Here is a 56,689-nt window from a genome sequence, read left to right as displayed (position 1 = left end):
CCCTAACTTTAACGGAGTCATCGGCAGGGCGTTCTATATGGATGATCAATTGCAAAGTCTGAACATCGATATCCCCATTCAATTTTATGGGAACTCGGAAGCGATCGGCTTTACCCAATATGTTGCCGGGCTTGTAATGGAACGTTTCCCGAACTACATTGCCGTACAGGTATCCATTACCTCTGTAAATGGACCTGAAGCGCTCATAGTCCGTGAAGCAAATCAAGACGAACCAACCGTGCATATATACGAATGAAAAAAGATGAAGCTTAGCGGCTTCATCTTTTTTGCGAACCGCTTTAAAATTTCGATCTATTTTTTGTGAATTTCAAAATAACCTTTAACCTGGAACTAAAATATATAATAGGAAGTAAACGCATTATAAAGGGAACATTTGTCGAATTTTAAAGGCCTTATTGTCATTTCCCCGGAAATTTCGGCAACTTCCCCATATTTCCCGGAAAATATCTCTTTTTCCTTATGAAATAATTGATTTTCGACATTCTATCTCTTGTTGCTTTACTGTGCAATAGTTTGATATGATTTAAACGATGATTATATGGAGAAAAGCGACGAAATTCAGTCGATTTGGATATTTTTTCGGAGGTGAAGAGAATGTCACGTATTTCTATGGAACAAGTTAAACACGTTGCCCATTTGGCACGTTTGGCCATTACGGAAGAAGAAGCACAACAGTTTCAGCATCAGCTTGACCAAATGATTTCATTCGCGGAGCAGTTGAATGAGCTTGATACGGATCAAGTAAACCCGACTTCTCACGTTTTGGATATGAAGAATGTTATGCGCGAAGATGTCGCAAAACCAGGATTGCCAGTAGAAGAAGTAGTTAAAAATGCACCGGATAGCAAAGAAGGATATATCCGTGTACCATCTATAATTGAATAAGGAGGGACAATGATGTCGTTGTTCGAACAAAAGGTTTCTGAGCTTCATGAACGCTTACATAAGAAAGAGATAAGTGTCACTGATCTTGTTAACGAATCGTATAATCGAATCGGACAGGTAGAGGACAAGGTGAAGGCATTTTTGACACTTGATGAAGAAAACGCCCGCAGTCAAGCAAAACGATTGGATGATCAATTGGTTAAAGGCGAGAACGAAGGCGCTTTATTTGGTATGCCAATCGGAGTGAAGGATAATATTGTCACTAAAAATTTGCGTACGACTTGTGCGAGCAAAATTTTGGAGAACTTTGATCCAATCTATGATGCAACCGTAGTTCAAAAACTACAAAAGGAAGAAACGGTTACGATCGGAAAATTGAATATGGATGAGTTTGCGATGGGTTCCTCTAATGAGAACTCCGCATTTCAAGCAACACGCAACCCATGGAACACGGAATATGTGCCAGGCGGTTCTTCGGGTGGTTCAGCTGCATCCGTCGCTTCCGGTGAAGTCCTATTCTCTTTAGGTTCCGATACGGGTGGTTCGATCCGCCAACCAGCGGCATATTGTGGAGTTGTCGGCTTAAAGCCTACATATGGACGGGTTTCCCGGTTCGGACTTGTAGCTTTTGCGTCTTCATTGGACCAAATTGGGCCGGTCACAAGAACGGTTGAAGACAACGCCTATTTACTTGAAGCGATTTCAGGTGTAGATCCAATGGACTCGACCTCTGCTAATGTTGACGTACCGAGTTTTGTGAATTCGTTAACAGGCGATGTTAGAGGATTGAAAATAGCTGTGCCTAAAGAATATCTTGGTGAAGGCGTTGGCGAAGAAGCACGTAATTCCGTACTTGAAGCGTTAAAAGTATTAGAGGGGCTTGGAGCTGAGTGGGAAGAGGTATCCTTGCCGCATTCCAAATATGCCTTAGCTGCTTATTATCTGCTTTCTTCATCTGAAGCTTCGGCTAACCTTTCACGTTTTGACGGTGTGCGTTACGGGCATCGTACAGATAATGCAGAAACTCTTATAGAAATGTATAAGCAAACCCGTGCAGAAGGATTCGGTGACGAAGTGAAGCGCCGTATCATGCTTGGAACGTTCTCCTTAAGTTCCGGGTATTATGATGCTTATTATAAAAAGGCTCAAAAAGTACGTACGTTAATCAAAAAAGACTTTGAAGATGTGTTTGAAAAATACGATGTCATCGTTGGGCCGACTACACCTACGCCTGCATTTAAAATTGGTGAGAAAGTAGACGATCCATTAACGATGTATGCAAATGATATCTTGACGATTCCAGTCAATCTTGCTGGTGTACCGGGTATATCCGTGCCATGTGGATTCGCAGCGAATGGGCTTCCGCTTGGACTGCAAATGATTGGAAAGCATTTTGATGAAAGCACGATTTACCGCGCGGCTCACGCATTTGAGCAAGCAACAGATTTTCATAAACAATTTCCTAAGCTGTAAGGGGTGAAAAAAATGGACTTTGAAACGGTGATTGGTCTAGAAGTACACGTAGAATTAAAAACGGATTCTAAAATTTTCTCGGCGAGCCCAAACCATTTTGGTGCCGCTCCAAATAGTAACACGACTGTAATCGACCTAGGCTACCCAGGTGTATTGCCTGTCGTCAATAAAAAGGCTGTTGATTTTGCAATGAAGGCTGCAATTGCCCTGAATTGCGAAGTGGCGGAAATTACGAAATTCGACCGGAAAAATTATTTTTACCCGGACAATCCTAAAGCCTACCAAATTTCACAGTTCGATCAGCCGATCGGTGAGCATGGTTGGATTGAGATCGAAGTGGGCGGCAAGAAAAAGAAAATTGGCATTACCCGCATTCATATGGAAGAGGATGCCGGAAAGCTGACACATAAAGGGAACTATTCACTTTGTGATTATAACCGCCAAGGTACGCCACTTGTTGAAATCGTATCTGAACCGGATATCACTTCCCCAGAAGAAGCTTATGCTTATCTGGAAAAGTTGAAATCGATCATTCAATACACAGGCGTTTCCGATTGTAAAATGGAAGAAGGCTCACTTCGCTGTGATGCTAACATTTCCTTGAAACCTGTCGGGCAAAAGGAATTCGGTACGAAAACCGAATTGAAAAACTTGAACTCATTCAACTTCGTTCGCAAAGGATTGGAGCATGAAGAAATCCGACAAGCGGAAATCTTGAATGAAGGCGGCATAATCGAACAGGAAACTCGCCGGTTCGACGAAGCTACAGGCAGAACGGTACTAATGCGAATTAAGGAAGGCTCCGATGATTACCGTTACTTCCCGGAACCTGACTTATTGACAATCCATATCGATGAAGAATGGAAAGCACGTATCGCTGCCGAGATTCCGGAACTTCCGGATGCCCGGAAAAAACGTTATGTCGAAGAATTTGGCTTACCTGAATATGATGCAGCCGTTTTAACGGTAACGAAAGAAAGTGCTGATTTCTTTGAAGCGACAGTCGCTTCAGGCGCGGATGCGAAACTAGCATCTAACTGGATCATGGGTGAGGTTTCAGCTTTCTTGAATGCAGAAGGTAAAGAGCTGCATGAAGTCAAATTGACTGCTGAATCGTTGGCTGGAATGATCAAGCTGATTGAAGATGGTACGATTTCTTCTAAAATCGCTAAAAAAGTTTTCAAAGAATTAATTGAAAACGGCGGAAATGCTGAAACGATCGTCAAGGAGAAGGGACTAGTCCAAATTTCCGATGAAGGCGCATTGCGTACAGCCGTTGAAGACGCATTGAATAATAACCCGCAATCAATTGAAGATTTTAAGGCCGGTAAACAAAAAGCAATCGGCTTCCTTGTCGGGCAGATCATGAAAGCGACAAAAGGACAAGCCAATCCACAGCTTGTTAATAAAATTTTGGTGGAAGAAATCAATAAACGTTAATATTGACCGTATCACTTTTAAAGTGGTACGGTTTTCTCTTGATTAAGAAAAAGGTTCACTGTGAAAAGCTTGAAAATAATTTTTGTTTTTTTTTGAGTTATCTGTAGGGGTAACTCCTTTTTGTGTCGTCTATTACATGAATGTTTAACAGGAAAGGAGGGAGAGAAGTGACGGATGAGTTAGTTGAGAAGGTTAGGGCTGGGAATGATCATGCATTCCGAATGTTGATTGAAACTTATAAACAGACGGTTTATAGAACCGTCTTTTCCGTCTTGCGGAATCAAAAGGATGCAGAAGATGTTACCCAGGAAGTCTTTATCAAAATCTACACTTCTCTTCCTCAATATAAAAACCAAGGTTTCAAAACTTGGATTACCCGAATTGCGGTCAATCATGCAATCGATTTAAAGAGAAAAAGGGAACGCCAAAAGGAAGAATTGCAGGACGAACATTCATCGGAAGCTAATTTGGGCTTAACTGATGATGTCGAGGCAATATTTTTTCGGAATGAAAGGCGAAAGCAAGTATTACGGAAGCTGAATGACCTTCCAGAGGGATATCGGGATGTTGTATATGGCTATTACATAAAGGAAAAAACTTTCAAGCAAATTGCAGAGGAACAGCAGATTCAAGTGAAATCTGTGGAGGTAAAGCTATATCGGGCGAGAAATTGGATGAGAAAACATTGGAAAGAGGAGGATTTTTCATGAATCATGTTCCTGAAGCAGAATGGGTTGCATATTTGGCAGATAAAATACCAGAGGCTCTAAAAATTGAATATGAAAATCATCTATACTCCTGTGACAAGTGTTTGTCCGCCTATATGGAAGCGATGGAAAAAGAAGAAATCAGTCAGGACATTGAAGGATTTGATATTGATATAGCAGGTCCTGTCATGGACTCGATTGGCCGATTGAAAGGCGGCTCTGTTGAAGAGGAAAAGCAACACCGAAATGAGAAATCACTTCGGACGATAACAAGACATTACCTGATTGCGGCCGGGTTTACGATCTTATTGATGGCAGGCGGAGTATTTCAATCATTGACAGAATACGTGGATTCTGTGGAATCAAGCAGTGAAAAGGAAGCACAGTCCTTAACCGATGGACTTATTGATAAAACATTTAATTGGATGGAAACTATCGAAAAGAAAAATAAGGAGGGGTTTAGAAATGAATAAAAGTCCGGTATTAGCTTTTTTATTATCTTTTCTGCCAGGTTTCGGACATTTTTACCTAGGAAGGAAATATAAAGGGTTATTTTATTTTCTTGCCACGGCTGGATTGGGGCTTGGTGGTCTTTTTCTTTCTTTGATCAGTCAATCGGATGCGTTTCTGGCTTTTCCCATTATTGGAATGGTGTTTTATTTCATCAGTATATTTGATTTGGTGGTCACCTCACTGAGGAATCCTAAAAGTGAAGAGGATGTAGAGGGAATGACAGATCAGCCGGAAGCGGAAAGATTTTATGTAATCATCCTTTCCTTCGTTCCTGGATTAGGGCATTTTCAGCTGGGCCTCATGAACCGTGGGCTTATTTTTCTCATCGGCTTTTTAGGCCTTGGCATCATGGTGATATTCATCAGTTTGATGACACAAATGGAAGGTCTGTTAATTTTCATGGCACTATTGCCTGTTATCTGGATTTACAGCTTTTTTGATTCAGTTCAACAGCTGAATAAAAAGCAAAGAGGTGAGGAGCTTATCGATCGAACCGTTTTGGAAGATTTCGAGGAGAGACGGGAATCCGGGAAGAAGAGTAAATCGGTCGCGACTTTATTCGCTATTTTCCCTGGTGCAGGTCACTTATATTTGGGGCTGCAAAAACGTGGGATACAATTGATGGCCGGCTTTTTATTCGCCATTTATATACTGGATTTACTCCGGTTAGGTTTCTTCTTTTTCCTTATTCCGATTATCTGGTTTTATAGTTTTTTTGATGGATTGCAAAAAGCTTCGAAAATGGAAGAGGGTCAAGTAGAAGATACGCCCATCATTTCGGGAATGGTCAATCATCAAAAATGGGTAGGGTTGGGGTTGGTGGGACTTGGAATCTATTTCTTGGCCAGTAATATAATCGTCCCGGCCATTGCTCCTCATTTAGATGAATGGATTGGAAGCAACTTGGAATACTGGTTTAGAGATTATTTTCAAAAAGTTCTTGTATGCATCCTTCTTATAGGCGGGGGAATCAAACTGATGTCGGGAAGTAAAAAAGGGAGAGCCAAGGAGGAGACAAAATGAGAACATGGAGAGTCGGAACGATTTCAATGGGGATTTCCCTGGTTGGTTTGGGTTTGGTTTTATTGGTTTCCCAAATTGCGGATATGAATTTGACGACGATTCTGCTATCATGGTGGCCGTTGCTGTTCATAATCTTGGGTGCAGAGATTCTCTTCTATATTTATTTTTCGAGAAAAGAAAGTTCTTTTGTAAAGTATGATATTCTTAGCATTCTTTTCGTGGGATTGCTTGGAACACGGGAATAGTTTTAATTCTGCTAACATCAAGCGGATTGATGGATCAAGTAAGGGCTACCGTGAATAGTGAAGAGAAAACGGTCAATTTGCCTGGTTTCAATCAAAAGGCAGGGAAAGGCATACAGAGAGTTGTCCTGGACTCTGGTACATACCCATTGACTATTGAAAGTGGTAATGACGGAGAAGTTTCCGTTTTTGGTACATATGGTGAGCGGGTAATGAAAGATACTGATTCTTTGTTGAAGAAGGCTGAAGATTATTTACTCGTTGAGAGAAAAGGTGATACGCTTTATATTAGCTTCAAGGATTTGCCGATTCAAAATGGACTTTTGGACAGTGGGACAAAGAATCTTAAGGCAACTCTTATAATCCCTGCTGAGTTGGCAGTGGAGATAGACGGAAAAAGTACCGATCTTGTCTTGAAGCCTAGAAAACTCTTGAATGACTGGAGTGTGAAGGATAGCGGAAATCTAAGTGTATTCCTTCAGGATAATAGTGATATCAAGATAGATGCTAGAGGGGTCGAGGAACTTGAAGGTCCTGAGAATAGCTGGAAGATGACTGAAGTGAAAGAAGAAACAAGTGAAGAAGGTATTGTTAAAAAGAATGGGATATTCAATATTGGTAAAGGGAAACATACTTTAACGGTTACCGATACATTTAACGTGAATGTTCAATATCCATGATCGAAATCATTTACTAGAATAAAATTGTAAAAAGCATTATAATTTCCCTGATACGATTTCTAGTAAAATGCATATAAAGGTATGGACCGAAATACGGTCCTCTTTTTTTCGAATATTGCTTTTCATGTAATGAAGGATTAAGATGTAAATTATGGAATCAATATGTATAAGGATGATGGGAAATGAAAAGAGCAAGGTTGATTTACAACCCGACTTCGGGCCGGGAAGCCATTAAGAAGAGCCTGCCAGGTGTGCTAGCAAAACTTGAAGAAGCTGGTTATGAAGCTTCTGCACATGCGACGACCGGTGCCGGGGATGCGACGAAAGCCGCTAAGATAGCGATTGAACGCGGCTATGATATAGTTATTGCAGCAGGGGGCGACGGTACGATTTATGAGGTTGTTAATGGACTGGCCACTGCGGAGAAACGTCCGAAACTAGGAATCATTCCGACGGGAACGACCAATGACTTCGCCCGGGCACTGCATTTACCGAAGTCGATCGAAGGGGCAGCCGAAATTATTGCCGGTGGGCATACGATGCCGGTGGATATTGGGAAAATGAACGATAAATATTTCATCAATATTGCTGGCGGGGGCAGATTGACCGAATTGACCTACGACGTGCCGATCAAGCTGAAAACCATGCTTGGTCAGCTAGCATATTATATTAAAGGAATTGAAATGCTTCCTTCAATAAAGCCGACGGAAGTGTCTATTGAATATGATGGAAAGCTTTTTGAAGGAGAGATCATGCTTTTCTTGGTGGCTAATACGAATTCGGTCGGCGGCTTCGAGAAACTGGCTCCTGACGCCTCTTTGAATGATGGGATGTTCACGTTGCTTATTTTGAAAAAGGCAAACCTCGCTGATATTGTCCGTGTCGCAACATTGGCAATGCGCGGTGAACATATCCATGATAAAAACGTCATTTATGAAAAAGCCAATCGAATTAAAGTACATGCCAAAAATGACATGATGCTTAACTTGGATGGGGAATTTGGCGGGATGGCCCCAGCTGAATTCGTAAATCAGTACCGCCATTTTGATGTATTCATCCCGCAAGGAATACTGCCGGACGATCCGGCAAATAAATAGGTTGAAAAGGCCACTGAATCTGGTGGCCTTTTCAGTTTAATGAAGCAAGGAGAATTGCAAACATGTATATCAGGAAAGCAACACCGGAGGATGCTGAAAAGGCAGCCGTATTGACCCGGTTAGCGATTAAGGAAATTGCAGAGGTATTGACAGGCGAAACGGAAGAAGAAAGGATACTTTCCGTTCTTTCCGATTTGTTCAGGAAAAGTGGGAATCGAATCAGCTATGAAAATACGCTTGTCAGTGAACATGATGGACAAGTATCTGGATTGATCATTGCTTACCATGGCAAGGATGCCGAAAGTTTGGATGAACCGATAGTGAAGCAATTAAGGATGAAAATGAAAGACCCAAGCGTTACGCTCGATAAGGAAGCGGAAATGAGAGACTTTTATTTGGATACTGTGTCCGTTGACCCGAATTTTCAAGGAAAAGGAATTGGTAGTGCCCTGATTCAATATGTAGAGGGATACGCTAAACATAAGGGATATCCAAGAATTTCTTTAGTCGTTGAAAATGAAAATGAAGCGGCGAATCGTCTCTATAGCAGATTAGGATATATGGAAATGAAAACCATTTCGATTAGCGGCCATGAATTTCGCTATATGGTGAAGGAAATAGAAGAACCTCCTGTTTAGCAGGAGGTCCTTTTTAGTCATTTGAAATTTGGTACTGTATGCGATTACATTTGCTGCCCGTTCATGGCTGCCCAATCAGAGTAAACTCCTGTGCCATTACAGCCGGGACAGTCGTGTATATCGGAAAAATGATATTCCGTAGGTACGAAGGAGCTGTATCCACGTCCGTAACAATCCGGACAGAGGCCTTTTTCCTCCATACTTGCTCGGTGTTTTTCTAACCTTGTAGCATTCCAGGCCGATATAGAGTTAAATAAACCCATTTCCTCACCTCATCTGTTTTTCCTTATTTTTCATTTTTTATTGAACTTTTATTCATGGAACTTGAAAAATCCGTAAATTCCTTCCACTATATTTTTATGAAAACCAGGGTAAATTGGTGAGTGGTTTTGTGGCGAGGCCTCTATTGTGGTAAAATACAGGCTAGCATAAAAAAGAAAAGAGAAGATGATATGAAAAAAACAGCACCAGTTGCTAAAAATGATATTATAGAGGTTTTATTTGAAGATTTAACACATGAAGGAGCTGGCGTCGCTAAAGTCGATGGCTACCCGATCTTTGTTCAGAGCGCCCTTCCAGGTGAAAAAGCAAAAATTAAAGTGATGAAAGCTAATAAGGGTTATGGCTTCGGACGCTTGATGGAGATTATCGAAAACAGTCCATACCGGGTTGAGGTCACGACTGAGGATTACCATAAATACGGTGGTTGTCAGCTGCAGCATATGAGCTATGAAGGACAGTTGGAATACAAGGAAAAGCAAGTGCGTGAAGTGATGACACGCATCGGGAAACTTGAGGATGTGAAGGTTCATCCAATCATCGGGATGGAGAATCCGACCCATTATCGTAATAAAGCGCAAGTGCCTGTTGGTGAAAAGGATGGCAAGCTAATAGCAGGGTTCTTCAAACCGCGGACACATGAAATTGTTGAAACAAAAGAAAGCATTATCCAAAATGAAGTGATCAATGAATCCGTTCAAGTTGTTAAAGAGATTTTCAGTAAACTTGGTATCCCTGCATACAATGAAGAGGCGCATAAAGGTGTATTGCGGCACATCATGGCCCGTTATGGCAAGCAAACAGGTGAATTAATGATCGTTCTCGTTACAAGAACGAAAAGTATCCCTTTCATCGAAACAATCGTGAAGGAAATCGGTGAACGTCTTCCACAAGTGAAATCCATCGTTCAAAACGTGAATTCCAAGAAAACGAATGTTATCTTAGGCGATAAAATGACTGTACTATGGGGCGACGAAGTGATTCATGATATGATCGGTGATGTGAAATTTGCGATATCAGCAAAATCCTTCTACCAAATTAATCCAGACCAAACGAAAGTCCTTTATGATAAAGCTCTTGACTATGCAGGGCTGACAGGTGAAGAATCGGTGATTGATGCCTATTGCGGCATTGGAACCATCTCTTTATTTTTAGCTAAAAAAGCGAAAAAAGTAATCGGTGTCGAAGTGGTCGAAGAGGCGATAGAAGATGCACGCCGCAACGCTGAATTGAATGATATCTCAAATGCAGAATTCATGGTTGGCGATGCAGGTAACGTTATTGCTGAATGGTATCAAAAGGGCAACACTGCGGATGTCATCGTTGTGGATCCTCCTCGCAAAGGTTGTGAAGAGTCCCTTCTGAATACGATCATCGAGATGAAGCCAAACAAAGTCGTATACGTATCATGCAACCCGGGCACTCTGGCGCGTGATCTTCATATCTTGGAAGAAGGCGGATATAAAGCAGTTGATATCCAGCCTGTCGATATGTTCCCAATGACGACACATGTTGAAAATGTAGTGTTATTAGAGTTGAAATGATGGAATGGGGCCCGGTCTAGATGACCGGGCCCTACAGTTTTTTTATGGCTTGTACAATTTGGACGTTGATTTCCTCTTCAGGCACTTGCCTTCCGCGGGCGGTCAGGGAGTCTCCCCCAGACGCGCTTTTCTAAGCAGGAGCCTCGCACACCCGCTCCAATCACTTTGTTATTTAAATTTAGATAGAAACCATGCCTGAGGAGTTGAAGGTGTTGCTTTGGGGCAGGTGGTTCGGGAACATCATGTGATGAAAGATATGTGTTCGGAACCCCCTACAGGCTGTGGGTTCCGGTCAATGACCGGGCCCTTTTTCACGTGATTAAATTGAAGTGAAAGGAGGGGGATTTTTTTTTTGAATGGATATTCTTGACGCTCTGACTTGGACATATAGTAAGGATATATAAAATGTGAGGCAGGTGATTTTATTAATTTTCAAAAAGCGGTTGCTGTAATTGTTGGTAGCTTATTGGTGGGTATTGGAATCAATGGTTTTTTAGTTCCTCACCATTTAATAGATGGCGGCGTTATTGGGATTGCACTCATCCTTCATTATTTCTTTGGTTTTCAAACAGGGCTATCCATGTTGATCCTCAGTATTCCTATATTTTTATATGCCTGGTACTATGAACGGTCTTTTTTCTATAGCAGTGTTCACGGATTGCTTCTGACATCCCTTTTTATGGATTGGTTTAATCCATTGAAAAAGGTCTTTTCCATGTCGATACTAACAAGCTCTTTGATTGGCGGTGCCATCATAGGGATGGGCATAGGTCTCATGCTCCGATATGAGACAAGCAGCGGGGGAACGGATATGTTAGCCAAAATTATCTCGAAGTCTACTTCCATGGATATTGCATTGGCGATTATCGTCATAGATACACTAATCATTTCAGCTGCAGCATTCACCTTAGGTATCGAAATTTTTCTTTTTTCATGTGTGACGATCGTCATCATTGGACTGATCACTTCGCTTATGAAAGTGAAAATATGATTAGTTCCTTAAGATATGGGTCACTTCATCTATTGCCCTTTGCAGCTTTTCGCTATTTTTGCTAAACATCTCTTTAGCTTCCTTTGATTCAGTTCCAAGTGCAAACAACTCTAAGTCCGCTTGGCATTTTTTCAAGGTCGCGAGCATAAGAGGTTTTTCTTGAGGAGAAGGAACTTTAAGTTTATCATCAAAAAGGTCCACGGTTAATTCACCGTTGGAATTAGCTTGACCAAGAAACACATTATCAAGGATTACACCCAACTTATCCAGTTCAGTATGAAGCCAATTTCGGTTCAGTCCAATCGTGGAAAGCGGTTCATCAAGTATGTTACCGTCCATAATGATGGTTTGTGGCTCCTTTACTGCAGCCACTGACAGGTTAAGGTCCTTAGATGTTATAGGTTGATTTTGCTTCTTTAACATTACGGAAAAATCCCCGTTGGCTTCCAATAAGGCAAACTCAACTTCAGAAATATCGAAGACATCCTTTTTCCGGAGCAATACCAATAATTCATCGATGGTATATTTCTCTTTTTTTAAATTATCTTCCATGACTTTCCCATCTTTGATGAAAACCGATGCTTTTCCTTCCACAAGATCACGGAAAGTTTTACTTTTTAGGGATATTGATCCTGCAATGAAGGGTGCTATGGCAAAAACAAGAATGGACAGTACACCATGTATAATATTGCCCTCCACTTTCGTAGCTAATTCTGCACCAACATTACCAATGGTTATACCCGTTACATATTCAAAAAAGGAGAGCTGGGACAATTGTTTTTTTCCTAGCACTTTTGTGATCACAAAGAGAACAATTAAAAAGAAAAATGAACGCAAAACAATTTCCATCCAACCCGGCATTACCAAACACCTCCTGCTTGATCAGTGTATTTAAAAACCTTTATATTGTGGCTCTTCCCGTTCTAACTCTCCCACACGCTTCTGTACATCCTTCATAACTTCATTCACCACCAGCATCGTTTCATGCAAGATGCGTTTAGATTCATCATCTTGAGTCCGGAGTGCTAAGCTGGATAAACCTGCTTCAACTCCTTTAAGGCTAGAGACACATTGTTTTACATTAGAAGCTATCGTCATACAGCATCCTCCTTATCCTTTGGATCTAAATATAATGGCTTGAAACACTTCGAGGCTGTTTTTCCCGGCACTGGTTACTTCAATCTTGCCAGTGACAACAACCGATCAATCCATGCTTTTCCGCAGCCGCGAATGTTCATCCGAATGAGCAGGCACTTCAACCCTTATATGACCCGATTTCATTCATATTCAATCGAAACGGCATGGGCAATGCATGGGATCGTCTCACTTTGTTGAAAGGATAGGGGAGATAATAAGGCACCGGTAGCCACGACTAGCAATCGTTTTATTTCTCCCTTTTTCATGCGATTCAATAAATGACCATAAACAACGGTTGCGGAACATCCAGGGCCGCTTGCCCCGGACAAGACCGGTTGACCATCCCTGTATATCATTAAACCACAATCTTTATATTGCTCTTCTTTAATTGGTGTACCATGTTTTTCCAATAGTGCCAGTGAAACTTCATGTCCAATCTTTCCTAAATCCCCGGTTACTATTAAATCATAATAGGATGGGTCGAGGTTCCGTTCTCTTAAATGGGCTTCAATCGTATCTACAGCAGCTGGGGCCATGGCACCGCCCATATTGAAAGGGTCAGTCAATCCCATGTCGATGACACGGCCAATCGTAGCTGAAGTGACCCTTGGGCCTTCCCCGGCACTACTTAATAAGGCCACTCCTGCCCCCGTAACGGTCCATTGGGCTGTTGGAGGTTTTTGCCCTCCGTATTCAGTTGGGTAGCGAAATTGCTTTTCTACTGCGGCGTTATGACTTGATGCTCCTGTCAATAAGTACTCTGCCCCTTTGGTATTGACAAGGTATGCACCAAGAGCCAGTCCCTCCATGGAGGTGGAGCAAGCACCAAATAAGCCGAGATAAGGTGTTCCCAGTGTACGACAGGCAAAACTCGTAGGAGTTATTTGATTGATAAGGTCGCCTCCAAGGAAAAATTGAATCTGTTCCTTCTGAAGACCCGCCTTTTCGATTGCTTTTGTACTCGCTTCTTCCAATAAGACTTTATGTGCCTTTTCATAGGTATCTTGATTTATCCATAAATCGGAATGGAGAAGATCGAAATCATCCGCAAGCAAACCTTCTGCTTCAAATGGACCGCCAACGGTTCCTGTGGAGACGATGACAGGCTTTTGATCAAACACCCATGTGCGATGCCCCGTAAGCATTATAAACCACCCCATTGTAGAGTATTGTCAGTGCTTAGATAAAACCTTGGAAAAACATAGCTCCCTCACGATTTTCTATGGCTGCGGATATAGCGGCATCACCGAAACATAATCCCGCCGGTACTGGCCTTTTAAGAAACCGTGATGTTCCTAATGGATAGGAGTCAGCTTATGGCTTTAATCCTTTTGAAATCCTTTTATTAAAGGCCTCTCTAAAGTGTCAATCAAATTCTAGAACGACTGGGTTAAGAAGACTTTTAAGCGTATGAATTAATAGCTTCAGCGACTTCGTCCTGTTTCTTTAGATTAAGCTTGATTGCCCGCAAGTTCGGTCAATTGGATTGCTTGTATGTAACCCTATGGGTATATTCAAGCCCCGTCCTTTATTAAAGAAAAAGAATGAAAATCTTCATTCTCCTTATGGAATAAAGATATAAAAAAGGCTGGTTGCTTTAACCAACCTTTTTTATATGAATGATTATTGTTTATATTGAGGTTCCTCGTTTTGGATCTCTTCAATACGAGGCGTGATGCTGTCCACAATCGTTTGTGTTTGTTGGGCAGCTTGTTGGTATAGTTGTTTGGCTTGCTCATTATCTGTGGAAAGGGCGAAGGTTTCAAAGCTCGCTTGAGCACTTTTTAACCCTGCTATAGTTGTTTTTACATCGTTTATTACTGTCATGTATGAACCTCCCTAGTTTGTAACTGCCCTATTAGAGTAAGGAAAAAATGATTATCTATACCTTCCAAATTTCTCTAGGGATTGAATTAATCAAACGTTTGATTAATGGAAAGGGAACAGGCAGAAGTGTAGTTAATATCATTCTCCACCTAATTTGTTACGAAAATTGTTTTTATTGTTTAATTATTGACTGAATTCAGAATCCTTAATATAATTACAGGAAACATAACGTGATTACGTGAGGTGATATGACATTTATATTCGGGACGATTTGTATAGTAGAGTTGTTTTTGAAATTTCAACTGAAGAAGTGTTAAAAGGCTTGCTATTTTATAAAAGCAAACAGGAGTCGGAAATTGAATCGATCAAAGGTAAAATACATAAATATGAGCAAAAACGAAGAGCTGAGGAAGCTTGGTATCAATCCCTATCCCCATTTAAACGTTTTTTTACAGGGCGTGCCCCAAGTCATCACCAGGCCGTTGAGCATTTGGTGAATGTTAAAGATAGATATAAAAAAATTGAGATGATAAAACAGAAGGTTGCTTTTTTAAATCAGGTGATCGGTTTACTCGAAGCTGAAACGGAAAAACGGGAAATGAATTTACCATCAGACATCATTAAAGAAATAATGGACTGGCAGAAAGCGGAGGGAACGCCAAGATGACTCTAGAAACGTTAAACGCTGGATTGGATACGGTTTGGGTGGTTCTGACAGCAGCCATGATTCTATTAATGGAGGGCGGGTTTGCTTTATTGGAGGCGGGGTTCGTCCGTACGAAGAATAATGTGAATATCATCATGAAGGTTTTTGCTGATATTACGATCGGAACGCTTTGCTATTTCGTCGTTGGTTTTGGCTTAATGTATGGAACCGATGTATTTGGAACCATTGGGGCAAGTGGCTTTATGCTGAAAGGTGATTTGTCGCACATCGACCTTACGATTTCCATGGATGCATTTTGGTTATTTCAAGGGGCATTCGTCATCGCCGTTATTTCGATAGTTTCGGGAGCGGTTGCGGAAAGGATTAATTTTCGGGCGTATCTTATTTTTGTCGTAATGATGACGGCATTCATCTATCCGATTGCCGGTCACTGGGTATGGGGTGGTGGCTGGTTAAACGGGTTGGGCATGCAGGACTTCGCAGGGTCTGCGGTCATACATGCACTAGGCGGTTTTTCTGCACTTGCAGCTGCCATTGTAATCGGTCCGAGAGCAGGTAAATTCACTTCTCGGGGGACTAGCTCCATTTCGCTGCCGAGTAATCTTCCACTGGCATCTGTCGGGGCATTCCTTTTATGGTTTGGCTGGTTTGGGTTTAATGCAGGAAGTACCTTGCAGGCTACAGATGTACGCATTGGCCATATTGCCATTGTCACGATGCTCTCAGCAGCATCAGGGGGAGCGGTGACCTTGCTCTATACACTATTTAGATATGGACGCTCGGATGCACCTTCCGTCATCAATGGCTCACTTGCAGGTCTTGTCGGTATTACAGCTGGATGTGCATTCGTTAGTGATCTGGCAGCGTTACTGATTGGAGCAGTTTCTGGAATGTTGATGTTAGCTGCGACAAATTGGTTGGAAGCACGAAAAATCGATGATCCGGTTGGTGCCTTTCCCGTTCATGCGGCATCAGGAATGTGGGGTACGATAGCGGTAGGGCTTTTTTCCACTGAAAACGGATTGTTTGCAGGTGGGGGATGGCATTTGCTCGGAGTTCAAACGTTAGGATTATTGGTGTTATGCGTCTGGGGCTTTTCAGTGACATGGCTCGTTTTTAAAGTCATAAATGTTTGGCTGCCCATAAGATCCACTGAAGAAGAAGAAGAACTTGGGTTGGATATCAGTTATCATGGCATCATGGCCACACATACCTCGCCGGAGTTCATTAAGGTAGAGGACTACTATAAGCAAGATGAAGAATTGACAAGGTAATGTCCATAAAACAATGGTAGAATCAAGTAAGAGGTGAATTTTAAATGGGTGCATGCAATCTTGATCATTCGCAACAAGATGTCAGGCTGAAATTTGAGAGTCAAAAGGCATTTTTACCAACCGAATTGAGTCAAACATTAGATCGATATCTTGAAAAAGGGAATTCGCAAGAAACATTGAATGAACTTTTTCATCTATTGAAGAAGTATGACTTGTCCACCCGGGAGGAACAGGAATCTAGAAACGAAAAGTTGAAACGGATAATGTTGTAAATGATAAAACGGGAGTGCAAGTATGACTCCCGTTGTTTTTTTTATTATGGAATCTTCTGTTAAATGATTTAAGGGATTCCGCGGGAATGTGGCTGACCCTATTTTCTTTTTATTCAGCGCATCAGTAATTGTAACTACTTAATTATTAATCATTTTAAGTAACGCGGACAAGGGTTTAGTGGGGCTTTAAGGATTTAATCAATCGTTTGATTAAATCTCATGTACTGACTAACAGAGCCTTCAATAACATGGAGAAAATAAAAAAGCGGGAGCCATAAGGAGCTCCTGCTTTTTCTTTAAAAACCATCATCTGTTGCGGTGAAGGGGATGTTAAGATTTCGTTCAACGGCACGAAGTCTTTGATTTAGCCGATTCAGCCTATTCGTATGACGTTGATCATTTTGACTCAGTCTGGTTATTTCCTGGTTTACACGGTTCACTTCTCGATTAATCCTTGTAATTTCTTGGTTCAGCCGAGTGAGCTCCCTCGATTGACGCTCGTTTTGACGCTCAAGTTCCCGGACTCTTCTTTCAAGTTGTTGAGGCTGCCTTTCAACATCGAATTGGTCGGGCACCTGGCCATATGGATTTTCTTGTACCTGCTGAAGGTTCCAATCTTGCTGCGGCATGTAATCAAATCGTTCAGGCTGTTGGAAATATGGGTTATAATTAGACTGAAAGTACTGGTGATTTCCATTTTGTTGTGGAAAAGGATAAAATCCGTATGAATTCATGATCAACTCTCCTTTTTTTAATCAGGATGGATACGTTATAACTTATGTAAGTTCCGGTAAAGTGACTAGGCGTTAGCCCATGCGGGTGGAGAGAAGAGTTAATTTACAGAAAAAATTTCAATAAATTTGCAGAAACCATCCGGTTCCTATATCGTTTAGGATAGGAGAAATTCTTTTAATCCATCTTGAAACCAATCCGTGGGATAATCCGTATATATAGAAAAGAGTGTAAGTCAGGAGTGTAATGATTATGAATCGATTTCTTGCTGATTTTGTTCCGATATTGATTGCATTTCCAATGGTTTTGCCGGTTTGGATGATTAGCTATTTTGCATTGAATCAACCGTTTGCCCTATCCGTTGTCATATCTTTAGCAGGAGGGGTGCTTGCATACTGTCTAAGTTCCGTATATTTTTCATCAAGATACCTCAAAAAACATGAATTGACGAGAAAAGAATATCAATATATAAAGAAAAATTTAATTGAAGCAAAATCGAAGATATGGCGCGTTCAAAAAGCACTAATCTCTGTCAGGCATATCTCTTCTTTTAAACAGAGGAAGGATATGATTAAAATGATCAGGAAAATATATAGTCTGACAAAAAAAGAACCGAAGCGGTTTTACCAAGCGGAACAATTTTATTACTCCCATCTGGATTCCGCCATGGAGCTTGCGGAGAAGTATGTTTTTTTAGCACAGCAGCCAAAAAAGAATAGGGAACTCGAACTTTCCTTAACAGAGACTCGCAAAACTTTAAAGGAACTCACTAATACGATAGAAAAGGATTTATATAAAGTGATTGCCGATGATATCGATAACCTTAACTTTGAATTGGATGTTGCTAAGCAATCCATTAAAACTAGAAAAGAGTCACAAGTAATAGATGAAAGCAGGAGGTTAAAATGAATAACAATGATCCAAACCTGTTGAATAAAACGAATAATGCCAGTTTGATCGATGATCTTTTAGCCAATCCATTTGATGGTGTGCAGGAGCTGGAGAAAGTATCTTCCCAGGAAGCGAAACCGGTTAAACTGATTGATGTCATTCCTGAAGAGAACAGGGCAAAGGCATATCAGCTTGCCGAACAAATCGACCCAACGAATCATCAAGCGATGATATCATATGGTACACCTGCCCAATCAAAGCTCCTGACCTTTTCTAATTCCATGCTTGAGCATGTCCAGAAAAAAGATGTGGGTGAAGTGGGCAACATTATCAGTGATTTAATGAAAAAGTTAAACGAGCTGAGCCCGGATGAGCTAAAACCGGATAAGCCCTCTTTCTTTGCGCGTATGTTCGGGAAGCTATCGGGATCTGTACAGGAAGTGCTATCCAAATATCAAAAAACTGGTGCCCAAATTGATCGAATCAGTGTGAAACTCGACCGGAGCAAGAATATCCTCCTATCGGATATCGTAATCCTTGAAAAGCTATATGAAACGAATAAGGATTACTTCCAGGCATTGAATGTCTATATTGCAGCCGGGGAAATTAAACTCGAAGAAATCCATGGGAAAACGATTCCGGAGCTAAGGAAGTCCGCTGAATCAAGCAATGATCAAATGAAGTTTCAAGAAGTCAATGATATGCTGCAATTTGCTGAAAGGTTGGATAAAAGGCTTCATGATTTGAAATTGAGTCGCGAAATCACGATTCAAAGCGCTCCGCAAATCAGGCTGATCCAAAACACGAATCAGGCGCTAGTCGAGAAAATACAATCTTCAATCATGACAGCCATCCCCCTTTGGAAAAATCAGGTTGCGATTGCATTGACCTTAATCAGGCAAAGGCATGCTGTAGAAGCACAAAAGCAAGTTTCCAAGACTACAAATGACTTGTTATTGAAGAACTCTGAGATGTTGAAAACGAATACCATTGAAACGGCAAAAGAAAATGAGCGCGGACTTGTCGATATCGAAACATTAAAGAATACCCAAGCTAACTTGATTTCCACGCTTGAGGAAACCATGAGGATCCAAGAAGAAGGAAGGCATAAACGCCGACAAGCCGAACAGGAATTGGCTTCAATGGAAAATGAACTGAAACAGAAACTATTAGAGATAAAGGGATAAGGGGAGATAACATGGAAACTATCGAGGCTATAAAAACAAGAAGAAGCATTGGAATCGTTAAGCAAGATCCGGTACCTAAGGAAATGATCGAGCAAATCATTGAAGCTGGAACGTATGCACCTAATCACCATCGAACGGAGCCTTGGCGCTTTTTTGTATTGACAGGAGAAGGAAGAAATAAACTTGGAGAGGTGTTCGAAGAAATCACAAGAATTGAAAATGCTGATGATACCCCTGAAAGTTTAATCAGCAAGCTCGAAAGGCAAAAAAAGAATCCTTTAAGGGCTCCAGTCATCATCGCAGTGGGCATAGAGCCTAGTGATAAGAATAATGTCCTCGTGACAGAAGAATATGCGGCGGTGAACAGTGCTATTCAAAACATGCTTCTTGCAGCACATTCCCTAGGTCTGGGAGCAGTATGGAGAACGGGAAAAATAACTTATCATGAAAAGGTCCGTGAATTTTTCAATTTATCCTCAAAAGGAGAAGTATTGGCTTTCATATACTTGGGTTATCCTGATATGGAGCCAAAACCTGCTAAGAAAACACCGATTGATGAATTGACCACTTGGATCGGATGAAGGGTTGAGGGGAAGCTGCATCAGTGTAAACACGCTGATGCGGCTTTTTTTTGCCTTCAATAAGGCTTCCTTAAATCTGATTTTAATGAAAGGGATTTGGATTTGTCAGGCTTCGTTTCAAGTGACGATTGATGAATTAGATTGTACAATACATAGGAAGAATAAATTTTGATGAATTAGGATGTGTCTATAGATGAGAACGATTGAACCATTTGAGATACTTGATGGAAAAGCGATAAAATATTTGGATGTTTTTGGCGTGGAGGATGGAATTGCTTTAAAGAGTAAGTATGAAGATAAAACGTATTGGATATATGATTATTATTGCATGCACCAGACTTGTGATTGCCAGGAAGTATACCTTGAATTCGTTGAGGAGCTTAAAGGCAATAAACAGGCAGGACAGCATTTTGGAGTGAGGGTTTCTTTCGGGGATAATCAATTTGTCCTGGAGGATTATAATATTTCCAAGCAAAAGGCGATGGATATTGCGGAAGATACGTTAAAATACAGCAAAGATGTAATAGAGTTATTTAAACAGCGGTATCAGCAAATGAAGGAAAAAGGCACGCAAATCATCATGGAAAGTGCAAAGGCAGCTAAAATGCCGCATGTTCATACAGAACCGGTCATTGGCAGAAACGAAACATGTCCATGCGGAAGCGGGAAAAAATATAAAAAATGCTGCGGCGCAGCTTAACATCTCATGGAAGCTGACTCGATTCGGGGTCGCTTCTTTTTTTGGGGGGGGAAATTGAGTAGTGAATAAAAAAATATGGCATTTAACGAACGTTTGTTCTATAATAGGAGTACCAGATAATAACACAAAAAGAAATAAAAAGTAGTTATTTAGACGGAATTTTCCAAAAACTTCTTTTTTATTTTCATAAATCTGGTATATATAAGAGAGAAGAGTTTTTTGATCTCATCTCTTTCAACGGTAGACGGCAACCAGACGGGATGAATATCCCCACACTGATGGCAGTTTAACTTATTGAACGAAGGAAGGGGTAATCAAATGACAAGAGAAAAAAGATTAATACCTTACAAAGTTCTCGAAGTAATGGAAACGGTGAAAGAGAAGATTCCTGAGGGTGTCGAGCTTGTGAAAGCCCCGGCAATTTGGGAGAAAAGCAATTATGGTGAGGGCGTGGTAGTTGCCGTCATCGATACAGGCATTGACAAGGGACATCCAGACCTCAAAGAAAGAATCATTGGTGGGAAGGATTTTACCAATACCGGGGATTATCAAGATGATAACGGACATGGGACACATGTTAGCGGTACGATTGTGGCTGCCGTCAATAATGCCGGTGTAGTGGGAGTGGCTCCGAAAGCGAGCATATTAGCGTTAAAGGCCCTAAATGGTCAAGGGCAAGGGGAGATAGATTGGATTAATGGAGCGCTAGAGTATGCAATCAATTGGCGGGGACCTAATGAAGAAAAGGTTTCGGTTATTTCACTTTCACTTGGCGGTCCTCCGGATGAGGCTGAACACAAACTCATTCAAAAAGCCCTTCAGAACGATATCCTTGTTGTTTGCGCAGCTGGAAATAGTGGTGATGGGCGTCATGAAACGGATGAATTGGATTATCCAGGAGCATATCCCGAGGTAGTGGAAGTCGGAGCTGTGGATTTAAGCAGAAATTTAGCGGATTTTTCGAATACAAATGATGAAATTGACTTGGTGGCGCCAGGTGTCGATATTCTTTCTACGTATCCAGGAAATAAATATGCCAGGTTGAGCGGAACGTCAATGGCTACGCCTCATGTAAGCGGTGCAGCAGCCCTCTTGAAAGTGATTGCTGAAAAGGAATTTGACCGCAATTTAACTGAAGCGGAATTATATGCACAGCTGGTGAAAAGTACGGAAGATCTGGGGATAAGCAAAAAAGCACAGGGAAATGGATTGCTTAACTTAACGATAGCGGATCAAAGAGCTGAAAAATCGATTAAGATTACCATAGAATCAGAAAACCTTAAGTTACCGAGTAAATCGGTGGTTATGGAATATTAGAAGAGAAAAAAGGTGCCTCAAGAATTTTTGGGGCACCTTCCATAATGATTATTTTTTACTTTTCCTTAGAGCTGCAAAAAGCGCTACAATGGACAGAATTAGTGAAATGACAGCCAGAGTGATGATCAGCGTTTGATTGCCATCACCTTCTTTCGTTGCTGAATCCTTTGAATTGTCAGTTGCCGTGGAATCATTAGTTTCAGCCTTATCTTTGTGACCATGGTCCGCTGGTGCTGCATCAGCTTTGGGCGCAACCGTAATCTCCGTTACAGAATGCGGTAGGTCTGAGCCTTCATCACCGCTCCATTCAACAATTTCACCATCTTCGTAATATTGAAATGCATCCCAGGCAACTTTCGTTTCTTCTTTAGGATTTTGTGCTATGAAAGAGAATTGCTGGAATTGTCCAGAAGCTATTCCTTCATCGGTTGCTGCCCAAGTTACCGTTTTTACATGCCCATCTTTGTCACCTTCTGTTGTTACTTTCCACCCCGGTACAGGCTGATAGCTTTCAAAAGTTACCCCTTCAGGTACTTTTAAAGTCACCTTTGTAGTGGCAGTTTCTTTCTCTACTGGTACTTTGAGTGTATAAGTTTCCCACGCCTCAGGTGCAGATGAACTAGGCTTGACTGTAACGTGAGCATATGCTGAACCGGAAAAAATGAATAATGCAGCAAATGTGAAAATAAGTAGTTTTGAAATATTTTTCATTAGTATAAACCTCCTGTTATGAATTCCCTATGAAAATGATAAAATCAGCATTAATTGAATCCAGGCTTTCAGTTAATCCGTGAACATGGATATTCCACTTTCCTGGCATGGTTAATAATGACTTTGATGTAAATGTACCTGTGTTTTTCTCCTTCATTTGCAGTTTTATTTCACCGCGTGGCGTATCTAACGGCTGCATAGTGATTGTAAGCTGCTCTATTTCAGCAATGGGCTTGCCTTCATTGGAGAGATTTACTTGAATCACGTTATCCCCGACTTTATTGGGAGTCACCATTAATGTAACCTCATTATTTTCTTTAGTCCGTAACGTCTTTTCAATGGGCCCGGGAGAAGACATGGCAGTTTGGACATTTGTCAATAGAGCTGCAATGAGAAGTATGACGATCCCTAAACCAAACTCCATTCCCACACTATAACCAAGTTTTTTCGTTTGCTTTTTCCCTTTGAGAAAATGAAAGCCTCCTAAAACAATCATGACTAACATGAGACTGATTTTAGCCAGTAACAATTGTCCATATGTTGTGTTGAACAATGAATGGATAGTTGGAACATGCTGTAAACTGCTATATATCCCGCTAACAATCAGTATGATTACAAACAGAAATGCCCATCTGGAAAACCTTTGAATGATTGACCAGTAAAATGTTTTCTTATCTTCTTGGACTGCCTGCCGATCAGCAAGCCCAGGTAAAATAACCAATAAGGCCATAAGGCCGCCGAGCCATAAAGCCATGGACAACAAATGAAGGAAATCCATCAAAACGGCCAGAACCTGATTAGGAACAGCTGCTGTATGTCCAGTTAAAGCCTTACAAATCATTAAGCTGGCTATTATGATGAAAGAAAAGAAAGGCAATGATTTATTCAGGGAGTTCTCGAGCATGAAATAAATCACTAAAAATAGAAGCAGCAATATTAGAACTTCTATGATCCAGACCGTTCCAAAGTTTGTAGCATTCAATACTTCTTTTATATAACTCAATTTAAATGCATCTGCCCAACCCACGCCAGCGTCAATCGTAACTTTTAAAGGCAGATTTAAGATGATGGAAAATGCTAAACCTGCATATGAAAGCCAAAGGTATAGACGTGTTCTTCTGCTTGCTTCAAAAAGTCGAGAATCCTTCATTAACGATAATCTGAAAAATAGGATTCCAGTAAGTGCAGCGAAGCATATGTATTGAAGACTTTGAAGGATAACATTGATGGAAGTCGGAAAACTTGCATTCACTTCGGGATTTTCTTGGTCTGAAAGGCCCGCTGAATCTCCCAATTGAAAGGGAATTGTTCCTTCAATGGGATGTCCATCACTTGAAACCACTCTCCATTTAATGTAATAAATCCCTTCGTCGATAGTGCCCTTCCACTTAGCTTCCAGTATTTTTTCACTTTGTTCCGAGATTGTACTGTCTTGAATTTGAATTTTGTCCCCATCATGGCTGAATACTTCAAGCGAGTGGAAAGATGGTTGAATATTCTCGCTGAATTGAATGCTGATCTTTTCAGGAAGAGTATCCATCGCTTCATTCGGGCTAGGATTAGAGCTTATTACCGTAGCATGACCAAAAGCCATTGCCGGGTATAAAAGCAAACTGAATAGGCTGACTACCAGCCATAAATATTTTTTCATCTTGGTGTGCCATCACCCTTTCATCAGATCATGTAAGCTCATTATAAAAGGAAAATGTGAAAAAACAGTGAAAATAAATTAGTTATCTAAAGGCAGTTTGAAAGGTTCGCTAGAAAAGTATAACAATATGTTTAGATTTACCTTCCTTCCTCCATTATAGCCATAAATATTGGTTTGGAATTCCGCTTTGCAAAACATTAATAGGCATCCTGTTGGTATAAACCCCATTAAGAAATAATTAAGGTTCTTTTGATAACCTGACCCTATCATGTTTGCAGGAATTATAGGAGGGAAAGGCTTTGCTAAAGAAGGGATTAAAAGAAAAAAGTGTGAAGGTGATCTTGGTTGGTTCCCTTGTGGGGATGGGAACATCCACTTATATGCCCGTGGCAGGGGCTGCGGAAGGCACTTCCGTCATTCAAAAAGAGGAACAAACGGTAAATAGTCTTTCAAGGCTAGAAATAGAGGGTATAGCACTGGATCAAAAATTTTCAGAAAATGTACACGACTATAGTTCGGCAGTGGGGAATGATGTGGAAAAGATCAACTTACTTGCAGCAAGTCCTAACGAGAATGCAGCTATATACGTGAATGGTGTCAAAATGACAGAGGGAAAGGTGAAGGACTTACCGCTTCAAACTGGCATGAATATATTTGAAATCACCGTCAGCGATGGACAAAATGAAACGGTTGCCTATACTCTCAAGGTCGAAAAAATTGAAAGTGATGATAACCTTTTAACATCGATTGGATTATCAAAAGGCTCATTAACATTCGATTCTAAAGTGACAGCTTATAATGCTTCTGTTGAAAATGAAGTCCAGTCCATTACAGTAACTCCGACATTGAGTGACAGCACCGCAATTGTAAAGGTGAATGGAAAGGATGCAACCGGTGCAGGTGTAAAGATTACCCTTCCAATCGGTAAGACAACAGTGAAGATTATCGTTACAGCAGAAAATGGAGATGAAAAAACATATACGCTTACGATTACACGGGCGGCAGCCATGGAAAAAGAAGAATCGAATACTGCACCTAAAGAGGGTGAAGTTCAACAGGAGCCATCAACAGGAACGAGTAAAACTCAACCTTCCACCGATAAGGGGAATAAATCATTTGTAACATCAACGGAATCCACCAATAATCTAAACCCAAGCAGTGGTGTCAGCCAAGTACCGAAAGCGCAGCAACTTGAAAGCATTTCAACATAAAAGGCGAAAACGGATTCTATAGAGAAGGTAACGTCAGTGGATTCCTTAGGAGATGAGGGCAATAATGCACCAGTGTTGAACAATCTGACTGTATCATCAGGAGTATGGAACAAATCTTTTGAATCTAATGAGCATACCTATCATATCGAGGTCGATAATGATATTTCTTCAGTCGAAATGAATGCAACGACAAATGCCAGCGGAGCAACGATTGAATATGACGGTGAGATCAGTAAAGAAGTGAAGATCAAGGATAAAGCGAAAACGGCCATTTCCGTTACCGTTTCAAAGGATGGGGAGCGCCGTACATACGTCCTTGTTTTCGAAAAGAATATGGATGTGGAAATGGATGAGGAAGAAACCGTGGATGATGTCAAAACAAAAGAGGTGGAAGTTGAGGCAACGCAAATGAGTACAGCCGGCAAGTCGGGGAGCGATGCATCCAATAATACTGGAGGCCAGATTAATCGCAAACATCCTGTTGAGACCGGGTCATTCTTTGGGAATATAAAGGATTTCTTCACATCCCTGATTAAATAGGGATGGGTCTGAATCCTGTAAAAAAAGGACAAGGTTTAGGCTTGTCCTCGGATTTATATTTTTATGGGTAAAATGATTTGGACCTCGGTTCCTTGGTTTAGTTCGCTGTTAAAGCGGACCTTTCCCCGATGCGCCTCGATGATTCGGCAACTGACTGTCAGTCCTAATCCGGTTCCTTTTTCTTTAGAAGAATAGAAAGGCTCGCCAAGATGCCTTATCCGGTTTTTTTCAATTCCGCTTCCATTATCTTTGATGGTAATGGAAAGGTTATTGTCGATGCGTTCGAAATCAATCCAAATGTGATCGGCTGATGCCTCCATTGAATTCTTGAGCATATTTATGAATACTTGTTTTAATTGGTTTCCCTCACATAATAGAAGCGGTATTTCGTTTTTAACAGTTATTGATATTTGGGTGGGGTACGAGTCCGCCTCTGGTTTCAACAAGGTTTTGACATCATTCATCAGGTCGATGATTTGATGTTTGCTGAATGGAAGTTCCTGTGGTTTAGCCAGAACGAGTAACTCGCTTACAATAAGATTGATCCGGTCCAATTCACTTAACATGATCGTGTAGTATTGTTCATAGGGATGGTCGCTCTTTTTAAGCAGCTGGACGAAACCTTTTAAAGAAGTCAGAGGGTTTCGTACCTCGTGGGCCACACTTGCGGCAAGTTCGCCGACTATCGATAATTTTTCAGTTCTTCTTAAGCGTGCTTCGGTTTCCCGAATTTGAGTGACTTCTTTAGCATAAGTAATGATTCCGACTAAATCCTCTCCAACCATCATCGGGACAAACGAACAAGAAAGTAAGATGGACTTCCCATACTTCGTCAGGAATTCTATATCTTTCCCTTTTTTTATCCCCTTTTGGTTTTCCATGACATATTGGCAAGATGTACGGATCAATTCCGCGTCTTCTGCTGAGAAGTTCAAATTAATGAATGAGGCTCCATGTATTTCTTCCTGTTGAAAGCCTGTTACCGTTTCAAACCTTGGATTTACGGTCGTGATCATTCCGTTTAAATCAAGCATCAGCATCGGATAAGGGTTGTGTTCAAACAATGATTTATAGCGTTGTTCACTATCGAATAATTGATTCTCCGCGACTACTCTTTCAGAAATATCCCTGCCGATGACGACTAAGCCTTTTCGTGAACCATCCTCATTGAACAGGGGAACTTTGATCGTATCAAAGGTCTTGTGATTTCCATCGGGAAGAGGGACGATTTCCTCACACCTTGTGATTTCCCCTTTTACCCACGTTTCTTCATCGGAAACCTCACAGTAGATCAACGACTCTTTATAAAATTCGGAGTATTCTGCGAGCTCACTGTCTCTTTTTCCCTTGTAGTCTACATGCTCCAATTGGAATAATTGCAACCCGAAGGTATTGGATTCAAGCCATCGGCCATCACCATCCTTGAAGTTAACGAAATCCACCATTGAATTGATGAGTGTACGCCGACGTTGTTCCGCTTCTTTTAATTGTTTGAATTCTTCCTTTTTAGCCAAATAAAGATATAAAACCAAGCCTATTGATAAAAGGAAAACAAATCCTTCCGCTCTTTGAAGTTGAATGAAGACCTCTTTGTTTTGGATATTTGTAGTTAAAAAATAGTCGAACACGACTAGTGTAAGAATTCCGGATAGGATATATATTGCAAAGATGGAGCGTTTGGACATGGAGATTCTCCCTGATTTTAAGACTTTTCTAAGGTAAAATTACATACACATTTTAACAAACTATCGGAAAAAAATATATGCAGAATCCTAAATAAAAAAACAGGGACCAATGTGGTCACCTGTTTTTTCTAAAGAAGGTCAGTTTCTTTTTCTTTTTTGCACGCTTATAGATAATGAAAAATAGTAAGAAGAAGAGTGCGAGTGCTGCTAGCGTATATTGGTTCATTTCAACAGATAGCAGTCCATATGGAATGAGCGAAAGGAAGAAAAAGTATATAAGGTTGCCAAGTGAAGTCGCTAATAAAAAATCCTTGAAAGTGACGGTGCTGACTCCAGCTACCAAGTTAATTAAGCTTGTTGGGATCAGAGGGAAAATCCTGCCTGTAAAAACGTACATGAAGCCATGTTCCACAACAGATTCTTGCCACTTTTCGCCAATCTTCTTTAAGAGAAGCTCCTGAAACCAGTTTCTTGCTGCATAAAAAATGAAACCTGAGGCAACAACGCTTGTAAACCAACTCCATAGATATCCATATATGAATCCGAATATCGTGACATTGATAGTCAGGAGCAAAATTAAGGGAATGATTGTAAAAGAATTTTGTACAAACATTAATACGAATGTCACAATAAATGTAAGCAAAAGGTTTTCCTTCAAAATGCCAATGACAGAATCCAAATCACTTTTCCAAACCAAAGTGAATAACTCTGCATTAGAAAAAATAAATATTGCAATTACCAATAGACCGATTATGGTCAGGACTTTTTTCAAAGGGCCACCACCATTCTTACTAGTAGTTTATCATTTTCGAGTTCATTGGTGAAAAAAAAGAGCTGCCGCATCATGCAGACAGCTCTTTTCATTATAGTGGGTTCACGACGCGAAGATTCCATTAAAGCCACTTTTCAAACTGAATTCTTTTGTTCATTCCATAAATGATTGGCGCTCCAATCAAGAGGATAACGAATTCACCGACAGCCGTGGTCATCCAGCTTAACCAGAATGGGAACCCCAGGGCAAGGTTCAGTTCAATTGCAATTAAAAACATTGTGAACGTGAAAAAGATAATCGTGGCGATCATCCGTCCTTTAGTGCCTTTTATGAACCGAGAAACAAAAATGACAAGCAATAAGGCGAGCAGAGATTGCCCCACCCCGAAAATCAAGTCATATGGCACCATCGGCGAAAAGAGCAGATTCGATATGAAGACTCCGCCGACGATACCATAGATATACTTTTTATTGAATACAATCAGATGATTCAATATTTCCGGTACACGAAATTGGAACATCTGAAATGATATTGGTTGGAACACCAATGAGACCGCCACATACAAGGCAGCCAATAACCCGCTTATCACGAGTGTACGAACATTCATTTTACTCTCTCCCTAGTTTTTTATCGTGGGATGGTTACGAACCACGTTTAGGCGTTTGCCCGATGTTTAATAGTATCCCATGTAAGCTTGTTTCGTCAATTTGTAAAGAATGGTTTTAATTTATAAGTTTCCAAGCGGGGGAAGTAGCTCAATTGGATTTTGATTTATTGCAATGAAGGATGATATTATTTCAATATGTACTTCAAAGGAGTGAATATAGTATGTCGATCGAGAGTGTCAAAAGCCATTTTAAACAATGGGATCGGGAAGGCGATGTAATGGAGTTCGAAACATCGAGTGCTACGGTGATTGAAGCAGCAGAAACCATCGGTGTTATCCCAGCGCGGATTGCTAAGACTCTTTCCTTTAAGGGGGAAGGTGAAAATGCCATTTTGGTTGTTGCCGCAGGGGACGCTAAAGTGGATAATAAGAAATTTCGTCAGACGTTCGGTTTCAAGGCACGAATGCTTTCACCTGAAGAAGTGCTTGCACAGACCGGCCATGCCATCGGAGGAGTTTGCCCGTTTGGTCTGGCAAATGATCTAGCTGTTTTTCTTGATGTATCGATGAAACGCTTTGAGTCATTGTTCCCGGCATGCGGCAGTGCGAACTCTGCAATAGAACTTAAACTCGTTGAGTTGTTTGAATATTCAGGCGCTAAGGATTGGGTGGATGTATGCAAAGGTTGGGAAGAGAAGGGAAATGAGGAAACGGCGGTAGGCAATGCAGTTGATGGCCTTTGATGGTTTCAAAAAATCCACATCAATGGAATTGGGTCCACTATGGTGGACTTTATTTTAGTGGCGACCGCATACATTTTCTATGATTTAAGCGGATAATCGGGCAGAAAGTGTTCCTGAGCGGAGGTTGAAAGATGTTAAATGAAAGCAAAAGAAAAAGCAATAACAGCTATCTTAGTCTTAAAACACTTTATGAAGAGAATATAACGGTTAAGAGCATTGCCCAGGAGCTTGAGTTTTGCCATAAAAACGATCTGGCAGTGGATATCCATAAAGCATTGGAAAAGAAGAATTTTGATATATTGGCAGTGCAAGATCAAGGGGAAATCATCGGGTATATCGAAAGGGAAGAACTCGGTGAAGGAAGCATCTCTGAATATTTGAGAAACTTTTCACCAAGAGAAATGGTTTCGGATTCAACCCCTTTGATCCAGCTTCTCCAGATTTTCAAGAATAAAACAAGGGTGTTCGTATTAGAGAATAATTCAATTAAAAAGTTGATTACCCATGCCGACCTTCAAAAGCCTCCGATCAGGATGCTGATATTCGGATACATTACTTTATTGGAAATGAGGATGAGCGATATCATCCAGGATAGATTCGGCGATGGCAGCTGGTATCCAATGATCAGCGAAGACCGTTTAGAAAAGGCAATCGAATTATATAGAAGGAGAATCGATAAGAACGAGGATATCAATATAATAGAGTGCCTGCAAATCAGTGATAAATTCGATATCATACATAAAGATGAAGTTTTGAGGTGCTTCTTCCAAATCCCTTCGAAAAGTAAAGGGAAGAAGGATGCGAATGCCATCAGGAAATTACGGGATAAGATTTCCCATGCTAATGAATTGGGTCTGGACATGTCATGGATGGAAATCATCGAGGTTGTCGAGTCCTGTGGCCGACTGCTCGAAATCTCTGAATCTTATCAGTATGAAAAATAAGGATCCGGCTAATCATGCTGGTTCTTTTTAACGCATCCACATAGAAAAAACTGCCCATATCAGGCAGTCTCCCCCTTAAAACTCCGGCAGTTGATCCAGGTTATTTTCTTTTATCCCATCGGGCTCACTCCGCAATATGTCACGTCCATATTTATGAAAGACGTCAACATTGGCCAGGTTGCCTGCTTTGGCTTCCGAAAGGGCTGTGGGGTAGTCGAGTTCGCGGCCGGAGTTCGTCTTGATGGCGATGATATTGTCCTCTTCATTTTTCCTTACAGCTATGATTTCTTCTTTTCCCGCTGAATCAGCTTGGTTTGCTTGCGGTGTTCCCTGCTGTTTATATGATTCATAGGCTTTTTCAAATTGGTCCATGTTTTAGACACCTCCTATTTATAGGGTGAACCATTTTTTCTGCAATATACAAACTGGATTTCGTCCAACTTGAGCCATTAATTCGTCCAAATGGGCCGATTTTTCGGCACTTTATTAAAGCGAATGCTGTCTTCTTTGCCTTTTTGCAGTGGCATGGCACTTGCATCTTGTGTAAGTAGTAGGTGTAAGTAGTAGCAAGAAATAATATCCACTGGATTAAGGGAGGAAAATGAATCATGAATGTAAAACAAGGGGCAAACACTGTAAATGCAAAACAAAAGGTCAAGACAATGAAAGCGGCGGTCGTCAATGAATTTAACCAAAAACTTGAGATTAAAGAAGTTCCCATCCCAGAGTTGGAATATGGTGAGATATTAGTGAAAATTAAAGCCTGTGGCGTGTGTCATACCGATTTGCATGCGGTACATGGTGATTGGCCGGTAAAACCCAAGCTTCCGCTTATCCCTGGACATGAGGGTGTGGGCATTATAGAAAAGGTGGCAGAAGGCGTAACTTCCTTGAAAGTAGGTGACCGTGTTGGGATCCCATGGCTTTATTCGGCCTGTGGCGATTGTGAATATTGTTTGACCGGAAGGGAAACGCTTTGCTTGGATCAATTGAATGCAGGCTATTCCGTGGACGGGGGGTATGCTGAATATTGTAAAGCACCCGCCAAATATGTGGTGAAGGTTCCTAAAGGGCTTGACTTTGCGGAGATTTCACCAATTTTCTGTGCAGGTGTAACGACCTATAAAGCGCTTAAAGTATCGGAAGCAAAACCTGGTGATTGGGTAGCGGTTTATGGAATTGGCGGATTGGGACATGTTGCCCTGCAATATGCGAAAGCGATGGGCTTTAATGTGATTGCTGTCGATATTCAAGATGATAAGCTTGATCTGGCAACGGAACTTGGGGCGGATTACACGGTTAATGGACTGAAGACCGATCCTGTACAGGCTATAAAGGATAAGGTTGGCGGTGTGCAGGCATCCATTTCTGTAGCGGTTACGAAAAAAGCTTTCGAACAGGCTTACAGTTCAGTCAAGAGGGGCGGAACACTTGTCGTAGTCGGATTGCCGAATGATGAACTTCCAATCCCGATTTTTGATACAGTTCTAAATGGGGTAACTGTAAAAGGGTCAATCGTCGGCACGAGAAAAGATTTACAGGAAGCTGTTCAATTTGCAGCTGAGGGTAAAGTCAGAACGAATATAGAGACGAGGAAACTTGATGAAATAAATGATGTGTTTTCAATGATGGAAAAGGGGGAAATCAACGGACGCATCGTATTGACGCTAGAATAGGAACAGAGGAGGATGTCCTGGAACGGCGCATCCTCCTTTTTATTATGTCTGGTTCTTTTCATTTAATATATAGCGTAATTTCCTTATGGATATCTGCAAGCGTTTGGCAGCTTCATTCCGGTTGCCGTAGGTTTTTTGCAGTGCCTGCATGACGAGCTCCTTTCCAATTGTCGATTGAAGCTGTTTGACTTCCGTAAGTATTTCATCAAGCATCAGTTCATCCTTCTCATTAAAGTCAGCTACTAGCCTTTTTCGCCATTCTTCAAGAAGGTTTTCAGTTGACACAATCCCATTAGTGGACACGTTTTTGTCAGGGGTGATCTGGCTGTTAGATAGAGAGATATCATTGGTGGATATTACCGGCTTATGGTCTGCGAGAGTTAGTGTGCGCATGACCACATTAGATAGTTCGCGTATGTTGCCTGGCCAGTTGTATTGCTGTAATTTTTCAATGGCCTCATTGGAAAAAGAGATACCTCCATGACCATTCCTCTCAATCAAGTGACGGACAAGCAAGGGAATATCCTCTTTTCGGTTCCTTAAAGGCGGGATATCGAGAGTCACGACGTTCAGCCGGTAAAATAGGTCTTCCCGGAATTTATTATTGTCCACTGCCTGCTGCAGGTTTTCATTGGAGGCCGCCACTAACCGGGCGTTCGTCCGTAATGTCCCGATGCTGCCAACCCGCATGAATTCCCGCGTTTCCAAAACTCGAAGCAATTTGACTTGGATGGCGGGACTCGCATCCGCAATTTCATCAAGAAAAAGCGTCCCGTTCCCGGCAATTTCGAAAAAACCCTTTCGCATCTGGGTCGCTCCGGTGAAAGCACCCTTTTCATGACCGAATAATTCGCTTTCAAGCAGGGATTCAGAGATCGCTCCACAATTGATGCCGATAAAAGGTTCATGGTTTCGGGGGCTGGCAATGTGAATGAAGCGTGAAAGCACTTCTTTACCGCTTCCGGTTTCTCCTTCGATTAATACATTGACGTTTTTTTGGGCAACTTTGAAAGCCATTTCAATCAAATTCTTCATTAAAGGACTTTTACCGACAATGAGTCCTGAATCCTCGGCCAGTTTATGGATGAAATGCTGATTCAAATCTTCATTTTCATTCAAAAGGTTGTCAATCTGCCTTTCCAGTACTTCAATATCCACAAAGGGTTTTTCCATATAATCACTCGCGCCAAGTTTCATTGCATCAACAGCGGTCTTGACGGTGCTGTATCCGGTCATGATCAGTGCCTTGCAACGCGGCTGCAGCTGTTTTAGATGCTGCAGGAGGGAAAGTCCATCACAATCCGGAAGCTTCAGGTCTATCATTGCGACATCAAAACGCTGTTGATTCCAATCAATCTCATGAAAATCCTTCCCGCTATTCACAACTTGTACGAGATATCCTTTCATCGTAAAAAGTCGGGAAAGAAAAGTCCCAACCTCTTTCTCATCGTCTACCACAAGTAAATGAACCACATTATCATCCCCTTTCCTCTTCTGCTTGTAAGGGAAGCCTTAGGAAAAAAGTGCTTCCTTGTCCTGGTGTGCTCAAAACGTCGATCTTCCCACCATGGTCTTTGGCGATGCCAAGGCTTACAGACAGCCCCAAACCGGTACCTTTTTCACGGTCTTTAGTCGTATGGAAGGGATGGAATATGAAGGGCAGGCGTTCTTTTTCAATCCCCGTTCCGTTATCAGTCACCCGAACCACCATGAACTTGTTTTCTGAGTAGGTAGTGATCGCAATCGATTTTTCCGTTTGGGCGGACTCATCCAATGCGTCCTTGGCATTCAATAGCAAGTTGATAATGATCTGTTCTATTTGCGGCTGGCTGCCCTTTATGAAAGGAAGGTCTTCCTGAAGGGTAAGATGGAGGGAGATTTGCTTCTTCCCAAGTTGGAACTTCAAAAGGTTCAAAACCTGGTGAATGGCTTCGTTAATAGAGTAATAGTGGAATCTATACTCATCCTGCCTTGAAAAGGTAAGCAGGCTTTTCACTATTTGCCTGCATCGATCTCCGCAAATCTTAATATCGTTTAACAGCATATGATCCAGATTATCCTGTGGGGTTTTCCGTAATAAAATTTGCGAGTTGCCAAGAATGGCCGTTAATGGGCTGTTCAATTCATGGGCAATCCCAGCTGCCATTTCACCGATGGCCCCTAGTTTCCCGGCATGTAATAACTGGACTTCCATCTGTCTTCTTTCGGTGACATTTTTATAATAAGCAATGACCCCATATACTTGATGCTCCGTATTCTGAATCGGATAGGCATGCATTTCCAGGATGGTATCATGCTGAAGGAGAATTTCCTGAAACCCTGGCTTATTACATGAAAAGGTATCTTGAATCAGATTTTGGGATTTTTCAATTAAAGGAATCTGGTCGGAAAAGCCCCTGGCTGAATCATTGGATTGATAGACCTCTCCTTTGCGATCAAAGACGATGATCATGTCTTCAACTGCCTTGAATGTATCCTCCCACTCCTGTTTGGAATGAAGAACTTCCTTATAAAGCTGGGCATTCTCCAAAGTTAACGCAAGCTGATTGGATAGTTGTTCCAGATATTCGAGTTCATCTTTATGCCATGTTTTCTTTTTCTTCCTGCCAAAAGTCCAAATTCCGATTTTTTTACTTTTTCCGTATAAAGGGACCAATAGAAGTGATTCGATCTCAAGGGATAATAGACGTTCCTTTTCTCGGAAGTCCGGTAACCGTTTAACTTCCACCTGAATCGGTTGTTTTTCTTTCAAGGCGGACGAGAAATCCTGAAAAGGGTGTAACAAGTTTTTGGCATCCATTTCAAGTTCACAGTGACCATTAGGGCAGATATGAAGCAGGGCAGGCTCTTCCTCATACAATATGACAAAATGACTGTCATCGAAGGTAATGAGCTGCTTAAGTTTTGAAATAACATTTTGGAGAATCTCTTGGATGTCGATGTCCATATTCATATTTTTAGTGATGACATTCATGATTTCAAGCTGCATATTCTTCTTCTTCAGTTGATCCACGGTTTTCTTAAGTTCCGTGTAATACGTTTTCTTTGAAGATTTCACACCTGTCATTAAATCTATCAATTCAAGTTTGTTCATGCTTTTCACCTCTTAAAGGGCTGTAAGAAGCAGCTGATTAATCTGTTCTAATGACATATCACGAGGATTTGTGATCATGCAGGCATCCTCAAGAGCGGTCATCCCCATGGGGTCTATCATTTCTCTCGTAATGCCGACATCACTTAAACTATTGGGAGCCCCTATATCCTGGGATAATTCCCTTACGAAGTGTATGGCTGCCATTCCTGCTTCCTGCTCGGTCAATGCCCGTGTATCGATGCCCATTATGTTTGCAATCTCTCTGAATCGCCTTGGTGAGGCAATTCGATTGAAATCCATGACATGGGGAAGGAGTATCGCATTGATTTCACCATGCGGAAGGAGGTACTTCCCGCCTATGGCATGTGATATGGCATGGGCAGCTCCCAAAATGGCATTGGAAAAAGCCAGTCCAGCCTGCAGGCTCGCCATCGCCATCGCTTTTTTTGCTTCATCATTATGCCTGGATGCAACAGAGGGGCGTAGGTGGCGGGAAACGATGGAAAGCGCGTTTTTGGCTTGTACATCTGTCAAAGGCGTCGCAGCGATTGAAACATAGGATTCAATGGCGTGGGTTAAAACATCCATTCCCGTAGCTGCGGTCAAATCCGGTCCCAAGGTGGTTAAGGTACCAGGGTCGACTATTGCAATATCGGGGACGAGTGACTTTGAAATGATCGTCATTTTTTTCTCGCGGAATGAATCTACGATTACCGAAAACTGAGATACTTCAGAACCCGATCCTGCAGTGGTCATGATCATTACCATGGGCGGGAGGGGTGAGTGGACTTTATCAACACCTTCATAATCACTGATGATGCCGCCATTCGTTACTAAAAGAGCTACCCCTTTGGCGACATCCAAAGCACTGCCTCCTCCCAAACCGATGATGGCATCACATTCTTGTTCTTTAAATGCCAAACAGCCGGCTTCGATCTCCCTGTCCTTCGGATTGGTCGTCATTTCAATGAAGGTGGCAAAAGCAAGGCCCGCATCTTGGCAGGATGTAATGACTTTATCTAACCAGCCAGCATTGGCCACCCCTGAGTCGCTGACTATCAAGGCCTTTTTGGCACCCAAACGCAAGCATGCCTCGCCAGCTTGTTCAATCGAACCTTTTCCAAAAATCACTTCCGGCATCACGAATTTAGTTATCGACATCTTTGCGCCTTCTCCCTGTAAAAATTCTATCTCTTCTGTATTATTTTCCCGAAAAAGAGCGAAAATCCTGTTTGGATTCCAGGTATTTTTATATAATCTGACAAAATATCGAATGATGAGAAGCTTTTGGCACGAGTCAAACTTCCTATTAATTTCTTTAATTTGTAAATTTGTTACTTTAGACATGGATGAATAGGGATAAACCTACCTAGTTAGTATTTTCTATATATTGTAAAATTATGGTTAAATCTATTAAACTGGGAGGCAATCTATGAAAAAACAATTTCTATCGGTAACCTTAATCGCAGCATTGACACTCGGGACAGCCGGGACAACCACCGCCTTAGCAACGCCACATTCATCGCCGGTGCTATCTGCGCCATCCACGGACAAGCAAGTCATTAAAAAAATCGATGCCAATCAAATCTACAAGAATATTGAATACCTCTCACAAACACCTCGGGTCGCCGGTACCGATTCTGAGTATAAAGCCGTCCAATTCATTAAAAAGCAATTCAAATCTTATGGCTATAAAGCCGATATCGAAGAATTTAATTTTTTATCTTATACAGACCCAAATCTTGTCGAGCTGTCCGTTGCCGGATTTGATGGGGAAATCCAAGCGAACCATTTAACCTATTCAGTTAATGGGGACCTATCCGGTGAAGTGGTATATGCCGGTTTAGGAACGAAAGAAGAGCTGGAGGAAACCGACGTTTCAGGGAAGATTGCCCTTATACAAAGAGGGAGCCTCACTTTTGCAGAGAAAGTATTGAATGCAGCAGAAAAAGGGTCAGCGGGAGTCATCTTATTCAATAATGCAGATGGGGAATTAAACGGGACACTCGGAGAGGATAATGACAAGTATATTCCATCTGTCACGATAACCAAAAAGGATGGAGAAGCCCTGCTGGAAAAACTGAATGCCGGAGTTAAATTGACAGCATCATTAAAAATCCAAGGAGCTTATTCCGGAGAAAAGACCTCTTATAATGTAGTGGCAACGAAAAAAGCAACAAAGAACAATAAAGCAAAAAAGAGCGATATCATTTATATTACTGGACATCATGATTCCGTAGCAGGGGCACCCGGAGCGAATGATGATGCATCAGGAACATCCGTCACCCTTGAACTTGCGCGTGTTCTGAAGAATCTTCCTACAGATACGGAAATTCGCTTCGTCACCTTTGGGGCCGAGGAAAATGGATTGCTAGGTTCACAGCATTATGTGAGCAATCTCCCTGATGATGATATCAAGCGGACCATTGCCAACTTCAATCTGGATATGGTGGGAAGCAGGGATGCCGGGGATTTGGTCATTTTGACTAATGATGGAGAAATGAACCTTGTAACCGAGCTGGCCCAGGCATCAAGTACAAGACTGAATGGAGAGCCGACTCCATATGGACAAGGCGGGAGAAGTGACCATGTATCCTTTGCTGAGGCTGGGATTCCCGCTGCTTTATTCATCCACAGTCCATCAGAACCTTGGTATCATACTCCTGATGATACCATTGATAAAATCTCAAAAGAAAAGCTTCAAGATGTTGCTGAAATTGTCGGCACCGCCGTCTATGACCAAGCTAAAATCGAAGCTAAAAAACCTGATCCAAATCATAAAAAAGGGAAAAAGGTGAAAGTTCCGCATTTATTTGACGAAAAGGAATTCAGATAATGCAGTAAATATTTAGAGGGTGCAGCCTGCACTCTCTTTTTTTATGTTAATAAATGGAAAACTAGGGGTAAAAGGTCTAATCTGGAAATGGTGTCTATGGGAAGGATTCCCTAAACACCTAGCATAAATAGCTTATTTATCCCTATTTAACTCTAAGACTATAATCCTTATAATAAAAATTATGAAAAATATGACAGTCTACATAATGAGAATAGTATGTTTGAGGTGACTTTTTAAGTGTATGCAAATTCATTGAGTGAAATTCACTCTGCCCTCTCCAGTAAAATGTCCGATGTGAATGAAAAAATCAATCGTTTGGAGCAGGCAAAAAGACAAATCAAAGACGAACAGAACGCTTGTCTGGGGGAAATTGCTAAAATTAAAAATCCGGACTTGGGTAAAAGCTGGACGGGAAACCGTGCAGAAGACTATCAAGATGCCCGCAGTGATGCATACAAGGCAATGTCAACGATCATTCATGATGATTATGACGACTATCAAGAGAAAATCGACGGTAAAATCATGATGCTTAATATAGAAAAAAAGGCTCTGAGTGCAGCAGGCACCATAGCCCATGAAGCGGATGTTCTTTTAGGTAAAGGAGAAGCCGTCATAGATCAATTGGAAAGCAAAATATCATATTTAAAAGGGTGGTTGTTTTAATGACGACAATCAAACTGAATCATCCTGCCGTAATGAAGCAAGTCGATCAGGTGAAGACGGCACTTGGTACAGTCACGCTTGGAAATTTGCCGGCAGGCGAGCTTGGCAGCAATAAATTGGAGTTCACCTCGAAATGGATCGACCGGGAAACGAACCTGGAAAAGGTCTTCGAGCAATATATTAAAATTGTCCGGAAAAATGTGGAAGATACCCGTGCCAACATTGATTTATTAAAAGAACAGGATGAAGCCATCGCCCATACGTCTTCACATGGGTACCAGCCGCGATGAAAATATATGAAGCCAAGACATTAACGGCCGTAACCAAGTCGCGCGCCAAGCAATATGAAGAACTAAAGAAGGAAGTCGCAGCCCTGAAAAAGGAATTTCAGGGCATCGTCGGCTTGGACAACGAGTTTCAAGGATCCGGTGCCGCCGCCATCAAAAGCTTCTATGAAGCGCAAATCGAGGTGGCGGACGCCTGGATGGAACTATTCACGACCCAGATCAGTTTTTTGGAAGGCATTCCGGCTAGTCTGGAAGAGGCGGACCTCTCCGGAAATACGGTGGTCGAGGTTCCCTTTTTAGATGGGGAAGTCTCGAACGGGATTAACCAAGCGAAGTCGCTTGTCGATGAACAAGCGAACGATCTTCAAAGGATCCTCGACAGCATTGACGATATCCTGCCTCTTGATATGTTCGACCAAAAGGACTTTAATGAAAAAATCACGCTGGCCGGACAAAGGCTGGATGACACCGTGATAAAGGTCGAGAATGTCGACCGGCAATTGGTCGAGGAATATGATGTGTCCGTCGGGCAGGAAAACGTGGCAGTTGGCCTCTTCCGCGCCTTGCTTGATGCCACCAAACAGGACGGCACCGTTTCGCCGATGACGTTCAACCAATCGACATTCAAGAACAGTGACGTCTATCAAGTGAAGGATGAAGTTGCCGGTCAGATGAAAGACTATCAGACCTTTAAAAAGCAGCAAGCCGAAGACCGGAAAATTGAACAAGAAATGGAAGAACTCGAAAACCGCCCATGGTACGAAAAAGCCTGGGATACGACAAAAACCTTTACAGGGGAATTCACGGGATATTATGATTCAATCAGGGCCTCAACCGGGATTGATCCAGTAACGGGCCGCAAGCTGTCTGATGCCGAACGAATCGCCGCCGGCGCCATGGCCGCCGCTGGATTCATCCCCGTCGTCGGCTGGGCCGGCCGGGCCATCAAAGGCGGCAGCGCCCTATACAAAACGGCCAAAGGACTCAACGCAGCGAACCACGCACTCGATGCCTATAAAACGACAAAAGGCTTTAGCCTCCTCCAGAAAACCGATTACGGGATATACGGACTCCTCGCAGCCAACGGCCTCGGCGAGGCGGTAACAGGCAAAGACATGTTCGGCAACCAGCTAACCGAGGAACAGCGCCAGAACGGGCTATTGATGGCACTTGGAATCGGCGGTGTGGCAGGTGCGGCGAAGGTCGTTGATAAAGTGGCGAGTGGTACAAAGTTCGTCCCTTACAGCAAGGAATTTGCGCAAAAGCAGGTTCAGTATGCAAAAGCTTCAATAACAGACATAGCGAGATCTGGAAAAACCACGTTAAAAAATATAGGTGAAGCAATCGGTAAAAAAGAAATCCCTAAACGGATAAGTATGGAACAAGTATCCCTCGCAGGAGGACCAACCCTTCGCCAAGTTGTGATAGAAAAGCAGACAATTAAGGAAGCCTATCAGAAATTTACGGTGAAGGATAGTAAAGTCGAGGGTGTTTCAGGGGAGAAGATTTCTAAGGGCATAGATCATGTTAAATCAGGAGATAAGAGTTCTCTTGCACCTGGTGGTGGACTGGCTGTACATGAGTCAAGAGGTGGGCATTTGATTGAAAGACATGTTGGGAAAACTGATGAAGAATTATTAGAAAGAATAAGAAATAATCCAAGAATTACTGGTTCTTCTACTTTTATAGATAGGGCAACAGCTGAGAAAGTTGCTTATACTGTCTTAAACAATCCCAAAAATATTAAGAAAATACAAAAATGGCTTTCTGACCCTAATAGTAGACCTACATTACCATTAAGATACAAGGGTGATGGAGAGATAATTGGTAGAAGTGTATCAAGAAACTCCGAAGTTGTAGAGAATGTTACAAACGCAAAAATTGTACTTAAAAAGGATTTAAACGGCAATTTTATACTAACAGGATATCCAGAAAAATAAAGAAGCGAGGAATTTAAATGGACGAAAGTTATGATTACTTAGAAGAGTTAGAAGATTTTTTAGGTGGAACATTCCACCAGGATATTAGTTCGCCTGAACAAGCATTAGATGAATTTATAAACGAAGCTAATAAAGAGTGTTTGCTTTTTACGGTAAAGTATTGTGACGAATTTTTAACTAGTAATAGAACAAAACAAGAAAAGGAAAACTATATTCGAACTAATGCTGAAATTTATTTTCCTGCAATTGGATTAACTCCTATACAGTGGCTTAATAAAGTCGTAGAACAAATAAAAGAAGCTGTGAACTTAAAATAGAATTTTTTTCCTAGAAAACTTTGGGTGGAAAATAAAAGGACCTTAACATAAGTTGTTAAGGTCCTTTTATTATAAATAATTGAAGGACTTTAGCCTCCTCCAGAAAACCGAAGCCGTCACCGGCAAAGACATGTTCGGCAACCAGCAGACTGAGGAACAGCGCCAGAACGGGTTGTTGATGGCACTTGGCATCGGCGGTGTGGCTGGTGCGGCGAAGTATGTGGATCATTTACAGGCTAAGAATTCAGCATTAATAAATAGAGGAACAATTACATCACTAAATAAAGCAGGTCATGGCGGAATTGGAGATAACTATAAGTATAATATGATAGAGAATCCAGGACCTTTAGCAGACATTAATCCGGGAGCTGCATCTACCTTTAGAAGCGGAAAGTATAATGTGGAAGTACTTAAGCAAGATTTGATTTTATATAGAGCGGGAAAAGCAGGTGGTGGGAGAAATGCTTTAGGCCAATATTTTACAAGGGAACCTTCAACTAGAATAGAAGGGAGAATTGATTTGGCTGTAAAGGCACAGTGGATTGATCCAAAAACAGGTTCACTAACTGGCTCATCGCCACTAGATAGTGTTTATACATTGAAAATTCCTAAAGGAACTACTATATATGAGGGGCCAGCGGGCCATCAAGCTGGAATCTATTCGGGTGGAGGAAATCAAATTTTTGTGTCAGAACCATGGAAAATTAAGGATTTAGAAGTGATTAATGAAATTCCAATAAAATAATTGTAATATGGGGGATAAAGTTGGAGCAAACATTATTAGTTATTAAAGGTGCTTATGTTCGTTTGGTGAAAATATTGACAAAGGAAAAGAGTGATTTAGAATTTATAATAAGTCAAGCTAAAGCCTCAATTGAGTTGATTGATGCATGCTTATTAGATTGTGAATCATCAGAACAATATCGTAAAACTATGATGGAATTGAGTAGCATCTATCGTGATATAAATAAACCTAGAGTGGGTTTATCTGATTATTTTATTTGGCATGATAACTACGACAAGAGAATTGTTGCTAATAACGAATTAGATGAAATAAAAGATATTTTATTAAAAGAATTTAAAAGAGACATTTGATTTTATCAAAAGTATTTCTTGCTAATAAAAGGACCTTAACATAAGTTGTTAAGGTCCTTTAATAATGACTGAAGGACTTTTACCTCCTCCAGAAAACCGAATACGGAATATACGGCCTCCGCGCAGCCAACGGCCTCGGCGAAGCGGCCACCGGCAAAGACATGTTCGGCAACCAGCTAACCGAGGAACAGCGCCAGAACGGGTTGTTGATGGCACTTGGCATCGGCGGTGTGGCTGGTGCGGCGAAGTATGTGGATCATTTACAGGCAAAGAATGCACTCTATCAAACTACTGACTTATTAAAAGGAAATAAAGTAGTAAGAAAATATAAGGAAATAGCGAAACATCCAAATTCAAAACCTGTTAAATTAAGTTATTTGGCAGAATTGGATACTTGCGACAGTTGCAGTAAAGTCATAGCAGAGTTTGCTGCTAAATTTAAAAATATTGAATTAGAAGTCATACACAACAATGGTAATAGAATTATTCCTTAAACTTTAATATTTATTGGAGGAGAAAACTAATGCAAAATTGGGAGTATAATGAATTAATTGATGCAATACAGGAGACATATGAAGAGTTGTTAGATGAAGATAGGGGATATAGGTATGCTATAGCAAAACTAGCTGATGAATAAACTTAGGCATGATAGAAGATTTTATTGTTGATACCGCTATTGGAGAAATTGCAATCGGCCATGATAAAGTTTTTGTTGGGCGCATTGAAGGTATAACAAAGAGGTTAAGTATGTTTAACCTACAAGAAGCAGAAGATGAGTTAACATTAGAAGAAATACAAGACTTATCGAAACGGATAAATAAAGTAATAGAAGGACTAAGAAATGCAGAGGTTGATTATAATTCCTCAGCAGAATAGCATTTGTGAAAGAAAAATATTTAATAATGTAGTGTTAACCTTGAGTGGCTAAAGCCATTCAAGGTTTTTTAATGAAATTGACAGTATAAATTTTTGTATGAAAAATATGATGATAAGCAGGTAATTTAGAAATACGAAGTGATTTCCCTTTTGTAATTAAATGGAGAATATTATAGTGGTTGCAGTATAGAGGTTAGTATAGAAGCACATTTAAATTAATCAAGGAGTACTGAAGGTGACAAAATAGTACTTCTTAAAAAAAGTAGGTGTAAAGAATGACAGGCAGAAGAATGGTAGACAGATGGGAAGACGATAACAAGATTTTTATGAGTTTAGCCATTAAGAAAAGATTATTACCGAGTATGTATGGCGGTATTATCGGAGACATGCTGGGTGTTCCTGTTGAATTTAAAAAAAGAGGGGCTTTCACTATTAATGATATATCTGGATATGGAACCTATAATCAGCCGCCAGGCACCTGGTCGGATGATACTTCATTAACTTTATGTTTAATTGAAAACTTAATTGAAAAAAGCGATTCAGCGGAGCTCATGCAAAAATTCGTTCAGTATATGGAATCTGGTTATTGGACACCACATCATGAAATGTTCGATATTGGCAGAACGACCAGTGAAGCCATAATCAAGTTTAAAAATGGAGCCCCAGCGCCAGAATGTGGCGGAAATGCCATGTTTGATAATGGGAATGGGGCGTTGATGAGGATCGCTCCAGTAGCATTTATCCTTATTAATAACTTTAATTTCATTGAAAAAATCCAAACCATTAAAAAGTATACGGAAGTAACACATGCACATCCGCGTTCTGTGGTAGGTTCCATTATTTATGTCGAGTTTTCACTTAGACTTTATTATAATAATTCTCCTGAAGATGCAATAAGACAAACAATAAAACTTTTTGATGAGAATTTTGATAAAAATCATATATACCAAAAAGAGCTGCAATCCTATTCAAGGATTTTTGAGGAAGATTTCTTTTCATTACCACAAGAAGAAATTCAGTCAGATGGTTATGTCGTTCATACGTTGGAAGCAGCCATTTGGTGCTTAGGAAATTCAAAATCGTTTAGCGATGCCGTTTTAAAAGCAGTGAATCTAGGGGATGATACGGATACAGTAGGTGCCATTACAGGGACAATGGCAGGTATGTACTATAAAATGGACGACATCCCAAAAGAATGGCTTGAGAAAATCACAAGAAAAGAAGATATTGATAAATTAATCGAGCGATTCCATAGTTTTTGTGCAGATAAAGCCATTAAAGAAGAGTATGGGGCTTGATGTAAAACCCCTCATATAAACATAAGAAACGCCCTATAAAAGTCCTTTATAGGGTTTTTTTATTCCCTGAGCCCAGTTTATGCTATGTTAAACGGGAAGCGAAGCAGTTTATTTTTAATGATGGAAAATTAAATTATGGAGTGGGAAAATGCTAAGAAAAGGTGAGTATACGATCTATAATGGTAAAGAGTATAGATTCATAGAATCTGATTCAGTGGAAGCTATTGAATTAATTAGCAATGATAAAAATGAAATGGACAATGGCTTTACTTATTACAAAAATAATATTTACACTAAAATAGTAGGTGTAAATGAAGTTAAAGAATTATATTCTATTAATCCCTATGCTGTGCATAAGGGAGAGGTGTTTCCAGCATCACAAGAAAGAAAAACCGGAAAAGTATTGTTGGATACAACAAACACTGAACTTGCTAAAAAGATGGGATTTGAACGGACAGATAAATATATGTACTCTAAATCTGTAAAATGGGATGAAGTAGAGATAATCGAGGAGAGGAAACCTTATTCATTAGATTAATTTCTTCATTTCAAACGCGATTATATTTATTGTACTATCCCCTCTAATGAGCTTTGGAACTGTTTTGTTAAGGGTCTCCTTTATAGGCGAGTAGATAGGAAGATGAAATGGATAAGAAAAAGCAGTTAATCGATCAATTAAAAGTTGTGATAAATAATCTTGAAAATGATTATAATAATGAAATTACTAGCGGCGTTTTACAACTTATATATATAAGATATAAGAAAGCATTGGATGTAATGGAGAATAATGAAGATATAAGAGAAGTGAATATTATTGGCGGCGTAAGGGCTTATATGGATAGTTATAATGACTATCAAAATCCGTTGTTAGGAGAATTACATAAAGCCGAAAAATTAAAGAAAGAATTATTGAATACTTGATAAAGTTTAAAAATGGAGGAACCTATGATAAGAAAAGGAAAGTATGCAATGCATAATGGAAGCGAGTATAGTTTTAATCTACTGGAAGATAAGTCTATAAGGTTAATAAGTAATAAACATGCTGATCTATCTCAAGGCTTTAATCATTTAGATGAAAATATTTATATAAAAAATGTTTCTGTAGAAGAGGTAGAAAATTTATTTAAGATAAATTCGAAGGCAATATATAAAGGCGAGATGTTTCCAGCATCTGAAGAAAGAAAAACCGGAAAAGTATTGTTGGATACAACAAACACTGAACTTGCTAAAAAGATGGGGTTTGAACGAACCGATAAATATATGTACTCCAAATCTGTGGAATGGGATGAAGTGGAGATAATCGAGGAGAGGAAGCCATATTCGTTAGATTAATTTCCCCGTTAAAAAGCCCTTAAGGATAAGGGCCTTTTTTTATGAGGGGCATCAATCTAAAGGCAAAGAATCAGCACCAGTTAATTTGGTAGCGACAGTATCCTGCCGTTATGCCTGGATTATAATAGCCTAAGCAGAGCCTGTGCACCTGTTAGGATAAGCCCTATTATAAAACCGCAGACCGCTCCGTTCACACGAATCCATTGTAAATCTTTTCCAACACCATTTTCCATCATATCAATCAGTGTTTCATTGTCTAGCTTATCTAAATTTTCCTGTACAAGATTACCGATCTGCGTATGATTTTTTTCAATGAGAACAGTAATTTGTTTCTGTATCCATTGATCGATGTGCGTGCTATTTTCTTTTATGTTGTCCAGTACGTGCTGAATCATTGGAGTCAGGTAAGTATCCATGAAATGTTCATCATCTACGAAATCTAACGCATCTTGTTGAATTTGTTGTAGACTTCCCTTTATTGTCGCCTCAGGCTCCCATTTTGTCAGAAGTTGATTTTTCCATTTTTCAACTCCTTCTAATAGTTCCGGGTTATGGTTAATGCCTTGTATCTCATTTCGGATATATAGGATTAAAGCCTCTCTATTTGGTTCTTTCTCGTTTTGTAAATTATTTACGACACTTAATAAAAGGTTTTGTATGATATTCCCAAGTTTCTCTTCGTTAAGTAGACTTTGAATGGATTTGACGGCAAACTGAAGCATACCTTCCAGTTCAATCTTGCTGAGTACATCCATGGAAACAGTGCCAAGTCGATGACTGGTTTGTTTTTTTCTTAACCAATCTTCCGCTTTTTTCAAAACATGATCCAAGGCCTTCTTATCGAATTGTTCATTTAGTAACTGTGAACTTACTAAATGAAGAATCTTGCCCATGTCTATGTTAGAAAGTGATGCTTCAATCTTTTTTGCAACGAAAGGTGTAACCTTTTCTATATCTATATAACAAATCATTTGCTTGATAAGTTTAATCAGGACTTTTCTAAAAGTATCACTTTGTATCTCTTTTACTAAAATGGGGATCAATTTTTCTGTAAAAGGAATATGTTTTACTTTGTCTTGAATACTTTCCTTAGAAAGCCAGTCATTTTTTAGCATCGAAACAAGTGCATTGGTCATTCTTTTACGATTGTTGGGCAAAAGCGCTGTATGGGGGATCGGTAATCCCAGCGGGTGCCGGAATAATGCAGTGACTGCAAACCAATCTGCCAGACCACCGACTAATCCTGCCTCAAACCCTCCATGTAATAAATCCAGCGGCAACGTACCTTGAAATGGAGTGGTTGCAATATAACCCGCTCCCATGATCATTAGTGAATATTTAGCAATTTTTCTTGACGATTTTATTTTTGGTGACATTATATTCCTCATCCTTAAAATGATATCAATTACTATAACCCGAATCATTAGCAATTTCCATAACTTACTTTTATCTAGTAGTATAGCAGGTAGTTCAAAAAAATACTCCCAACAAGGGCAGTCAGTTCATCTATCAGGGAATGAGAAAATCGCCTATTAAGTATGAAAGCTTAAAATATGCAATATGAATCGAACCCACAATCATTGATATTTTCCTTTGAATTTCAATGATGAGGATGGTTGATTCACAATGAAAAAAGCCGATTTATTCAATCGGCTTTTTTTATTCATCCAACAATATTATGATACGTCTGTTTTTATCGAATTATTTGTCCCTGCATTTTTTTTATCTTTCATGCGACTGAAAATAAAGGCTAGTACGGAACCTGATATATTATGCCAAACACTGAAAATGGCACTAGGTACAGCGGCCAAAGGCGAGAAGTGGGCTGTTGCTATAGCTACACCTAAACCAGAGTTCTGCATACCAACCTCCATTGCGACAGCTTTCTGTTTAGCTAAATCCATCCCGCATAAACGAGCAAAGAAAAAGCCGAGAAGAAAACCAAGAACATTATGAAGAACGACGACTGCAAAAATGAGCAAACCTGTTTTAGCCAGCTGAGCTTGGCTGCCTGCCACTACGGCAGATACGATCAGAACGATAGAAATGACAGATACTAGAGGCAAAGCCTTTGCCCCAGCTTCTGCCTGTTTACCGAAAAACTTTTTAACAATGAATCCAAGCATCAGTGGGATGATCACCACCTGAATGATGGAAATGAATAGTGATCCAATACTGATATCCACCCATTTACTTGCAAAGAGCAAAATAAGCAGGGGAGTTACGATAGGCGCTAGAATAGTGGAAACAGAAGCAATGGCAACTGCAAGCGCAACGTTTCCTCTCGCAAGAAACACCATGACATTGGAAGCTGTTCCACTAGGGCAACATCCTACCAAAATAACCCCAACAGCCACTTCTTTGGGCAAATCGAACCCTAATGCTAATACAAATGCCAATAATGGCATAATGATAAAATGTCCTGCTACTCCTAGTGCCACTTCTTTCGGACGTCGGAAAACTTCTTTAAAATCCGCTGTTGATAATGTAAGTCCCATGCCAAACATGACAATTCCTAATAATGGGACAATATAGGCTCCAATCCATATAAATTTATTAGGTAAGATATACGCAATAACTGCAAATATAATGACCCATAAGGTAAACGTTTTACCAGCAAATCCGCTGATTTTCTCTACTACTCCCATAGTGACCCTCCTAGATGTTTTAAAATAAAACAATTATAGTTTATATTCAGAATATTTTAAACCTTTTTTTAAAAAATCAATACATCTTTAAACAGCCTTTTGGGTATTTTCATTATGGACAGTCATATTGAAAACGATGATTTTTGGAACTATAATTCTCTTCCGCTGAACTAGTGTGAATATGGATTTACTCTAGGAAAAAAGCGGACAGGGTTTTTAGAGATTCTATTCGCTTTTTTACTTTATCTTTTAATAAAAAATAAGAGGGTGCTGTATATTAGTGGCAAACTAGTTTATAAGGAACTGGTGATTGAATTAGTATTTGTTGTTTTACAGGATAAATTATTGCTATTGTAAGTTTAGCTAGGGCTATAAAAGAAATGGAGATGTGGTTTCTTTGATACATATATTAATTGCGGATGATGATCGGCATATTCGGGAGTTGCTTAAATTTCACTTGGAAAAGGAAGGGTACATGGTATCGGAGGCGAAGGACGGGAATGAGGCCTCCTTGATACTGGAGAAGGAACGGATCCATCTGGCGGTTGTCGATATTATGATGCCGTTTAAAAACGGACTGGATCTTTGTAAGGAAATCCGGGATCATTATGATCTGCCGGTCATTTTATTGACAGCTAAAGATCAACTTATCGATAAGGAAAAGGGTTATTTTGCGGGTACTGATGATTACCTCGTGAAGCCATTTGAGCCACGGGAACTTCTATTCCGGATAAAAGCGCTATTGCGAAGGTACCGTATGGTGAATTCAGAATCCATCTCATTAAATCAAACGGTCATTGACCGTAAAAGTTATGAGGTTCGAATAATGGGGAATACGCTGCTCCTGCCGCTTAAGGAATTCGAGCTGCTGGCTCAGCTGGGGAGTTTTCCTGATCAGGTCTTTACGCGTGAACAGCTTATTGAATTGGTATGGGGTGCTGATTTTGAAGGGGATGATCGGACGGTCGATGTCCATATTAAACGGTTAAGGGAACGTTTTGCCGGGCGGACCGATGACTTTGTTATAACGACTGTCCGTGGCTTAGGTTATAAACTGGAGGTCAACAAGAAGTGAAAACACTCTATTTCAGGATAGTTATTCAAACCATTTTGATCATGGTGCTTGCAAGTGTCATCGCTTTTTTAATTTCCAATGTTTATTATCATCAGGTTCAAAAACCCAACAATGGTGAGAAGATAAAGAAAGTCGCAAGGGATATCGTCTCCTTATATGAGGAAAATCCTGAACAGGATATTGATGCGTATTTAAATCATATTGCAGGATTGCACTATCAAATGTATCTATTTAATGAGCAGGGTGAAGGAACTTTATATGGTGAGCCGTTTCGGGAAACGGCATTGGACACGGATACGATTTCTGGAGTTTTGAACGGGAAGACCTATCAAGGGATCGCCAATTATAATAATGGGTTATTTATTACCGGATTTTTTGAAGATGTATTGATTAATAGCATTGGGGTCCCGTTGAACGTCAATGGCGAAAAACATGCATTGTTTGTTAGGCCGAATATAGAGCTGCAGTTTGGTGAATTCCGCTTTTTTCTTGCAGTTTTGCTCGTACTCACGCTCCTTCTCAGCTTTTTATTTGTGATCATTAACACGCGTTTCATCGTTAAGCCGATTACGAAATTAACGGAAGCTACAAAGAGGATCGCTGATGGGGATTATAGTAGTGAATTAAATGTCAGCCGAAGCGATGAGATAGGGGATTTGGCACAGCATTTTTCGAAAATGACCCATAGTATCCAACGGTTGGATGATATGAGGCAGGAGTTCGTATCGAATGTATCTCATGAAATTCAATCTCCGCTTGCATCCATCCAAGGTTTTTCCCAAACGCTCCAATCGGAGGAATTAACAAAAGAACAAAGAAATCAGTACTTGTCCATTATTGAAAAAGAAAGCAGGCGCATGTCGTTGTTAAGCAAACAGCTGCTCATGCTTGCCTCGTTGGATAAAGTAGATGATCCGCTGCAACGGTCCCAATTCGATTTAGCGCAACAAATACGGCAAGTGTTGTTCATGCTGGAATGGAATTGGCGGGAAAAAGATATGGTGATCGAAATGGATTTGCCTTCCACCGTCATTTCTGCAGATGAGAAACTTTTAAATCAAGTATGGACGAACTTGATAACCAATAGCATTAAATACTCGGAAAGCGGCAGTTCAATCAATATTCGGATTAAAAAAATAGGCAGTACTGTTGAAGTGATGATCGAGGATACGGGCATGGGAATTCCAGAAGAAGACCTCCCATATATCTTTGATCGGTTTTATAAAGTCGACAAAGTGAGGAACAGGAGTGAAACAGGCAGCGGATTAGGACTTTCGATTACGAAGAAGACGGTTGAACTTCATGGGGGAACGATCGAAGTTCAAAGCGAACTCGGTAAAGGGACCACTTTTTATATACGGCTGCCCCTTATATAATCAGTTGTTCATCTTCCATTCATATTGATTGTTTACAATCGGGTCATACCGAATCAAGTAGGACTTGATCGGTAAACAAAAGGAATGGGAGATGAAATGATGTTTTTGGCAATACGTGAACTAAAGCATTCAAAGTTACGTTATCTGCTGATTGGACTGATCATGGTATTGGTCGCTTTGCTTGTCTTTATCATTTCAGGACTAGCTAATGGACTTTCTTCGGATAATGCTTCATCCATACAAAACATGAAGGCCGACTATTTCGTAATGGAGCATGACTCCAAAAATAAATTGAACCGATCGATCATATCCATGGAAAAGCTGGATGAAATCCGGGCTTCAGCGGATGTTAAAGCAGCCGAAGGTCTGGGCCAAATGATGATCACATTGAATAAAATCGGCTCATCTGAGAAAACGGATGTCACCATTTTTGCGACCGATGCCAGTGGCATTTTAGCACCGAAGGTCATTGAAGGAATGAACTATGACAATGAGAAACAAGGTGAAGTCGTAGCAGATCGTTCTTTAAAAGAAGTGGGTTATAAATTGGGTGATTCACTAAAAGATGACCTATCAGGTAAGGTTTTCACCATTGTTGGTTTTACAGAAAAGCAGTCTTACAGCCACTCACCGGTAGTTTACATGAACGTTAAGGGGTGGCAGGAGATTAATCCTGCATTGAAAAATCAAGAGAAAGATTCAATCAGCACCATATCCGTGCAAATGGATTCGAAGGCAGAAGAAAATGTACGTGAATCATTGCCTGAAGGACTAACGCTCATTTCGAAAGAAGAATCACTTCAGAGTATACCAGGCTACAAAGAGGAACAGGGTACGTTGACGATGATGATTGCCTTCTTGTTTGTCATCGCAGCTTTCGTTTTGGCTGTATTCTTTTATGTGATTACCTTGCAGAAGACGAATCAATTTGGAGTCCTTAAAGCACTCGGGGCCAATACGGGCTACCTGGCAAAAAGTATCGTTGGTCAAGTAATGCTCCTTGCCGTGACATGTATAGCCATCAGTGTTGCCCTGACATATGGCGTCACGTTAATCATGCCAGAAGGAATGCCATTTGAATTGAGTGCCGATTTGGTCATTAAATATTCCATGTTACTTTTGGTTGTATCCGTATTGGGTTCGCTGCTATCACTATACCGAGTAGCGAAGATAGATGCGATCGAAGCAATTGGGAGGGTATCATGATGGGGGATAAACTATTATTTGAAAACGTCAGTAAGATTTATGGGGAAGGCGATAATAAGGTGACAGCCCTTGATAATATTTCCCTGAGTGTGAGAGCGGGGGAGTTCGTCGCCATCGTGGGTCCTTCAGGTTCAGGAAAAAGTACTTTTCTTTCGATAGCAGGCGCGTTACTATCTCCAAGCAAAGGTCGCTTACTGCTGAATGATGAGGATATTACAACACTATCCCCAAAGGAATTGACTAGAGTTCGCCTTGAAAAGATCGGGTTTGTATTCCAATCATCGAATCTTGTGCCATATCTCACCGTACGGGATCAGCTTCTGCTACTTTCTGAACTGAATGGCAAGCGGGATAAAAAAACCATGAAAAAAGCGGACGAATTGCTTGGCCACCTTGGACTTGGACATCGGGCAGATCACTTGCCGGAAGCACTGTCGGGCGGTGAGCGGCAGCGTGTAGCCATCGCCCGTTCGCTGATGAATGATCCAGAAATCATTTTAGCGGATGAACCAACCGCAAGTCTTGATTCCAAAAGAGGCAGGGATGTTGTTGAAATGCTTGCACATGAGGTGAAGTCAAGAAATAAAGCGGCCATCATGGTAACGCACGATGAGAGAATGTTAGATTTATGTGATCGAGTGGTCAATATTACGGATGGCAGGGTTTTTGAATGAAGTTATAAAACACACTCCCCAATAAGCTGTAAAATGGTCGCCGCCTTTCCAGAGGAATTAGGAGAGGCGGCGGCAGAAATCGCTTGAATTGGGAATCTGGTGCCATTATGTATAATATTTTGCTTGTATCCCAGAGTTTTCTTCGGATTAAGTTGTTAGAGATGCATGTTTTTTATCATTTCCCGCCAGAAGACTCCCTCTTCAAGCGTGTGAAGGGTGAGAGCCCGGTAAGGAGGAGATGAATGGCGGTTGGCATAAGCCAAAGTAACCTTGTTGACAAACGTACGTTCCCTAGGTGATAATAACTATAAGGGGGGGAAACCAATGGTCGTAAACAAAGCTTATAAATTTAGAATCTATCCAACTAAAGAACAACTCGTTCTAATCCATAAAACGATCGGCTGCTCCCGTTTTGTCTATAACTTCTTTTTAGGCAAACAAAAGAGAAAGATGCCTACTGGCATCTGTGAAGAAATGAAGCAGAACGGCCAATTACCCTCTAATGAATGGCAAGGTTCTTTTTTGAATAAATATGCAACAATCAAAGAGCTTCCAGCTTTAAAGAAAGAGTATTCTTTCCTGAAAGAAATCGACAGTATTGCCTTGCAGAAATCCGTGGGAAATTTAGCAGATGCCTATAGTCGATATTATAAAAAGCAAAACAAGTCACCACGCTTCAAATCGAAAAAGAATCCTATCCAGTCCTACACGACTAAACATTCGAATGGAAATATCAGAATTATTGGAAACAAAATCAAATTGCCCAAACTCGGTCTCGTACGTTTTGCTAAAAGCCGCGAAGTCGAGGGACGAATCATCAATGCCACAATCAGGCGGAACCCTTCGGGGAAATATTTCATTTCGGTTTTAGCGGAAACCAATGTTCAAGTTCTTCCTAAAACGAATCGTTCGTGCGGTATAGATCTTGGTTTGAAGAACTTTGCTATTCTTTCAGATGGTTCGGTCTATCAAAACCCAAAATTCTTCCGGACGGTCGAAAAGAAATTGGCCAAAGCACAACGGATTCTTTCAAGGCGACAAGAAATAGCCATGAATCAAAATAAATCATTTGCTGAAGCCAAAAACTATCAAAAACAAAAACGAAAAGTGGCGATCCTACACGAAAAAATTTCCAATGCCCGAATGGATTACTTACATAAACTTTCTACCGAAATCATCAAAAACCACGATGTTGTTGGAATGGAAGACTTGCAAGTGACGAATATGATGAAAAATCACAAACTTGCTAAAGCAATTAGTGAAGTATCTTGGTACCAATTCAAAAAAATGCTGGAATACAAAGCAAAATGGTATGGTAAACAAATTGTGACCGTATCTAAAACGTTTGCTTCTAGCCAATTGTGTTCTAGCTGCGGTTACCAAAATAAAGACGTTAAAAATCTGAATCTTCGTGAGTGGGATTGTCCTTTTTGTTCTACTCACCACGATCGAGATATTAACGCAGGACTCAATCTAATGAATGAAGCCATAAGGCTTCTAACCGTAGGAACTACGGGGGTAGCCTAATTAAAAATTGGCCGATAGACTAATGTTCTTAGGAATACCCCACTTTAATCAGACTGTAAGGTCATAAGTGGTGGGTAGTTCAACTTAAAGAACAAACAGTGATAGGTTGCTTTCACACCTGATTCATTTCGATATTCTTTGTCATATATGTTGATTAACTCTCGAAAAAAGGAAGGGCGCTGGCAGTAGTTTTCTTTGTTGCTGTTAGCTGCACCGATCTTTTTAATTGAAGTGAAAAATTCACGTACTGTCTGAAAGTACTCCAGTTCAAACTTTTCCATTTTTGTTATCTCGATTGGAACTGCTGATGAAAAAGGGATTGCTTCTTCACAAACTTGGGATAATTCTTCTAGAGAATAAAACATTTGACCTGGTGAACTATCAATGGCAAGCTGAAGCTTGTCCTTCGCCTGTTCATATGACATATGAAGCTCTTGAAAGGTATCTATTCCGAACGTTGAAAATATGAGGCTTCCTTCAGCCGTTAATCGTGTAAACAGTTTTTCAAGTGTTGCAGGAAGATCATTCAGCCATTGAAACGTTGCATTGGAAATAATCAAGTCGTAATTTTCATTAAGCGCCATTTCTTCGATATCCGTACATAAAAATGTAACACGTTCTTCATCTGTCATTCCTTTCGCCACATCGACCATTCCTGGTGCCAAATCAACAGCCGTAATAGCGGCATTAGGGAATGTTTTGACGAGTAACCTGGTTAAGTAACCAGTGCCGCAGCCAATTTCAAGAATATTGATTACATGGTTGGTGTTTATTTTAGGAAGCAAATCCACTAATTGTTTTGCCATGTTTTTTTGAACATTGGCATACGCATCATATGTTTTCGCATGTTCACTGAACCGCTTACTTAACAATCGTTTATCAATCATGAATGTACTCCTTTTGAATAAATGTTTTTATATGCTGCATACATTCCTGTGGTCTTGTGAAAAACGGAGTATGGCCAGCGCCTTCGATAATATGAAACTCGGCTTTCCCACCCAGGTTTTCTTTAATGAAAGATGAGGCTTCGAGTGGACAAATGTTGTCTTCCCTCCCATGAAGCAATATAAAGGGGGCTTCAATCCGGTCGAGTCTTGCTCTAGCATCTTTATGAAGTAAATAATCCAAGCCAATAAGAAGCGAAAACACATCATCTCCATGAAACTCGCTTTGAATTGTCTTGATGAATTGATGATATAAACCTTCTTCTTTTTCAGCTTCGGAAAACATCGCTTCATAGAAAGAAGCCAAAGTCTTCTCTTTATTGCGCTGTAGTTGTTTCTTCATGCGCTCGACCATTCGTGGATCCCAGCCAAATGAATAATTCTCTCCTGTTATAAACCGACTTGTTGCACCAAAAAGGATAAAACCTTTTATTTTTTCTCGATACGAACTTGCAAGTTCAAGTGATACTAGTGATCCTAATGACCAGCTCAGTATATAAACTTGACCATCGATGGAAGCGATGGTGTCCATGACTCTTTCTTCAAAGTCATTTAGTGCTTTCATATCTCTCCATTCTATAAATGAAAGGTGAAATACGTCTGACAGCGGTTTGATTAACGGTTCAAACGCACCTTTTTCCATTCCCCAGCCAGGAAGCATGACTAAATTCGGCTGTTTCATTCAATAACACCCATTTCTTTTCCAATGATTGATATCTTTTCAACTGCCCAATCAAGATCTTTTTTATCGTGGAGAGCTGTTACGGTAAACCGGATTCTTGCCTCATTTTCAGGAACGGTCGGCGGCCTGACAGCAATAGCTGCAATTCCTTCTTTCTGCAA

The 56,689-nt window shown here is 40.7% G+C and carries 63 protein-coding genes, 1 pseudogene and 1 riboswitch (2 of these 65 only partly in view); of the genes and pseudogenes, 44 read left to right on the top strand and 20 right to left on the bottom strand.

Features of this window, described 5'->3' with window-relative positions:
- The 11 genes from J7J00_RS05080 to J7J00_RS05030 form a co-directional block, all read left to right on the top strand.
- Positions 1-256, top strand: the final stretch of a protein-coding gene (locus tag J7J00_RS05080) for a CamS family sex pheromone protein (RefSeq protein ID WP_214788179.1). It extends 914 nt beyond the left edge of the window; 256 of the gene's 1,170 nt are visible here — the last part of the coding sequence; its start codon lies beyond the left edge, outside the window; its stop codon occupies positions 254-256.
- A 359-nt stretch (positions 257-615) separates the two neighbouring features.
- Positions 616-906 carry an Asp-tRNA(Asn)/Glu-tRNA(Gln) amidotransferase subunit GatC gene (gene gatC, locus J7J00_RS05075; protein WP_076372748.1) on the top strand — a complete coding sequence of 97 codons (291 nt, stop codon included), beginning with the start codon at positions 616-618 and terminating at the stop codon, positions 904-906.
- 12 nt (positions 907-918) lie between these two features.
- The gene (gatA, locus tag J7J00_RS05070) at positions 919-2,379 is read left to right on the top strand and encodes an Asp-tRNA(Asn)/Glu-tRNA(Gln) amidotransferase subunit GatA (protein WP_214788176.1); all 1,461 of its coding nucleotides are present in this window, start codon (positions 919-921) and stop codon (positions 2,377-2,379) included.
- A 12-nt stretch (positions 2,380-2,391) separates the two neighbouring features.
- Positions 2,392-3,819: an Asp-tRNA(Asn)/Glu-tRNA(Gln) amidotransferase subunit GatB gene (gene gatB / locus J7J00_RS05065; protein ID WP_214788173.1), complete on the top strand. Its 1,428-nt coding sequence runs from the start codon at positions 2,392-2,394 to the stop codon at positions 3,817-3,819.
- 167 nt (positions 3,820-3,986) lie between these two features.
- Entirely contained in the window at positions 3,987-4,529 is a 543-nt protein-coding gene (locus J7J00_RS05060; RefSeq protein ID WP_309487134.1) for a sigma-70 family RNA polymerase sigma factor, read from the top strand.
- Positions 4,526-4,999, top strand: a complete 474-nt coding sequence (locus tag J7J00_RS05055; protein WP_214788166.1) for a hypothetical protein — start codon at positions 4,526-4,528, stop codon at positions 4,997-4,999. The genes J7J00_RS05060 and J7J00_RS05055 overlap by 4 nt, the downstream gene beginning before the upstream one ends.
- Positions 4,992-6,062: a hypothetical protein gene (locus tag J7J00_RS05050; RefSeq protein ID WP_214788163.1), complete on the top strand. Its 1,071-nt coding sequence runs from the start codon at positions 4,992-4,994 to the stop codon at positions 6,060-6,062. The genes J7J00_RS05055 and J7J00_RS05050 overlap by 8 nt, the downstream gene beginning before the upstream one ends.
- On the top strand, positions 6,059-6,307 hold the full coding sequence (locus J7J00_RS05045; protein ID WP_214788160.1) for a LiaF transmembrane domain-containing protein: 249 nt from the start codon (positions 6,059-6,061) through the stop codon (positions 6,305-6,307). The genes J7J00_RS05050 and J7J00_RS05045 overlap by 4 nt, the downstream gene beginning before the upstream one ends.
- A gap of 29 nt (positions 6,308-6,336) precedes the next feature.
- On the top strand, positions 6,337-6,984 hold the full coding sequence (locus tag J7J00_RS05040; protein WP_214788157.1) for a hypothetical protein: 648 nt from the start codon (positions 6,337-6,339) through the stop codon (positions 6,982-6,984).
- Positions 6,985-7,166: 182 nt separating this feature from the next.
- Positions 7,167-8,081: a diacylglycerol kinase gene (locus tag J7J00_RS05035; protein WP_098370377.1), complete on the top strand. Its 915-nt coding sequence runs from the start codon at positions 7,167-7,169 to the stop codon at positions 8,079-8,081.
- A 62-nt stretch (positions 8,082-8,143) separates the two neighbouring features.
- On the top strand, positions 8,144-8,719 hold the full coding sequence (locus J7J00_RS05030) for a GNAT family N-acetyltransferase (RefSeq protein ID WP_214788154.1): 576 nt from the start codon (positions 8,144-8,146) through the stop codon (positions 8,717-8,719).
- 44 nt (positions 8,720-8,763) lie between these two features.
- Here the strand turns inward: J7J00_RS05030 and J7J00_RS05025 are convergent, their stop codons facing one another.
- On the bottom strand, positions 8,764-8,982 hold the full coding sequence (locus tag J7J00_RS05025) for a hypothetical protein (protein ID WP_076372766.1): 219 nt from the start codon (positions 8,980-8,982) through the stop codon (positions 8,764-8,766).
- A gap of 189 nt (positions 8,983-9,171) precedes the next feature.
- Between J7J00_RS05025 and rlmD the strand changes: the two genes are divergently transcribed.
- Both rlmD and J7J00_RS05015 read left to right on the top strand, forming a co-directional pair.
- The gene (rlmD, locus tag J7J00_RS05020) at positions 9,172-10,542 is read left to right on the top strand and encodes a 23S rRNA (uracil(1939)-C(5))-methyltransferase RlmD (protein WP_214788151.1); all 1,371 of its coding nucleotides are present in this window, start codon (positions 9,172-9,174) and stop codon (positions 10,540-10,542) included.
- 469 nt (positions 10,543-11,011) lie between these two features.
- Positions 11,012-11,533: a YitT family protein gene (locus J7J00_RS05015; protein WP_396020484.1), complete on the top strand. Its 522-nt coding sequence runs from the start codon at positions 11,012-11,014 to the stop codon at positions 11,531-11,533.
- Here J7J00_RS05015 and J7J00_RS05010 read toward each other — a convergent pair whose 3' ends face one another.
- The 4 genes from J7J00_RS05010 to J7J00_RS04995 form a co-directional block, all read right to left on the bottom strand.
- Positions 11,534-12,394 carry a DUF421 domain-containing protein gene (locus J7J00_RS05010; protein ID WP_214788148.1) on the bottom strand — a complete coding sequence of 287 codons (861 nt, stop codon included), beginning with the start codon at positions 12,392-12,394 and terminating at the stop codon, positions 11,534-11,536.
- Between the two features lie 30 nt (positions 12,395-12,424).
- Complete coding sequence (locus J7J00_RS05005; RefSeq protein ID WP_076372773.1) at positions 12,425-12,631, bottom strand: DUF1657 domain-containing protein; 207 nt, start codon at positions 12,629-12,631, stop codon at positions 12,425-12,427.
- A gap of 179 nt (positions 12,632-12,810) precedes the next feature.
- Complete coding sequence (gene spoVAD, locus J7J00_RS05000) at positions 12,811-13,815, bottom strand: stage V sporulation protein AD (protein ID WP_214788143.1); 1,005 nt, start codon at positions 13,813-13,815, stop codon at positions 12,811-12,813.
- 478 nt (positions 13,816-14,293) lie between these two features.
- Entirely contained in the window at positions 14,294-14,497 is a 204-nt protein-coding gene (locus J7J00_RS04995; protein WP_057278507.1) for a DUF1657 domain-containing protein, read from the bottom strand.
- Between the two features lie 271 nt (positions 14,498-14,768).
- On the opposite strand from J7J00_RS04995, the gene J7J00_RS04990 reads away from it, so the two are divergent.
- Genes J7J00_RS04990 through J7J00_RS04980 form a run of 3 tightly spaced genes read left to right on the top strand, consistent with a single transcriptional unit; the run spans position 14,769 to position 16,710 of the window.
- Positions 14,769-15,164 carry a hypothetical protein gene (locus J7J00_RS04990; protein WP_098370383.1) on the top strand — a complete coding sequence of 132 codons (396 nt, stop codon included), beginning with the start codon at positions 14,769-14,771 and terminating at the stop codon, positions 15,162-15,164.
- Entirely contained in the window at positions 15,161-16,438 is a 1,278-nt protein-coding gene (locus tag J7J00_RS04985) for an ammonium transporter (protein WP_214788140.1), read from the top strand. Before J7J00_RS04990 ends, J7J00_RS04985 begins: the two co-directional genes overlap by 4 nt.
- 44 nt (positions 16,439-16,482) lie before the next feature.
- Positions 16,483-16,710, top strand: coding sequence for a group-specific protein (locus J7J00_RS04980; protein ID WP_214788137.1), 228 nt, complete (start codon positions 16,483-16,485; stop codon positions 16,708-16,710).
- Between the two features lie 296 nt (positions 16,711-17,006).
- Here J7J00_RS04980 and J7J00_RS04975 read toward each other — a convergent pair whose 3' ends face one another.
- Positions 17,007-17,339, bottom strand: a complete 333-nt coding sequence (locus J7J00_RS04975; RefSeq protein WP_214788295.1) for a coiled-coil domain-containing protein — start codon at positions 17,337-17,339, stop codon at positions 17,007-17,009.
- A 355-nt stretch (positions 17,340-17,694) separates the two neighbouring features.
- Between J7J00_RS04975 and J7J00_RS04970 the strand changes: the two genes are divergently transcribed.
- From J7J00_RS04970 to J7J00_RS04950, 5 genes are all read left to right on the top strand, one after another.
- A complete protein-coding gene (locus J7J00_RS04970; RefSeq protein ID WP_214788135.1) occupies positions 17,695-18,351 on the top strand; it encodes a 5-bromo-4-chloroindolyl phosphate hydrolysis family protein in 657 nt (218 codons plus the stop codon).
- Positions 18,348-19,520 (top strand): toxic anion resistance protein, encoded by a 1,173-nt coding sequence (locus tag J7J00_RS04965; protein WP_214788132.1) that lies wholly within the window; start codon positions 18,348-18,350, stop codon positions 19,518-19,520. The genes J7J00_RS04970 and J7J00_RS04965 overlap by 4 nt, the downstream gene beginning before the upstream one ends.
- Positions 19,521-19,531: 11 nt before the next feature.
- The gene (locus J7J00_RS04960) at positions 19,532-20,101 is read left to right on the top strand and encodes a nitroreductase family protein (RefSeq protein ID WP_214788129.1); all 570 of its coding nucleotides are present in this window, start codon (positions 19,532-19,534) and stop codon (positions 20,099-20,101) included.
- A gap of 193 nt (positions 20,102-20,294) precedes the next feature.
- Positions 20,295-20,801, top strand: coding sequence for an SEC-C metal-binding domain-containing protein (locus J7J00_RS04955; RefSeq protein WP_214788126.1), 507 nt, complete (start codon positions 20,295-20,297; stop codon positions 20,799-20,801).
- A gap of 318 nt (positions 20,802-21,119) precedes the next feature.
- Entirely contained in the window at positions 21,120-22,118 is a 999-nt protein-coding gene (locus J7J00_RS04950; protein ID WP_214788109.1) for a S8 family peptidase, read from the top strand.
- A 48-nt stretch (positions 22,119-22,166) separates the two neighbouring features.
- Here J7J00_RS04950 and J7J00_RS04945 read toward each other — a convergent pair whose 3' ends face one another.
- Both J7J00_RS04945 and J7J00_RS04940 read right to left on the bottom strand, forming a co-directional pair.
- The gene (locus J7J00_RS04945) at positions 22,167-22,829 is read right to left on the bottom strand and encodes a YcnI family copper-binding membrane protein (protein WP_214788106.1); all 663 of its coding nucleotides are present in this window, start codon (positions 22,827-22,829) and stop codon (positions 22,167-22,169) included.
- Positions 22,830-22,845: 16 nt separating this feature from the next.
- On the bottom strand, positions 22,846-24,480 hold the full coding sequence (locus tag J7J00_RS04940; RefSeq protein ID WP_214788103.1) for a copper resistance CopC/CopD family protein: 1,635 nt from the start codon (positions 24,478-24,480) through the stop codon (positions 22,846-22,848).
- Between the two features lie 299 nt (positions 24,481-24,779).
- Here J7J00_RS04940 and J7J00_RS04935 point away from each other — a divergent pair, with 299 nt between their 5' ends.
- Both J7J00_RS04935 and J7J00_RS04930 read left to right on the top strand, forming a co-directional pair.
- Positions 24,780-25,691 (top strand): cadherin-like beta sandwich domain-containing protein, encoded by a 912-nt coding sequence (locus J7J00_RS04935; protein ID WP_214788100.1) that lies wholly within the window; start codon positions 24,780-24,782, stop codon positions 25,689-25,691.
- A gap of 36 nt (positions 25,692-25,727) precedes the next feature.
- Positions 25,728-26,231 carry a cadherin-like beta sandwich domain-containing protein gene (locus J7J00_RS04930; protein WP_214788096.1) on the top strand — a complete coding sequence of 168 codons (504 nt, stop codon included), beginning with the start codon at positions 25,728-25,730 and terminating at the stop codon, positions 26,229-26,231.
- A gap of 53 nt (positions 26,232-26,284) precedes the next feature.
- Here the strand turns inward: J7J00_RS04930 and J7J00_RS04925 are convergent, their stop codons facing one another.
- The 3 genes from J7J00_RS04925 to J7J00_RS04915 form a co-directional block, all read right to left on the bottom strand.
- Complete coding sequence (locus J7J00_RS04925; RefSeq protein WP_214788093.1) at positions 26,285-27,916, bottom strand: PAS domain-containing sensor histidine kinase; 1,632 nt, start codon at positions 27,914-27,916, stop codon at positions 26,285-26,287.
- Positions 27,917-28,031: 115 nt separating this feature from the next.
- The gene (locus J7J00_RS04920) at positions 28,032-28,688 is read right to left on the bottom strand and encodes a TVP38/TMEM64 family protein (RefSeq protein ID WP_214788090.1); all 657 of its coding nucleotides are present in this window, start codon (positions 28,686-28,688) and stop codon (positions 28,032-28,034) included.
- Between the two features lie 121 nt (positions 28,689-28,809).
- The gene (locus J7J00_RS04915) at positions 28,810-29,295 is read right to left on the bottom strand and encodes a QueT transporter family protein (RefSeq protein WP_214788087.1); all 486 of its coding nucleotides are present in this window, start codon (positions 29,293-29,295) and stop codon (positions 28,810-28,812) included.
- A 6-nt stretch (positions 29,296-29,301) separates the two neighbouring features.
- Positions 29,302-29,346: riboswitch (PreQ1 riboswitch) on the bottom strand.
- Between the two features lie 170 nt (positions 29,347-29,516).
- Here J7J00_RS04915 and J7J00_RS04910 point away from each other — a divergent pair.
- The gene (locus J7J00_RS04910; RefSeq protein WP_214788292.1) at positions 29,517-30,038 is read left to right on the top strand and encodes a YbaK/EbsC family protein; all 522 of its coding nucleotides are present in this window, start codon (positions 29,517-29,519) and stop codon (positions 30,036-30,038) included.
- Between the two features lie 131 nt (positions 30,039-30,169).
- Positions 30,170-30,982 carry a hypothetical protein gene (locus J7J00_RS04905; protein WP_214788084.1) on the top strand — a complete coding sequence of 271 codons (813 nt, stop codon included), beginning with the start codon at positions 30,170-30,172 and terminating at the stop codon, positions 30,980-30,982.
- 75 nt (positions 30,983-31,057) lie between these two features.
- On the opposite strand, the gene J7J00_RS04900 is transcribed toward J7J00_RS04905, so the two are convergent.
- Complete coding sequence (locus J7J00_RS04900; RefSeq protein WP_076372809.1) at positions 31,058-31,354, bottom strand: DUF3892 domain-containing protein; 297 nt, start codon at positions 31,352-31,354, stop codon at positions 31,058-31,060.
- 290 nt (positions 31,355-31,644) lie between these two features.
- Between J7J00_RS04900 and adhP the strand changes: the two genes are divergently transcribed.
- Entirely contained in the window at positions 31,645-32,658 is a 1,014-nt protein-coding gene (gene adhP / locus J7J00_RS04895) for an alcohol dehydrogenase AdhP (RefSeq protein WP_214788289.1), read from the top strand.
- Positions 32,659-32,700: 42 nt separating this feature from the next.
- Here the strand turns inward: adhP and J7J00_RS04890 are convergent, their stop codons facing one another.
- Genes J7J00_RS04890 through J7J00_RS04880 form a run of 3 tightly spaced genes read right to left on the bottom strand, consistent with a single transcriptional unit; the run spans position 32,701 to position 36,913 of the window.
- Positions 32,701-34,131, bottom strand: a complete 1,431-nt coding sequence (locus J7J00_RS04890; RefSeq protein ID WP_214788080.1) for a sigma-54-dependent transcriptional regulator — start codon at positions 34,129-34,131, stop codon at positions 32,701-32,703.
- 4 nt (positions 34,132-34,135) lie between these two features.
- Positions 34,136-35,752, bottom strand: a complete 1,617-nt coding sequence (locus J7J00_RS04885; protein ID WP_214788077.1) for a sensor histidine kinase — start codon at positions 35,750-35,752, stop codon at positions 34,136-34,138.
- A 12-nt stretch (positions 35,753-35,764) separates the two neighbouring features.
- Positions 35,765-36,913: an iron-containing alcohol dehydrogenase gene (locus tag J7J00_RS04880; protein ID WP_214788074.1), complete on the bottom strand. Its 1,149-nt coding sequence runs from the start codon at positions 36,911-36,913 to the stop codon at positions 35,765-35,767.
- Positions 36,914-37,184: 271 nt separating this feature from the next.
- Between J7J00_RS04880 and J7J00_RS04875 the strand changes: the two genes are divergently transcribed.
- The 13 genes and pseudogenes from J7J00_RS04875 (at position 37,185) to J7J00_RS04815 (ending at position 46,396) form a co-directional block, all read left to right on the top strand.
- Positions 37,185-38,588 carry a M28 family peptidase gene (locus J7J00_RS04875; RefSeq protein WP_214788071.1) on the top strand — a complete coding sequence of 468 codons (1,404 nt, stop codon included), beginning with the start codon at positions 37,185-37,187 and terminating at the stop codon, positions 38,586-38,588.
- Between the two features lie 237 nt (positions 38,589-38,825).
- Positions 38,826-39,251, top strand: a complete 426-nt coding sequence (locus J7J00_RS04870) for a YwqH-like family protein (protein WP_309487133.1) — start codon at positions 38,826-38,828, stop codon at positions 39,249-39,251.
- Positions 39,251-39,541 carry a YwqI/YxiC family protein gene (locus J7J00_RS04865; RefSeq protein WP_214788068.1) on the top strand — a complete coding sequence of 97 codons (291 nt, stop codon included), beginning with the start codon at positions 39,251-39,253 and terminating at the stop codon, positions 39,539-39,541. The genes J7J00_RS04870 and J7J00_RS04865 overlap by 1 nt, the downstream gene beginning before the upstream one ends.
- Positions 39,538-41,478: a ribonuclease YeeF family protein gene (locus tag J7J00_RS04860; RefSeq protein WP_214788065.1), complete on the top strand. Its 1,941-nt coding sequence runs from the start codon at positions 39,538-39,540 to the stop codon at positions 41,476-41,478. The genes J7J00_RS04865 and J7J00_RS04860 overlap by 4 nt, the downstream gene beginning before the upstream one ends.
- A 17-nt stretch (positions 41,479-41,495) precedes the next feature.
- Positions 41,496-41,795: a contact-dependent growth inhibition system immunity protein gene (locus J7J00_RS04855; RefSeq protein ID WP_214788062.1), complete on the top strand. Its 300-nt coding sequence runs from the start codon at positions 41,496-41,498 to the stop codon at positions 41,793-41,795.
- A 79-nt stretch (positions 41,796-41,874) separates the two neighbouring features.
- The gene (locus tag J7J00_RS04850; protein ID WP_214788059.1) at positions 41,875-42,540 is read left to right on the top strand and encodes a hypothetical protein; all 666 of its coding nucleotides are present in this window, start codon (positions 41,875-41,877) and stop codon (positions 42,538-42,540) included.
- 20 nt (positions 42,541-42,560) lie between these two features.
- Positions 42,561-42,890, top strand: coding sequence for a hypothetical protein (locus J7J00_RS04845; RefSeq protein ID WP_214788056.1), 330 nt, complete (start codon positions 42,561-42,563; stop codon positions 42,888-42,890).
- Positions 42,891-43,051: 161 nt separating this feature from the next.
- Positions 43,052-43,384, top strand: a complete 333-nt coding sequence (locus J7J00_RS27890) for a deaminase domain-containing protein (RefSeq protein WP_286201172.1) — start codon at positions 43,052-43,054, stop codon at positions 43,382-43,384.
- A 29-nt stretch (positions 43,385-43,413) separates the two neighbouring features.
- Positions 43,414-43,766 (top strand): annotated as a pseudogene (locus tag J7J00_RS04835) (Imm3 family immunity protein).
- A 275-nt stretch (positions 43,767-44,041) separates the two neighbouring features.
- A complete protein-coding gene (locus J7J00_RS04830) occupies positions 44,042-45,064 on the top strand; it encodes an ADP-ribosylglycohydrolase family protein (RefSeq protein WP_214788053.1) in 1,023 nt (340 codons plus the stop codon).
- 148 nt (positions 45,065-45,212) lie between these two features.
- Positions 45,213-45,602 (top strand): hypothetical protein, encoded by a 390-nt coding sequence (locus tag J7J00_RS04825; protein WP_214788050.1) that lies wholly within the window; start codon positions 45,213-45,215, stop codon positions 45,600-45,602.
- A gap of 107 nt (positions 45,603-45,709) precedes the next feature.
- Entirely contained in the window at positions 45,710-45,985 is a 276-nt protein-coding gene (locus tag J7J00_RS04820) for a hypothetical protein (RefSeq protein ID WP_214788047.1), read from the top strand.
- Between the two features lie 24 nt (positions 45,986-46,009).
- Positions 46,010-46,396 carry a hypothetical protein gene (locus tag J7J00_RS04815; RefSeq protein ID WP_214788044.1) on the top strand — a complete coding sequence of 129 codons (387 nt, stop codon included), beginning with the start codon at positions 46,010-46,012 and terminating at the stop codon, positions 46,394-46,396.
- A gap of 119 nt (positions 46,397-46,515) precedes the next feature.
- Here the strand turns inward: J7J00_RS04815 and J7J00_RS04810 are convergent, their stop codons facing one another.
- Together J7J00_RS04810 and J7J00_RS04805 are read right to left on the bottom strand one after the other, a co-directional pair.
- On the bottom strand, positions 46,516-47,772 hold the full coding sequence (locus tag J7J00_RS04810; RefSeq protein ID WP_214788041.1) for a DUF445 domain-containing protein: 1,257 nt from the start codon (positions 47,770-47,772) through the stop codon (positions 46,516-46,518).
- Between the two features lie 300 nt (positions 47,773-48,072).
- A complete protein-coding gene (locus J7J00_RS04805) occupies positions 48,073-49,044 on the bottom strand; it encodes a bile acid:sodium symporter family protein (protein WP_214788037.1) in 972 nt (323 codons plus the stop codon).
- A gap of 397 nt (positions 49,045-49,441) precedes the next feature.
- Between J7J00_RS04805 and J7J00_RS04800 the strand changes: the two genes are divergently transcribed.
- The 5 genes from J7J00_RS04800 to tnpB all read left to right on the top strand — a co-directional run bounded on the left by J7J00_RS04800 (position 49,442) and on the right by tnpB (position 54,902).
- Positions 49,442-50,119 (top strand): response regulator transcription factor, encoded by a 678-nt coding sequence (locus J7J00_RS04800; RefSeq protein WP_214788034.1) that lies wholly within the window; start codon positions 49,442-49,444, stop codon positions 50,117-50,119.
- Positions 50,116-51,495, top strand: a complete 1,380-nt coding sequence (locus J7J00_RS04795; RefSeq protein WP_214788031.1) for a sensor histidine kinase — start codon at positions 50,116-50,118, stop codon at positions 51,493-51,495. Before J7J00_RS04800 ends, J7J00_RS04795 begins: the two co-directional genes overlap by 4 nt.
- Before the next feature lie 99 nt (positions 51,496-51,594).
- Positions 51,595-52,701 carry an ABC transporter permease gene (locus tag J7J00_RS04790; protein ID WP_214788029.1) on the top strand — a complete coding sequence of 369 codons (1,107 nt, stop codon included), beginning with the start codon at positions 51,595-51,597 and terminating at the stop codon, positions 52,699-52,701.
- Positions 52,698-53,375, top strand: a complete 678-nt coding sequence (locus tag J7J00_RS04785; protein WP_214788025.1) for an ABC transporter ATP-binding protein — start codon at positions 52,698-52,700, stop codon at positions 53,373-53,375. Before J7J00_RS04790 ends, J7J00_RS04785 begins: the two co-directional genes overlap by 4 nt.
- A gap of 324 nt (positions 53,376-53,699) precedes the next feature.
- Entirely contained in the window at positions 53,700-54,902 is a 1,203-nt protein-coding gene (gene tnpB / locus J7J00_RS04780) for an IS200/IS605 family element RNA-guided endonuclease TnpB (RefSeq protein WP_214788023.1), read from the top strand.
- A 44-nt stretch (positions 54,903-54,946) separates the two neighbouring features.
- On the opposite strand, the gene bioC is transcribed toward tnpB, so the two are convergent.
- The 3 genes in view from bioC to bioF are tightly spaced (each overlapping or abutting the next) and all read right to left on the bottom strand, a layout consistent with a single transcriptional unit that may run on beyond the window.
- Positions 54,947-55,789: a malonyl-ACP O-methyltransferase BioC gene (gene bioC, locus J7J00_RS04775; protein WP_214788020.1), complete on the bottom strand. Its 843-nt coding sequence runs from the start codon at positions 55,787-55,789 to the stop codon at positions 54,947-54,949.
- Positions 55,782-56,528 (bottom strand): alpha/beta fold hydrolase, encoded by a 747-nt coding sequence (locus J7J00_RS04770; RefSeq protein ID WP_214788017.1) that lies wholly within the window; start codon positions 56,526-56,528, stop codon positions 55,782-55,784. Before J7J00_RS04770 ends, bioC begins: the two co-directional genes overlap by 8 nt.
- On the bottom strand, positions 56,525-56,689 hold the 3' portion of the coding sequence (bioF, locus tag J7J00_RS04765) for an 8-amino-7-oxononanoate synthase (protein WP_214788014.1). 1,035 nt of this gene lie beyond the right edge of the window; 165 of the gene's 1,200 nt are visible here — the last part of the coding sequence; its start codon lies beyond the right edge, outside the window; it ends in the stop codon at positions 56,525-56,527. The genes J7J00_RS04770 and bioF overlap by 4 nt, the downstream gene beginning before the upstream one ends.

Origin of the sequence: Bacillus sp. ISL-4, assembly GCF_018613275.1 — a bacterium.
Lineage (GTDB): Bacteria > Bacillota > Bacilli > Bacillales > DSM-1321 > Peribacillus > Peribacillus simplex_E.
Note: the sequence above shows the minus strand (reverse complement) of the source record. Positions and strands in the feature narration are given on the sequence as shown.

Excerpts from the sequence above, each read along its gene's own strand:
- gatC (WP_076372748.1), top strand. The coding sequence starts at position 616 with ATGTCACGTATTTCTATGGAACAAGTTAAACACGTTGCCCATTTGGCA.
- gatA (WP_214788176.1), top strand. The coding sequence starts at position 919 with ATGTCGTTGTTCGAACAAAAGGTTTCTGAGCTTCATGAACGCTTACAT.
- gatB (WP_214788173.1), top strand. The coding sequence starts at position 2,392 with ATGGACTTTGAAACGGTGATTGGTCTAGAAGTACACGTAGAATTAAAA.
- J7J00_RS05055 (WP_214788166.1), top strand. The coding sequence starts at position 4,526 with ATGAATCATGTTCCTGAAGCAGAATGGGTTGCATATTTGGCAGATAAA.
- J7J00_RS05050 (WP_214788163.1), top strand. The coding sequence starts at position 4,992 with ATGAATAAAAGTCCGGTATTAGCTTTTTTATTATCTTTTCTGCCAGGT.
- J7J00_RS05045 (WP_214788160.1), top strand. The coding sequence starts at position 6,059 with ATGAGAACATGGAGAGTCGGAACGATTTCAATGGGGATTTCCCTGGTT.
- J7J00_RS05040 (WP_214788157.1), top strand. The coding sequence starts at position 6,337 with ATGGATCAAGTAAGGGCTACCGTGAATAGTGAAGAGAAAACGGTCAAT.
- J7J00_RS05035 (WP_098370377.1), top strand. The coding sequence starts at position 7,167 with ATGAAAAGAGCAAGGTTGATTTACAACCCGACTTCGGGCCGGGAAGCC.
- J7J00_RS05030 (WP_214788154.1), top strand. The coding sequence starts at position 8,144 with ATGTATATCAGGAAAGCAACACCGGAGGATGCTGAAAAGGCAGCCGTA.
- J7J00_RS05025 (WP_076372766.1), bottom strand. The coding sequence starts at position 8,982 with ATGGGTTTATTTAACTCTATATCGGCCTGGAATGCTACAAGGTTAGAA.
- rlmD (WP_214788151.1), top strand. The coding sequence starts at position 9,172 with ATGAAAAAAACAGCACCAGTTGCTAAAAATGATATTATAGAGGTTTTA.
- J7J00_RS05010 (WP_214788148.1), bottom strand. The coding sequence starts at position 12,394 with ATGCCGGGTTGGATGGAAATTGTTTTGCGTTCATTTTTCTTTTTAATT.
- J7J00_RS05005 (WP_076372773.1), bottom strand. The coding sequence starts at position 12,631 with ATGACGATAGCTTCTAATGTAAAACAATGTGTCTCTAGCCTTAAAGGA.
- spoVAD (WP_214788143.1), bottom strand. The coding sequence starts at position 13,815 with ATGCTTACGGGGCATCGCACATGGGTGTTTGATCAAAAGCCTGTCATC.
- J7J00_RS04995 (WP_057278507.1), bottom strand. The coding sequence starts at position 14,497 with ATGACAGTAATAAACGATGTAAAAACAACTATAGCAGGGTTAAAAAGT.
- J7J00_RS04985 (WP_214788140.1), top strand. The coding sequence starts at position 15,161 with ATGACTCTAGAAACGTTAAACGCTGGATTGGATACGGTTTGGGTGGTT.
- J7J00_RS04980 (WP_214788137.1), top strand. The coding sequence starts at position 16,483 with ATGGGTGCATGCAATCTTGATCATTCGCAACAAGATGTCAGGCTGAAA.
- J7J00_RS04975 (WP_214788295.1), bottom strand. The coding sequence starts at position 17,339 with ATGCCGCAGCAAGATTGGAACCTTCAGCAGGTACAAGAAAATCCATAT.
- J7J00_RS04970 (WP_214788135.1), top strand. The coding sequence starts at position 17,695 with ATGAATCGATTTCTTGCTGATTTTGTTCCGATATTGATTGCATTTCCA.
- J7J00_RS04965 (WP_214788132.1), top strand. The coding sequence starts at position 18,348 with ATGAATAACAATGATCCAAACCTGTTGAATAAAACGAATAATGCCAGT.
- J7J00_RS04960 (WP_214788129.1), top strand. The coding sequence starts at position 19,532 with ATGGAAACTATCGAGGCTATAAAAACAAGAAGAAGCATTGGAATCGTT.
- J7J00_RS04955 (WP_214788126.1), top strand. The coding sequence starts at position 20,295 with ATGAGAACGATTGAACCATTTGAGATACTTGATGGAAAAGCGATAAAA.
- J7J00_RS04950 (WP_214788109.1), top strand. The coding sequence starts at position 21,120 with ATGACAAGAGAAAAAAGATTAATACCTTACAAAGTTCTCGAAGTAATG.
- J7J00_RS04945 (WP_214788106.1), bottom strand. The coding sequence starts at position 22,829 with ATGAAAAATATTTCAAAACTACTTATTTTCACATTTGCTGCATTATTC.
- J7J00_RS04940 (WP_214788103.1), bottom strand. The coding sequence starts at position 24,480 with ATGAAAAAATATTTATGGCTGGTAGTCAGCCTATTCAGTTTGCTTTTA.
- J7J00_RS04925 (WP_214788093.1), bottom strand. The coding sequence starts at position 27,916 with ATGTCCAAACGCTCCATCTTTGCAATATATATCCTATCCGGAATTCTT.
- J7J00_RS04915 (WP_214788087.1), bottom strand. The coding sequence starts at position 29,295 with ATGAATGTTCGTACACTCGTGATAAGCGGGTTATTGGCTGCCTTGTAT.
- J7J00_RS04910 (WP_214788292.1), top strand. The coding sequence starts at position 29,517 with ATGTCGATCGAGAGTGTCAAAAGCCATTTTAAACAATGGGATCGGGAA.
- J7J00_RS04905 (WP_214788084.1), top strand. The coding sequence starts at position 30,170 with ATGTTAAATGAAAGCAAAAGAAAAAGCAATAACAGCTATCTTAGTCTT.
- J7J00_RS04900 (WP_076372809.1), bottom strand. The coding sequence starts at position 31,354 with ATGGACCAATTTGAAAAAGCCTATGAATCATATAAACAGCAGGGAACA.
- adhP (WP_214788289.1), top strand. The coding sequence starts at position 31,645 with ATGAAAGCGGCGGTCGTCAATGAATTTAACCAAAAACTTGAGATTAAA.
- J7J00_RS04885 (WP_214788077.1), bottom strand. The coding sequence starts at position 35,752 with ATGAACAAACTTGAATTGATAGATTTAATGACAGGTGTGAAATCTTCA.
- J7J00_RS04880 (WP_214788074.1), bottom strand. The coding sequence starts at position 36,913 with ATGTCGATAACTAAATTCGTGATGCCGGAAGTGATTTTTGGAAAAGGT.
- J7J00_RS04875 (WP_214788071.1), top strand. The coding sequence starts at position 37,185 with ATGAAAAAACAATTTCTATCGGTAACCTTAATCGCAGCATTGACACTC.
- J7J00_RS04865 (WP_214788068.1), top strand. The coding sequence starts at position 39,251 with ATGACGACAATCAAACTGAATCATCCTGCCGTAATGAAGCAAGTCGAT.
- J7J00_RS04860 (WP_214788065.1), top strand. The coding sequence starts at position 39,538 with ATGAAAATATATGAAGCCAAGACATTAACGGCCGTAACCAAGTCGCGC.
- J7J00_RS04855 (WP_214788062.1), top strand. The coding sequence starts at position 41,496 with ATGGACGAAAGTTATGATTACTTAGAAGAGTTAGAAGATTTTTTAGGT.
- J7J00_RS27890 (WP_286201172.1), top strand. The coding sequence starts at position 43,052 with ATGTTCGGCAACCAGCTAACCGAGGAACAGCGCCAGAACGGGTTGTTG.
- J7J00_RS04830 (WP_214788053.1), top strand. The coding sequence starts at position 44,042 with ATGACAGGCAGAAGAATGGTAGACAGATGGGAAGACGATAACAAGATT.
- J7J00_RS04825 (WP_214788050.1), top strand. The coding sequence starts at position 45,213 with ATGCTAAGAAAAGGTGAGTATACGATCTATAATGGTAAAGAGTATAGA.
- J7J00_RS04820 (WP_214788047.1), top strand. The coding sequence starts at position 45,710 with ATGGATAAGAAAAAGCAGTTAATCGATCAATTAAAAGTTGTGATAAAT.
- J7J00_RS04815 (WP_214788044.1), top strand. The coding sequence starts at position 46,010 with ATGATAAGAAAAGGAAAGTATGCAATGCATAATGGAAGCGAGTATAGT.
- J7J00_RS04810 (WP_214788041.1), bottom strand. The coding sequence starts at position 47,772 with ATGTCACCAAAAATAAAATCGTCAAGAAAAATTGCTAAATATTCACTA.
- J7J00_RS04805 (WP_214788037.1), bottom strand. The coding sequence starts at position 49,044 with ATGGGAGTAGTAGAGAAAATCAGCGGATTTGCTGGTAAAACGTTTACC.
- J7J00_RS04790 (WP_214788029.1), top strand. The coding sequence starts at position 51,595 with ATGTTTTTGGCAATACGTGAACTAAAGCATTCAAAGTTACGTTATCTG.
- J7J00_RS04785 (WP_214788025.1), top strand. The coding sequence starts at position 52,698 with ATGATGGGGGATAAACTATTATTTGAAAACGTCAGTAAGATTTATGGG.
- tnpB (WP_214788023.1), top strand. The coding sequence starts at position 53,700 with ATGGTCGTAAACAAAGCTTATAAATTTAGAATCTATCCAACTAAAGAA.
- bioC (WP_214788020.1), bottom strand. The coding sequence starts at position 55,789 with ATGATTGATAAACGATTGTTAAGTAAGCGGTTCAGTGAACATGCGAAA.
- J7J00_RS04770 (WP_214788017.1), bottom strand. The coding sequence starts at position 56,528 with ATGAAACAGCCGAATTTAGTCATGCTTCCTGGCTGGGGAATGGAAAAA.